At 73.1% G+C, this 55,658-nt stretch carries 51 protein-coding genes and 2 pseudogenes (1 of these 53 only partly in view); 28 read left to right on the forward strand and 25 right to left on the reverse strand.

The genetic code is table 11. The features are described 5' to 3' along the window. The 3 genes from ACGFWJ_RS06220 to ACGFWJ_RS06230 all read left to right on the forward strand — a co-directional run. Positions 1-2,958 (forward strand): DUF5682 family protein (locus ACGFWJ_RS06220; RefSeq protein WP_392945787.1); only part of this gene is annotated, 2,958 nt, incomplete at its 5' end. Beyond that, positions 2,955-4,790: a hypothetical protein gene (locus tag ACGFWJ_RS06225; protein WP_392945789.1), complete on the forward strand. Its 1,836-nt coding sequence runs from the start codon at positions 2,955-2,957 to the stop codon at positions 4,788-4,790. The genes ACGFWJ_RS06220 and ACGFWJ_RS06225, both read left to right, overlap by 4 nt. 60 nt (positions 4,791-4,850) lie before the next feature. Continuing rightward, positions 4,851-6,281, forward strand: a complete 1,431-nt coding sequence (locus ACGFWJ_RS06230) for a DUF2252 domain-containing protein (protein ID WP_392945791.1) — start codon at positions 4,851-4,853, stop codon at positions 6,279-6,281. A 29-nt stretch (positions 6,282-6,310) separates the two neighbouring features. Here ACGFWJ_RS06230 and ACGFWJ_RS06235 read toward each other — a convergent pair whose 3' ends face one another. The 6 genes from ACGFWJ_RS06235 to ACGFWJ_RS06260 form a co-directional block, all read right to left on the reverse strand. Further along, positions 6,311-7,201, reverse strand: coding sequence for a PaaX family transcriptional regulator C-terminal domain-containing protein (locus tag ACGFWJ_RS06235; RefSeq protein ID WP_392945793.1), 891 nt, complete (start codon positions 7,199-7,201; stop codon positions 6,311-6,313). Between the two features lie 52 nt (positions 7,202-7,253). After that, entirely contained in the window at positions 7,254-9,626 is a 2,373-nt protein-coding gene (locus ACGFWJ_RS06240) for a bifunctional salicylyl-CoA 5-hydroxylase/oxidoreductase (RefSeq protein WP_392945795.1), read from the reverse strand. Continuing rightward, a complete protein-coding gene (locus ACGFWJ_RS06245) occupies positions 9,623-11,251 on the reverse strand; it encodes an AMP-binding protein (RefSeq protein ID WP_392945797.1) in 1,629 nt (542 codons plus the stop codon). Before ACGFWJ_RS06245 ends, ACGFWJ_RS06240 begins: the two co-directional genes overlap by 4 nt. Then, positions 11,248-12,162, reverse strand: a complete 915-nt coding sequence (locus ACGFWJ_RS06250) for an acyl-CoA thioesterase (RefSeq protein WP_392945799.1) — start codon at positions 12,160-12,162, stop codon at positions 11,248-11,250. Before ACGFWJ_RS06250 ends, ACGFWJ_RS06245 begins: the two co-directional genes overlap by 4 nt. After that, complete coding sequence (locus ACGFWJ_RS06255) at positions 12,162-12,665, reverse strand: cupin domain-containing protein (RefSeq protein ID WP_387646796.1); 504 nt, start codon at positions 12,663-12,665, stop codon at positions 12,162-12,164. The genes ACGFWJ_RS06250 and ACGFWJ_RS06255 overlap by 1 nt, the downstream gene beginning before the upstream one ends. 86 nt (positions 12,666-12,751) lie before the next feature. Further along, positions 12,752-13,558 carry a fumarylacetoacetate hydrolase family protein gene (locus ACGFWJ_RS06260; RefSeq protein ID WP_387864123.1) on the reverse strand — a complete coding sequence of 269 codons (807 nt, stop codon included), beginning with the start codon at positions 13,556-13,558 and terminating at the stop codon, positions 12,752-12,754. Positions 13,559-13,719: 161 nt separating this feature from the next. On the opposite strand from ACGFWJ_RS06260, the gene ACGFWJ_RS06265 reads away from it, so the two are divergent. After that, complete coding sequence (locus ACGFWJ_RS06265) at positions 13,720-14,154, forward strand: RidA family protein (protein ID WP_387646791.1); 435 nt, start codon at positions 13,720-13,722, stop codon at positions 14,152-14,154. A 110-nt stretch (positions 14,155-14,264) separates the two neighbouring features. Here the strand turns inward: ACGFWJ_RS06265 and ACGFWJ_RS06270 are convergent, their stop codons facing one another. Then, positions 14,265-15,500: a peptidase S8 gene (locus tag ACGFWJ_RS06270; RefSeq protein WP_392945803.1), complete on the reverse strand. Its 1,236-nt coding sequence runs from the start codon at positions 15,498-15,500 to the stop codon at positions 14,265-14,267. Positions 15,501-15,900: 400 nt separating this feature from the next. Between ACGFWJ_RS06270 and cynS the strand changes: the two genes are divergently transcribed. Then, positions 15,901-16,371 carry a cyanase gene (cynS, locus tag ACGFWJ_RS06275; protein ID WP_392945805.1) on the forward strand — a complete coding sequence of 157 codons (471 nt, stop codon included), beginning with the start codon at positions 15,901-15,903 and terminating at the stop codon, positions 16,369-16,371. Positions 16,372-16,564: 193 nt separating this feature from the next. Continuing rightward, on the forward strand, positions 16,565-20,518 hold the full coding sequence (locus ACGFWJ_RS06280) for a cell envelope integrity protein TolA (RefSeq protein WP_392945807.1): 3,954 nt from the start codon (positions 16,565-16,567) through the stop codon (positions 20,516-20,518). A gap of 58 nt (positions 20,519-20,576) precedes the next feature. Here the strand turns inward: ACGFWJ_RS06280 and ACGFWJ_RS06285 are convergent, their stop codons facing one another. The 6 genes from ACGFWJ_RS06285 to ACGFWJ_RS06310 form a co-directional block, all read right to left on the reverse strand. After that, the gene (locus ACGFWJ_RS06285) at positions 20,577-21,545 is read right to left on the reverse strand and encodes a serine hydrolase domain-containing protein (protein WP_392945809.1); all 969 of its coding nucleotides are present in this window, start codon (positions 21,543-21,545) and stop codon (positions 20,577-20,579) included. Next, positions 21,542-22,453: a DUF6895 family protein gene (locus ACGFWJ_RS06290; protein WP_392945811.1), complete on the reverse strand. Its 912-nt coding sequence runs from the start codon at positions 22,451-22,453 to the stop codon at positions 21,542-21,544. Before ACGFWJ_RS06290 ends, ACGFWJ_RS06285 begins: the two co-directional genes overlap by 4 nt. Next, positions 22,450-23,124, reverse strand: a complete 675-nt coding sequence (locus ACGFWJ_RS06295; RefSeq protein WP_392945813.1) for a hypothetical protein — start codon at positions 23,122-23,124, stop codon at positions 22,450-22,452. Before ACGFWJ_RS06295 ends, ACGFWJ_RS06290 begins: the two co-directional genes overlap by 4 nt. A 58-nt stretch (positions 23,125-23,182) precedes the next feature. Then, complete coding sequence (locus tag ACGFWJ_RS06300) at positions 23,183-23,365, reverse strand: hypothetical protein (RefSeq protein WP_392945815.1); 183 nt, start codon at positions 23,363-23,365, stop codon at positions 23,183-23,185. A 128-nt stretch (positions 23,366-23,493) separates the two neighbouring features. Beyond that, the gene (locus ACGFWJ_RS06305) at positions 23,494-24,720 is read right to left on the reverse strand and encodes an RNA polymerase sigma factor (protein ID WP_392945817.1); all 1,227 of its coding nucleotides are present in this window, start codon (positions 24,718-24,720) and stop codon (positions 23,494-23,496) included. Continuing rightward, on the reverse strand, positions 24,717-25,088 hold the full coding sequence (locus ACGFWJ_RS06310) for a YciI family protein (RefSeq protein ID WP_392945819.1): 372 nt from the start codon (positions 25,086-25,088) through the stop codon (positions 24,717-24,719). Before ACGFWJ_RS06310 ends, ACGFWJ_RS06305 begins: the two co-directional genes overlap by 4 nt. Before the next feature lie 202 nt (positions 25,089-25,290). Between ACGFWJ_RS06310 and ACGFWJ_RS06315 the strand changes: the two genes are divergently transcribed. Then, entirely contained in the window at positions 25,291-26,796 is a 1,506-nt protein-coding gene (locus tag ACGFWJ_RS06315; RefSeq protein WP_392945821.1) for an MFS transporter, read from the forward strand. A gap of 26 nt (positions 26,797-26,822) precedes the next feature. Here ACGFWJ_RS06315 and ACGFWJ_RS06320 read toward each other — a convergent pair whose 3' ends face one another. Continuing rightward, positions 26,823-27,881: an NAD(P)-dependent oxidoreductase gene (locus tag ACGFWJ_RS06320; RefSeq protein WP_392945823.1), complete on the reverse strand. Its 1,059-nt coding sequence runs from the start codon at positions 27,879-27,881 to the stop codon at positions 26,823-26,825. Positions 27,882-27,908: 27 nt separating this feature from the next. Next, a pseudogene (locus tag ACGFWJ_RS06325) lies at positions 27,909-28,097 on the reverse strand (IS5/IS1182 family transposase); the annotation flags it as partial. A 107-nt stretch (positions 28,098-28,204) separates the two neighbouring features. Between ACGFWJ_RS06325 and ACGFWJ_RS06330 the strand changes: the two are divergent. Then, complete coding sequence (locus ACGFWJ_RS06330) at positions 28,205-28,462, forward strand: hypothetical protein (protein ID WP_392945825.1); 258 nt, start codon at positions 28,205-28,207, stop codon at positions 28,460-28,462. 327 nt (positions 28,463-28,789) lie between these two features. Beyond that, positions 28,790-29,365: an AAA family ATPase gene (locus ACGFWJ_RS06335; protein WP_392945827.1), complete on the forward strand. Its 576-nt coding sequence runs from the start codon at positions 28,790-28,792 to the stop codon at positions 29,363-29,365. Here the strand turns inward: ACGFWJ_RS06335 and ACGFWJ_RS06340 are convergent. Both ACGFWJ_RS06340 and ACGFWJ_RS06345 read right to left on the reverse strand, forming a co-directional pair. Beyond that, on the reverse strand, positions 29,362-29,502 hold the full coding sequence (locus ACGFWJ_RS06340) for a hypothetical protein (protein WP_392945829.1): 141 nt from the start codon (positions 29,500-29,502) through the stop codon (positions 29,362-29,364). The genes ACGFWJ_RS06335 and ACGFWJ_RS06340 overlap by 4 nt on opposite strands. A gap of 153 nt (positions 29,503-29,655) precedes the next feature. After that, on the reverse strand, positions 29,656-30,696 hold the full coding sequence (locus tag ACGFWJ_RS06345; RefSeq protein ID WP_392945831.1) for a zinc-dependent alcohol dehydrogenase family protein: 1,041 nt from the start codon (positions 30,694-30,696) through the stop codon (positions 29,656-29,658). Between the two features lie 216 nt (positions 30,697-30,912). On the opposite strand from ACGFWJ_RS06345, the gene ACGFWJ_RS06350 reads away from it, so the two are divergent. Both ACGFWJ_RS06350 and ACGFWJ_RS06355 read left to right on the forward strand, forming a co-directional pair. Next, complete coding sequence (locus ACGFWJ_RS06350; protein WP_392945833.1) at positions 30,913-31,413, forward strand: hypothetical protein; 501 nt, start codon at positions 30,913-30,915, stop codon at positions 31,411-31,413. 191 nt (positions 31,414-31,604) lie between these two features. After that, the gene (locus ACGFWJ_RS06355; RefSeq protein WP_392945835.1) at positions 31,605-32,954 is read left to right on the forward strand and encodes an MBL fold metallo-hydrolase RNA specificity domain-containing protein; all 1,350 of its coding nucleotides are present in this window, start codon (positions 31,605-31,607) and stop codon (positions 32,952-32,954) included. Positions 32,955-32,996: 42 nt separating this feature from the next. Here ACGFWJ_RS06355 and ACGFWJ_RS06360 read toward each other — a convergent pair whose 3' ends face one another. Together ACGFWJ_RS06360 and ACGFWJ_RS06365 are read right to left on the reverse strand one after the other, a co-directional pair. Then, a complete protein-coding gene (locus ACGFWJ_RS06360) occupies positions 32,997-33,686 on the reverse strand; it encodes a response regulator (protein WP_392945837.1) in 690 nt (229 codons plus the stop codon). After that, entirely contained in the window at positions 33,683-34,546 is an 864-nt protein-coding gene (locus tag ACGFWJ_RS06365; protein WP_392945839.1) for a sensor histidine kinase, read from the reverse strand. The genes ACGFWJ_RS06360 and ACGFWJ_RS06365 overlap by 4 nt, the downstream gene beginning before the upstream one ends. Positions 34,547-34,647: 101 nt before the next feature. Between ACGFWJ_RS06365 and ACGFWJ_RS06370 the strand changes: the two genes are divergently transcribed. The 11 genes from ACGFWJ_RS06370 to ACGFWJ_RS06420 all read left to right on the forward strand — a co-directional run bounded on the left by ACGFWJ_RS06370 (position 34,648) and on the right by ACGFWJ_RS06420 (position 47,236). Next, positions 34,648-35,382, forward strand: a complete 735-nt coding sequence (locus ACGFWJ_RS06370) for an ABC transporter ATP-binding protein (RefSeq protein ID WP_392945841.1) — start codon at positions 34,648-34,650, stop codon at positions 35,380-35,382. Further along, positions 35,379-37,733 (forward strand): FtsX-like permease family protein, encoded by a 2,355-nt coding sequence (locus ACGFWJ_RS06375; RefSeq protein WP_392945843.1) that lies wholly within the window; start codon positions 35,379-35,381, stop codon positions 37,731-37,733. The genes ACGFWJ_RS06370 and ACGFWJ_RS06375 overlap by 4 nt, the downstream gene beginning before the upstream one ends. Before the next feature lie 239 nt (positions 37,734-37,972). After that, entirely contained in the window at positions 37,973-39,211 is a 1,239-nt protein-coding gene (locus ACGFWJ_RS06380; RefSeq protein ID WP_392945845.1) for a cytochrome P450, read from the forward strand. A gap of 49 nt (positions 39,212-39,260) precedes the next feature. Continuing rightward, on the forward strand, positions 39,261-40,391 hold the full coding sequence (locus ACGFWJ_RS06385) for an acyl-CoA dehydrogenase (RefSeq protein WP_387864082.1): 1,131 nt from the start codon (positions 39,261-39,263) through the stop codon (positions 40,389-40,391). Between the two features lie 4 nt (positions 40,392-40,395). Continuing rightward, entirely contained in the window at positions 40,396-41,574 is a 1,179-nt protein-coding gene (locus tag ACGFWJ_RS06390) for a GNAT family N-acetyltransferase (RefSeq protein ID WP_392945847.1), read from the forward strand. After that, positions 41,561-42,016: a type II toxin-antitoxin system RatA family toxin gene (locus tag ACGFWJ_RS06395; protein WP_387646736.1), complete on the forward strand. Its 456-nt coding sequence runs from the start codon at positions 41,561-41,563 to the stop codon at positions 42,014-42,016. Before ACGFWJ_RS06390 ends, ACGFWJ_RS06395 begins: the two co-directional genes overlap by 14 nt. Further along, entirely contained in the window at positions 42,013-43,257 is a 1,245-nt protein-coding gene (locus ACGFWJ_RS06400; protein ID WP_392945849.1) for an aspartate aminotransferase family protein, read from the forward strand. Before ACGFWJ_RS06395 ends, ACGFWJ_RS06400 begins: the two co-directional genes overlap by 4 nt. Positions 43,258-43,307: 50 nt before the next feature. Further along, the gene (locus tag ACGFWJ_RS06405) at positions 43,308-43,562 is read left to right on the forward strand and encodes an acyl carrier protein (protein WP_387646731.1); all 255 of its coding nucleotides are present in this window, start codon (positions 43,308-43,310) and stop codon (positions 43,560-43,562) included. After that, positions 43,559-44,806 carry a beta-ketoacyl-[acyl-carrier-protein] synthase family protein gene (locus ACGFWJ_RS06410; protein ID WP_392945852.1) on the forward strand — a complete coding sequence of 416 codons (1,248 nt, stop codon included), beginning with the start codon at positions 43,559-43,561 and terminating at the stop codon, positions 44,804-44,806. The genes ACGFWJ_RS06405 and ACGFWJ_RS06410 overlap by 4 nt, the downstream gene beginning before the upstream one ends. A 31-nt stretch (positions 44,807-44,837) precedes the next feature. Continuing rightward, complete coding sequence (locus ACGFWJ_RS06415; protein ID WP_392945854.1) at positions 44,838-45,869, forward strand: SDR family oxidoreductase; 1,032 nt, start codon at positions 44,838-44,840, stop codon at positions 45,867-45,869. Between the two features lie 191 nt (positions 45,870-46,060). After that, positions 46,061-47,236 carry a GyrI-like domain-containing protein gene (locus tag ACGFWJ_RS06420; protein WP_392945856.1) on the forward strand — a complete coding sequence of 392 codons (1,176 nt, stop codon included), beginning with the start codon at positions 46,061-46,063 and terminating at the stop codon, positions 47,234-47,236. A 13-nt stretch (positions 47,237-47,249) separates the two neighbouring features. Here the strand turns inward: ACGFWJ_RS06420 and ACGFWJ_RS06425 are convergent, their stop codons facing one another. From ACGFWJ_RS06425 to ACGFWJ_RS06435, 3 genes are all read right to left on the reverse strand, one after another. After that, positions 47,250-48,158 carry an NAD(P)H-binding protein gene (locus ACGFWJ_RS06425; RefSeq protein ID WP_392945858.1) on the reverse strand — a complete coding sequence of 303 codons (909 nt, stop codon included), beginning with the start codon at positions 48,156-48,158 and terminating at the stop codon, positions 47,250-47,252. 31 nt (positions 48,159-48,189) lie between these two features. Then, complete coding sequence (locus ACGFWJ_RS06430; RefSeq protein ID WP_392945860.1) at positions 48,190-49,230, reverse strand: NAD(P)-dependent alcohol dehydrogenase; 1,041 nt, start codon at positions 49,228-49,230, stop codon at positions 48,190-48,192. 117 nt (positions 49,231-49,347) lie between these two features. Continuing rightward, the gene (locus ACGFWJ_RS06435) at positions 49,348-49,815 is read right to left on the reverse strand and encodes a nuclear transport factor 2 family protein (RefSeq protein ID WP_387646718.1); all 468 of its coding nucleotides are present in this window, start codon (positions 49,813-49,815) and stop codon (positions 49,348-49,350) included. A 75-nt stretch (positions 49,816-49,890) separates the two neighbouring features. Between ACGFWJ_RS06435 and ACGFWJ_RS06440 the strand changes: the two genes are divergently transcribed. The 4 genes and pseudogenes from ACGFWJ_RS06440 to ACGFWJ_RS06455 form a co-directional block, all read left to right on the forward strand. Next, the gene (locus ACGFWJ_RS06440; RefSeq protein ID WP_392945862.1) at positions 49,891-50,271 is read left to right on the forward strand and encodes an NUDIX domain-containing protein; all 381 of its coding nucleotides are present in this window, start codon (positions 49,891-49,893) and stop codon (positions 50,269-50,271) included. Between the two features lie 104 nt (positions 50,272-50,375). Further along, positions 50,376-51,143, forward strand: coding sequence for a carbon-nitrogen hydrolase family protein (locus ACGFWJ_RS06445; protein WP_392945864.1), 768 nt, complete (start codon positions 50,376-50,378; stop codon positions 51,141-51,143). A gap of 530 nt (positions 51,144-51,673) precedes the next feature. After that, on the forward strand, positions 51,674-52,213 hold the full coding sequence (locus ACGFWJ_RS06450) for an SMI1/KNR4 family protein (RefSeq protein WP_392945866.1): 540 nt from the start codon (positions 51,674-51,676) through the stop codon (positions 52,211-52,213). A gap of 140 nt (positions 52,214-52,353) precedes the next feature. Beyond that, a pseudogene (locus ACGFWJ_RS06455) lies at positions 52,354-52,506 on the forward strand (cupin domain-containing protein); the annotation flags it as partial. Between the two features lie 72 nt (positions 52,507-52,578). On the opposite strand, the gene ACGFWJ_RS06460 reads toward ACGFWJ_RS06455, so the two are convergent. Continuing rightward, positions 52,579-53,052 carry a MarR family winged helix-turn-helix transcriptional regulator gene (locus tag ACGFWJ_RS06460; RefSeq protein ID WP_392945868.1) on the reverse strand — a complete coding sequence of 158 codons (474 nt, stop codon included), beginning with the start codon at positions 53,050-53,052 and terminating at the stop codon, positions 52,579-52,581. 57 nt (positions 53,053-53,109) lie between these two features. On the opposite strand from ACGFWJ_RS06460, the gene ACGFWJ_RS06465 reads away from it, so the two are divergent. After that, entirely contained in the window at positions 53,110-53,886 is a 777-nt protein-coding gene (locus tag ACGFWJ_RS06465; RefSeq protein WP_392945870.1) for an alpha/beta fold hydrolase, read from the forward strand. 34 nt (positions 53,887-53,920) lie between these two features. On the opposite strand, the gene ACGFWJ_RS06470 is transcribed toward ACGFWJ_RS06465, so the two are convergent. Both ACGFWJ_RS06470 and ACGFWJ_RS06475 read right to left on the reverse strand, forming a co-directional pair. Continuing rightward, on the reverse strand, positions 53,921-54,565 hold the full coding sequence (locus ACGFWJ_RS06470; RefSeq protein WP_392945872.1) for a hypothetical protein: 645 nt from the start codon (positions 54,563-54,565) through the stop codon (positions 53,921-53,923). 285 nt (positions 54,566-54,850) lie between these two features. Beyond that, on the reverse strand, positions 54,851-55,435 hold the full coding sequence (locus ACGFWJ_RS06475) for a hypothetical protein (RefSeq protein ID WP_392945874.1): 585 nt from the start codon (positions 55,433-55,435) through the stop codon (positions 54,851-54,853). A 180-nt stretch (positions 55,436-55,615) separates the two neighbouring features. On the opposite strand from ACGFWJ_RS06475, the gene ACGFWJ_RS06480 reads away from it, so the two are divergent. Next, positions 55,616-55,658: the 5' end (the start) of a hypothetical protein gene (locus ACGFWJ_RS06480; protein WP_392945876.1), read on the forward strand. 605 nt of this gene lie beyond the right edge of the window; only the first 43 of its 648 coding nucleotides appear in the window; it begins with the start codon at positions 55,616-55,618; its stop codon lies beyond the right edge, outside the window.

Genomic DNA, 55,658 nt, shown 5'->3' on the forward strand with positions numbered 1-55,658 from the left:
TCGGTGGCTGGCGTGGCCCCGGCGGCGACTGCTCCTTCGGTGGCTGGCGTGGCCCCGGCGGCGACTGCTCCTTCGGTGGCTGGCGTGGCCCCGGCGGCGACTGCTCCTTCGGTGGCTGGCGTGGCCCCGGCGACTGCCCGGGCAAAGCCCGTCGCGACCGTGCCGTCGTCGGAGACCGCGCCTGCGTCGACCGGCGGGCCGGAGTCGTACGTCATCTCGCTCGTTCCCTACACGTACCCGCTGCTCGACGCCCGCTCCGGCTACCCCGCCGGGATTCGCGACCCGGAGTGGCAGCACACCGTGCTGGCCGCCGGCGGAGACCCGGACCGGCTCGCCGCAGAGCTCACCCGCACCGCGGTGCGGATCTGCGACGCGCTGCGCGGCCAGGGGCACCCTGCCGGGCCCGCCGATGCGCGGGAGGTGGTGCGGCTGGCGGGAGACCTGGCCCGGCTGCGCGGGCTTCCGGCGCCGGGGCGGGGGGAGTTGATCGAGGCGGTGCAGACCGCCCTCGCGCAGGGGGAACCGCTCGGGCGCGGTCGGGCTGTTGCCCGGGCGCTCGAGGAGGTGCTGGTCGGCAGCCGCATCGGTCGTCCGACCCCGGCCGCGCCCCGCACCGGTCTCGGACCGGCCGTCGAGGCGCTGCTCGTCGAACTCGGCCTGCCCGACGCCGCCGAGCCGTCCGCGCGCGATCTCCGGCTCGACCCGCACCGCTCGTCCCTCGACGCCCGCCGCGAACTGCTGCTGCGCCGCCTGGAAGTGTGCGGCGTGCCGTACGGCGAACCGGTCGCCGTGACCGGTGCGGGCGGCGCCGACGCGGTCGGGTCGCGGTGGCGGGTGCAGTGGACGCCGGCCGTTGCCGCGATGCTCACCGTTGCGGGAGTGCGCGGGGTGACGCCCGGTCAGGCCGCCGACGGTGCGCTGCGCGAGCGCTTGCGGCGCGAACGGGAGGCGGGCGGCTCGACGGCCCGGCAGACCATCGACGGTCTCGCCGCCGCCGCCGGGTGCGCCCTGCCCGCGCTGACGGCCGCCCGGCTCGGCCAACTCGCCGAGGAGGTACCGGCGGTGGCGTCCCTCGCCGAACTGCTCGACGGGCTCGCCCTGCTCGACCGGTTCGCCGCCGGGCACCTGGCCGGCCGCGAGGCGGTCGCGCCGCTGCTCGGCCAGGCCGCCGAGGCCGCCGAACTGCTCACCGCCGCCGCGGTGAGGGGGCTCGAGGGCCTGGCCGGTTCCGACGACTTCGCCGATGCCCGGGCCCTGGTGGAGTTCGCCCGCCGGGCCGACGCCGACGGCGGCATCCGGCTCGGCCACACCCTCCGCCGCCTCGCCGACGACGGCTCGCCGCTGATCCGCGGCGCCGCCGGCGCGACCCGGGTGCTGCTCGGCCATCAGGAGCCCGCCGAGTTCGGCGGGCGGGTCGCCTCCTGGGTGGACGCCGCCTCCGCCCCGGCGGGCCGGGCGGCACTCAGTCGGTCTCTCGGCGGGCTGCTCACGGCGGCCGAGGGGCTGCTCACCGCCGCCCCGGCCGCGCTCGAACCCCTGCTGGCCCGCGTCACCGGGCTCTCCGACGAAGCCTTCCTGGACCGATTGCCCGCCCTGCGCGGCGGGTTCGACACACTCAGCCCGGCCGCCCGCGACCGGCTGCTCGCCGTCGTCGAGGAACGCCTCGGCGCCCGGGTCGACACCCTGCCGACCGAGCTCGACCCGGCCACCCTCGCCACCTGGGCCCGGGCCGATCTGGCTGTGCGTCAATTGCTCGAAGCCAGTGGATTGTTGATCGAAAAAGCGGACGATCCCGCAGGGCTTCACGCGCCCGACGAGCCAACCCGCCCGACCGGAACCCCCGGAACGACTCTCCCGCCCGCCGACCGCTGGCGGCTGGTACTCGGACGCCCGGGCAGCGGCCCGGCCCCGACCGGCCGGTCCGCGCGACTCGCCGCCGCGCTCGACGAGCTGTACGGCACCGGCCGGGGCGAGGGTTCCGCGCCCGGCCCGACCGGTGACCGGCGCGGTGGCCGGGAAGCCCCGTACCCGGGCGTCCGGGAGTGGTCGGAGGAACTGGTGGCCCTGTTCGGGCCGGGCATCCGCGAGGAGGTGCTCGCCGCCGCGGCCGGCGCGGGCCGTACCGATGTGCTGGAGGCGCTCGCCCCGGAGGCCGTCCGCCCCTCGGTCGAGCTGCTGCGCACGGTGCTCCAGCACGCGGGCGGCCTGCCCGAGGCGCGCCTCGCCGCCCTGCGCCCGCTGGTCCGGCGGCTGGTGGAGGAACTCTCGCGCGAGCTGGCGAGCACGCTGCGCCCCGCGCTGACCGGACTCACCCTGCCCCGGCCGAGCCGCCGTCGCGGCGGCCCGCTCGACCTCGACCGGACGATCCGGGCCAACCTCGCCACCGCCCGTCCCGGCGCCGACGGAAGCACCGTGATCGTGCCCGAACGGCCGGTCTTCCGGACCAGGGCCACCCAGGCCAACGACTGGCGGCTGATCCTCGTCGTGGACGTGTCCGGGTCGATGGAGGCGTCCACCGTCTGGGCCGCGCTGACCGCGTCGATCCTGGCCGGAGTCCCGTCCCTGACCGCGCACTTCGTGGCCTTCTCGACCGACGTCGTCGATCTGAGCGGACGGGTCGACGACCCGCTGGGGCTGCTCCTGGAGGTCCGGGTCGGCGGCGGGACGCACATCGCGGCGGGCCTGCGGTACGCCCGCGAGCTGGTCACCGTGCCGTCCCGCACGCTGATCGCGGTGGTGAGCGACTTCGAGGAGGGCTACCCGCTCGGCGGGCTCCTGACGGAGACCCGGGCGCTGGTGGGCGCCGGCTGCCAGCTGCTCGGCTGCGCCGCCCTGGACGACACCGGAAAGCCGCGGTACTCGGTAGCCGTTGCCGAACAACTCGTCGCCGCGGGCATGCCGGTGGCGGCGCTCAGCCCGCTGGAACTGGCCCGCTGGGTGGGGGAGAAGATCCGATGACAGACACCCGATGGCCCGCGGTGGCCGCCGAGGTGGTCGCGGAGGTGGTGTTGGCCCTGTCGGCGCGCCTCCAGAAGCGGCTCGACGGCGCGGCCGCCAAACTCGCCGACCGCCCGATCGAGCGGACCGGCGACGACTGGACACTGCGGATCGACGACGAGACCGTGCTGGTCCTGCACGCCCCCGGCGGCACCGTCCGTACGGCCGACGACGTCCGGTGCGGCTGCCTGCTCGCCCCCGACTGCCTGCACCGCGCCGCCGCCGTCACGGCCGCGCCGCTGGCCGCGCCCGCCGCCGACGAACCGGTGCCAACGCCTTCGGAACCCGTGCCGGACACGGGAGTTGACGCCCCGCCGCCGGACGAGCCGCTCACCCCCGCCGAGGCCGAAGCCGTCGAACGCCTGCGCCGGGTCGCGGCCGACACCTTGGCCGCCGGCATCAGCGGCGCCGGCAGCATCCTGCAGGCGGAACTGCTGCGCACCGCCCACCAGGCCCGGCTGCTCGGCCTGCACCGGCCGGCCGCGCTGGCCACCACCGTGGTCACCCGGCTGCGCGCCGCCCGGGCCGCCGAGCCCGGCCACCGGCTCGCCGACCTGGCCGCCGCCCATCGCGAACTGCTCGGCGCCACCACCGTGTTGACGTCCGGGGAGCTGCGTGGAGCGGCCCGGCAGACGTACCGGGAGGTCGGCTCGCTGCGCCTGTACGGGCTGTTCGCCGAGCCGGTGGTGTCGGCCACGCACGCCGGTGTGACGGTCTGGGTGGTGGACGCAGACGGGAAGCTCGCCACCGTCTCCGACGTCACCCCGCACGCCGATCCGACCGAAGCCGCGCAACTCGCGGGGGCGGCGGCCGGCCGGCAGGTCCGGCTGGGGGACGCGGCGCTGTCGCACCGCGACCTCGCCCGCGCCGGGCTGGTCGTCCAGGGCGGGACCCGGACCGAGTCCGGGCGCCTCGGCGCGGGCGCGCAGGTCCGGGCCGTGCGCGCCGCCGGGGCCGACTGGGACGAGGAGCCCGTCGCCCGGCTCTGGGCGGAACCGGTGCCCGCCCAGATCGCCCGCGCCCTGACCGCCGGACGCACCCCGCACGAGCGGCGGCCCGCCGGGTCGGACCTGCTGTTCCTCGACGTCACCGTGCTCGGCCCCGGCGCCGTCCCCGGTTCGCCCGGCCCGCAACTGCTCGCCGAGTGCGCGGGGACGACGGTGGCGCTGCTGCCCGCCCACGACCACCCGCGACTCGCCTTCGCCGCCAACCTCGCGGCACTCGCCTCCGTACCCGGCCTGCCGCTGCGCGTGATCGGCCGCCTGGAGCGCGCCACCCACCCGCGCCTGCGCCTGCTGGCCGCCGCCCCCGCCCCGGGACGCCCCGGCCCGCCGCTCACTCTGCCGCCCGCGTACCGCGACCGCGTCAGCCTGGGCCTGGAACGCCTTCAACACGCCGACCTGCCGCCGGGCCACGCCGAAGCGCCGCCTGCCGCCGCGTTCCCCCCGCAACCGCCCTTCCACCTGCTGACCCGCCCGCTCGAACAGGCCGTCACCGGCGGCCGCCGGGCGCTGGCCGGACGCTCCGCGCAGGCCGCTGCGGAAGGGCGCGGGCTGCGGGCGGTGGGTCTCGGCACCGCAGAGCAGTTGCTGGTCGCGCTGCACGCGGCGGCGGCGGATCGGGAGCGTGATGTGTTCGGCCGTCTGCACGGCGCCGATCACCTGGGCTTCGCCGCGGCCTGGCTCGCTGCCGCGCGCTACCAGGAGGAGCTGGTCACCGCACTCTGCGCGGCCGCCTGGCCGGCCGAGGCCGCCGTTGATCCGACAGGCCGGATCGGCCCGGTGCCGAGATGATCGGAGGTGGGCGTCCTCCGGGCGCCGGAGACGGGTGGGGTGAGCGCGAGGAGGCCTCGGATGGACCAGGAATCGACCACGGCGATCCGGGCCGTGCCGAACGCGACGCCCGAGGAGCGGGTGGCGCTCGGGCGGGAGGCCCGGCGGCGTGCCCCGCGTTCGAGTCATGCGGAGTTCCGGGCGGCGAAGGACCGGCCGGATCCGTTGAAGATCCTGAAGGCGCAGTCGGCGGTCCGGCTGCCCGAGCTGGTGCCGATCCGCTACGCCCGGATGATGGAGTCGCCGTTCCGGTTCTACCGGGGCGCCGCCGCGATCATGGCCTCGGACCTGGCGGGCTCGCCGGATTCCGGTATCCGGGCCCAGCTGTGCGGCGACGCCCACATGCTGAACTTCCGGCTGCTGGCCTCGCCGGAGCGCCAACTCCTGTTTGATATCAACGACTTCGACGAGACGCTGCCCGGCCCCTGGGAGTGGGACGTCAAGCGGCTGGCGGCCAGCCTGGTGATCGCCGGGCGGGCCAACGACTTCGACGACGGGGTGCGGGCCGACATCGTGCGGGCCACCGTCCGGTCGTACCGCGAGTCGATGATCCGCTTCGCCGCCCTGGGCAACCTCGACCTCTGGTACACCCGGATGGACTCCGCCCAGCTCCAGGCCCTGGCCACCGGGCGCCTCCACAAGCGCGGCCGGACGATGCTGGCCCGCAGCATGGCCAAGGCCCGCACCCGGGACAGCCTCCAGGTCTTCGGCAAACTCACCCGGGTGATCGACGGTGAGGTACGGATCGCCCCCGACCCGCCGCTGCTGATGCCCATCGACGAACTGCTGCCGGAGATGCAACGTGCCGCGCTGGAACGGGAGTTCCGTAGTCTGGTCGAACGGTACGGCAGCACCCTCAGCTCCGACCGGCGTACCCTGCTGGCCGACTACCGGCTGGTGGACGTGGCCCGCAAAGTGGTCGGCGTCGGCAGTGTCGGCACCCGTTGCTGGATCTTCCTGATGCTCGGCCGGGACGGCCAGGACCCGCTGTTCCTCCAGGCCAAGGAGGCCGGCCCGTCCGTACTGGCCGCCCACGTCGGCGCCAGCGAGTACCACAACCAGGGCGAGCGGGTGGTGGCCGGCCAGCGACTGATGCAGGCCGCCAGCGACATCTTCCTCGGCTGGGAGCGGGTGCGGGGCCTCGACGACCGGCAGCGCGACTTCTACATCCGCCAACTGCGCGACTGGAAGGGCATCGTGGTCGCCGAGGACCTGCTGCCGTCCGGCATGCAGGTCTTCGGCGAGGTCTGCGGATTCACTCTGGCCCGGGCTCACGCCCGCTCCGGCGACCGGATCGCCATCGCCGCGTACCTGGGCAAGAAGGACGTGTTCGACCACGCGCTGGTGTCGTTCGCCGAGGCGTACGCGGACCAGAACGAACGCGACCACCGGGCGCTGGTCGACGCCGTCAAGGCCGGCCGGCTGCCCGCCGAGGAACTGCCCGCCGGCTAGGCCGCATTTCGTTCGGCTCGAAAAACGGCCTAGCGGGGCGACCAGTACGGCGCGGCGTGGGCGAGGGCGCGGCCCTCGAGGGCGGCGACGAGTTGTTCGAAGAGGTGGACGGCGGCGGGGCCGGACCAGTCGGGGGGCAGGACCTGCGGGGGCAGGCCCGGGTCGCGGAAGGGGAGTTTGCGCCAGTCGTCGACCACGGACAGGTAGCCGGTGAAGGCGTCCCGGCCGTCCACGAACGCGGTCGCGGCCAGGCGGTCGGCCTCGGCGGTGCGGTCGGTGAGGAACTCCCGGTAGCGGCGGTCGATTTCGTCCAGGTCCCAGCCCTTGCGGACCATCGCGGCGAGCTCCTGCCCGCCGACGTGGTCGCCGGTGAAGAGGGCGCACTGGTCGGTCAGGCCGAGTTCGTCGATGGCGCGCCCGGCGGCGGGGAGCATGCGGGCGGGGGCGATCCACACGGCCGCGCCGATGTTGCCGAAGCCGAGCGCGGCCAGGTGCGCGGTCAGTTGGTGGCGTCTGGCGCGGGCGGACTCGGGGACGGAGAAGTTGACGAGGCACCAGCCGTCGGCGAGGTCGGCGGGCTGCCGGGCGTGCCAGATCACCTCGTCGCCGGCGGCCAGTGCCTCCAGCGCGGCGGGCGTCAGTGCGTATCCGCGGACGCCGGAGCGGGTCTGGGCCTCCAGCCAGCCGCGCTGCTTGAGCCGGAAGACCGCGGTGCGGACGCTGGAGGCGTCCAGGCCGGCCTGGGTGAGCAGTTCGACGGTGCCGGCGATCGGCATCCAGTTGCCCAGCTTGCGGACGACGGCGCCGAGGAAGGTGACCAGCACGGTCCGGGAACGGCGTGCCGCGGTGGGCCGGGCGTCGTCCGTGGGCTCGGCCGTCCCGCCGAGTGCCCCGCTCGTCCCGCCGAGTGTCTCGCTCATCCCAGTGAGTATGACGGACGTCGAACCGATGATCGGACCGCACCCCGGGCCCTCACGCGGGAGCCCCGATCCGGTCCGGCGTCCACCGCAGGTGCACGGTGGCGGGGGCGCCGTCGCGCAGCAGCGACAGCCGGGGCGGGACGCGGTCGGTGCGCGCGGTGGGCGGGCGGCGGCGTCCGGCCCGCCACTGCACCGGCCACTCGGCGCCCGCGCCGCGGTAGTCCTGTTCGGCCGCCGCGTGCAGCGTCCACTGCGGGTCGTACAGGTGGGTGCGGCCCAGTGCGCACAGGTCGGCGCGGCCGGCCAGCAGGATCGAGTTGACGTCGTCCCAGGAGGAGATCGCGCCCACCGCGATCACCTGCACCCCCGCCGGGGCGGCCACCCGGTGGCGGATCCGGTCGGCGAACGGCGTCTGGTAGGAGCGCCCGTAGGCCGGTTTCTCGTTCCTGGCGACCTGCCCGGAGGAGACGTCGATCGCGGCCGCGCCGTGCTCGACGAAGGCCCGGGCGATCTCCACCGCGTCCTCCTCGGTGGTGCCGTCCGGCAGCCAGTCGGTCGCCGAGATGCGCACCGTCACCGGGATCCGCTCCGGCACGGCCCGCCGGACGGCGTCGAACACCTCCAGCGGGAAACGCAGGCGCCGGGGCAGGCTGCCGCCGTACGCGTCGGTGCGGCGGTTGGCGACGGGGGAGAGGAAGGAGGACAACAGGTAGCCGTGCGCGGCGTGCACCTCGATCAGGTCGAAGCCCGCCTCCACCCCGCGCCGCGCCGCCGCCTCGAAGTCGGCGAGCACCCGGTCGAGGTCGGCTCGGGTCGCTTCGCGCGGTACGTGGCAGCCGGGCCCGTACGGCAGCGCCGACGGCCCGATCACCTCCCAGTTGCCGTCGGGGAGCGGCTCGTCGATGCCGTCCCACATCAGCCGGGTCGAGCCCTTGCGGCCCGAGTGGCCGAGCTGGAGGCCGATCTTCGCCGAACTGTGCTGGTGCACGAAGGAGGTGGTGCGATGCCAGGCGTCGCGCTGCGCGTCGTTCCACAGGCCCGCGCAGCCGGGCGTGATCCGGCCCTCGGGGGAGACGCAGACCATCTCGCTCATCACCAGGCCCGCGCCGCCGAGCGCCTTCGAACCCAGGTGCACCAGGTGGAAGTCGCCGGGCACGCCGTCCACCGCGGAGTACATGTCCATCGGCGAGACGACGACGCGGTTGTTCAGCTCCAACTCGCCGATCCGCACCGGCTGGAACATGGCCGGCGCCGCCGCCAGCCCCTGCTGCCGGGCGAAGTCGCCCTCCACCAACCCGGCGAACTCCGCGTCGCGTTCCTTCAGGTTCTCGAAGGTGATCCGGCGCGAGCGGGTCAGCAGGTTGAAGACGAACTGGGCGGGCTCCTGGTCGGCGTACATGCCGATGTTCTCGAACCACTCCAGCGAGGCCTGCGCGGCCCGCTGGGTCGATTCGACCACCGGCCGGCGCTCCTCCTGGTACGCGGCCAACGCCTCGGGAACGGTTGCCCGTTCGTGCAGGCAGGCCGCCAGCGCCAGGGCGTCCTCCATGGCGAGCTTGGTGCCGGAGCCGATCGAGAAGTGCGCGGTGTGCGCGGCGTCGCCGAGCAGCACCACGTTGCCGTCGTACCAGCGCTCGTTGCGGACGGTGGTGAAGTTCAGCCAGCGCGACTTGTTGGTGAAGACCTGGTGGCCCTTCAGCTCGTCGGCGAAGATCTCCGCGATCCGGGAGACCGCGTCGTCGTCGGACTCGCCCGGCCCGAACTCCCGCCCGGCGGCGCGGTCGAAGCCGGCCCGCCGCCACACCTCCTCGTGCATTTCCACGATGAACGTCGAGCCCGTCGCCGAGTACGGGTAGCCGTGGATCTGCATGGTGCCCCACTCCGTCTGCTTGACGAAGAACTGGAACGCCTCGAAGACCAGGTCGGTGCCGAGCCAGATGTACTTGTTGTGCCGGGTGTCCAGCGACGGGCGGAACGCCTCGGCGAGCGAGGTCCGTACGGCGGAGTGCACACCGTCCGCCGCCAGCACCAGATCGTGGGTGGCCCGCAGTTCCTCGACGTCCGGCGCCGGGGTGCGGTAGTGGACGCGCACGCCGAGCTCCGCGGCGCGCCGCTGGAGGATCTCCAGCAGGTCCTTGCGGCCCATCGCGGCGAACCCCTGCCCGCCGACGGTGAACCGGTGGCCGTTGAAATCGACGTCGATGTCCGTCCAGCGGGCGAAGCCGCGCTCCATCGCGGCGTGCACCACCTCGTCCGCGCCCGCGATGCCGGTCAGCGTCTCGTCGGAGAACACCACGCCGAAGCCGAAGGTGTCCTCGGGGGCGTTGCGCTCCCACACCGTCACCCGGTGCGAGGGGTCCAACTGCTTCATCAGCGCGGCGAAGTACAGCCCGCCCGGGCCGCCGCCGACCACCGCGATCCTCATGCCGTGCCCTCCACTGCCGAGTCCTCGACGAGCCTGCGCAGCCGGAAATGCTGGAGCTTGCCGCTCGGATTGCGCGGCAGCGCCTCGACGAACCGCACCTCGCGCGGGTACTTGTACGGCGCGAGCTGCCGCTTCACGTGGTCCTGGATGCTGCGGGCCGTCGCCGGGTCCGCCGCCGCGCCCGGCCGCAGCACCACGAACGCGCAGACCACCGAGCCGCGTTCGGCGTCGGGCGAGGCCACCACCGCCGACTCCACCACGTCCGGATGGGTGTCCACGGCGGCCTCCACCTCGGGCCCGGCGATGTTGTAACCGGACGAGACGATCATGTTGTCGCTGCGCGCCCGGTACCAGAAGTAGCCGTCCTCGTCGCGGACGAAGGTGTCGCCGGTGACGTTCCAGCCGTTGAGCACATAGTCGGCCTGGCGCTCGTCGTCCAGGTACCGGCAGCCCACCGGGCCGATCACCGCCAGCCGCCCCTCCTCGCCCGGGCCGAGCTCCTCGCCGTCCGGGCCGAGCACCGTCGCCCGGAACCCCGGCACCGGCCGGCCCGTCGCACCCGGGCGGATCTCGTCACCCGCGGCCGAGATGAAGATGTGCAGCAACTCCGTCGCGCCGATGCCGTCCACCACCCGCAGACCGGTCTCCGCCCGCAGCTGCTCCCACACCTCCAGCGGGATGTGCTCGCCCGCGCTCACCGCCACGCGCAGAGATGAAATCCGATGCGTCAGACCGGACTTGACGATCTGCCGGTACGCGGTCGGCGCCGTCGCCAGCACCGTCACCCCGTGCTCGGCCACCAGCTCGGCCAGCTGCGCCGGCGTTGCCGACTCGGTCAGGAACGCGCACGCGCCCGCCCGCAGCGGGAACACCACCAGCATGCCGAGCCCGAAGGTGAACGCCAGCGGCGCCGTGCAGGCCACCAGGTCGTCCGGGCACAGCCGCAGGGTGGAGGTGCCGAAGGTGTTGTCGATCGACAGCAGATCGCGGTGGAAGTGCACGGTGATCTTCGGGACGCCCGTGGTCCCCGAGGTCGGCCCGAACAGCGCCACGTCGTCCGCCGCCGTGTCCACCGCCGTGAACCGGCCCTCCTTGCCCGCCGCCCGCTGCACCAGGTCGTCCTTCGCGCTGCCGCCGACCGGCACCACCGTGAGCTCCGGGAGGCCCCGCACCTCGTCCAAGAAGCGGTGGTCCACCAGCGCCAGCACCGGCCGGGTCTTCGCCACGATCGGCCCCAACTCCCGGGCCCGCAGCGCCGCCATGGTGGCCACCGCGATCCCGCCGGCCCGCAGCACGCCCAGCCAGGCCGCCACCGCCCACGGATTGTTCGGCGAACGCAGCAGCACCCGGTTGCCCGGCACCAGGCCCAGATCCTCGGTCAGCACCTGCGCCACCTGCGCCGACCGCAGCTGCAACTCGCCGTACGTCCACACCTCCCCGCCCGGCGTGCGCAGCGCCGGCCGGTCCGGGCCCAGCGCGGCGACCTGACGGTCCAGCAACTCCACTGCGGCGTTCAGGCGTTCGGGGTAGTGCAGCGACTCGGTGGTGAACTCCAGCACCGGCCACTGCCCGGCCGGCGGCAGGTGGTCGCGCGCGAACGTGTCACGGAAACCGGACTCCGTCATCTGCCGTCCCCCGCCCGGATCATGCCCTCCTGGAGCACCGTCGCCAGATGCACACCGTCCGGCGTGAAGAACCGGCCCTCGCCGAGACCCCGGCCGGACTCCGCCGCCACCGCCTGCTGCGCGTACAGCAGCCAGCCGTCCAACACCCCCGGGCGCGGCGGGCGGTGGAACCACATCGCATGGTCCAGGCTCGCCGTGACCAGCCCCGGCCGCGCCCACCCCAGGCCCAGCACCCGCAGCACCGGCTCCAGGATCGTGTAGTCGCACACGTACGCCAGCGCCGCCGCGTCCCGCTGCGCGTCGCTCAGCCCCTCCACCGGCCGCAGCGCGTCGAACGGCCGCACCCAGACCGCCTGGTGCGGCGCCCGCCCGCCCTCGACGTCCAGGTACACCGGGCCCGGCACGTGCCGCAGGTCGAAGCTGCGCCCCGCCGACCAGTACTCCTTGGACGCCTCGGTCATGGTGCCGCCCTCGCGGTCCGCCAAGTAGGCGGCGGAGCCGGGCAGTTCATCGGGGTCAGGAAGGGCGCCGGGCGGCGCGGCGGCGAAACTGCCGCCGGGCTCGCCCGCCGCGAAGTTGGCCAGGCACACGTACAGCGCCTTGCCCCGCTGGTAGGCGCGCACCTGTCGGGTCGCGTAGCCGCGGCCGTCGCGCAGCAACTCCACCTCGTGGCGCACCGGTTCGCCGATCTCGGCCGGGCGCATGAAGTACGAGTGCATCGAGTGCAGCACCTTGCCGTCCCCGACCGAGCGCATCGCCGCGGCCGCCGCCTGGGCGACCAGGTCGCCGCCGTACGCCTTCGGCCACGGGCAGGGCTGGGTGACGGCGGTGAACGCGAGGTCGAAGTGCTCGGGCGCGACGGGCTCCAGGGCGACGGCCGCGGCGAAGAACTCCGAGGTGGTGTCGGCCATCAGGGCCGCTCCAGCCAGTCGGGGAGCTCCGCGTCCGGTACCTCGGGCAGGTTGACCACGATGTTCTCCGGGGTGCGGGTGGTCATCCAGGTCAGCGGGCGGTTGCGGTCGAGGTTGCACTCCACGTGCGGCATGAACGGCGGGACGAACACCCAGTCACCCTCGGCGAGATCGACGTAGTCGGCGAACTTCGCGCCGAAGTAGATCCGGCCCCGGCCCGACAGCACGTAGCCGCCGGTCTCCGCCTCGCCGTGGTGGTGCGGCACCGACCGGTAGCCGGGCTCGTTGCCGACCTTGCCGAACCACAGCCGCTTCGCCGGGGTGTGCTGGATGCTGACGCCGGAGATCCGGGTGGCGCCCGCCGACTGCCCGGTGTCCGCGGGCTCGTTGCCCGCCCTGGTCACCACCGGGACCACCAGGCCGCTCTCGGTGGCGTACACCGAGTTGTCGCCCTCCAGCAGGTACGAGCTGTAGTCGGGGGAGTTGCCGGGGGTGGGGTCCATGGGAAGCTCCTCGTCGTTGAGGGTCGGTTCGAGAGAGTTCGCTCTGCTGGATCGTCGGCGGTGCCGTGTACGACGGTGGTGCGGGGTCAGTCGGTGAGGCGCACCGTGTTGCGCAGGGTGCCGATGCCGGAGATCGACGTCTCCAGCACGTCGCCGTCGGCCAGGAAGCGCTGCGGGTCGCGGGCGGCGCCGACGCCGCCGGGCGTCCCGGTGAGGACCAGGTCGCCCGGGCGCAGCACTGTGAACGTGGAGATGTAGGCCAGCAGGTCGGCGGCGTCGAAGACCAGCGTCTTGGTGCTGTCGCGCTGCACCTGTTCGCCGTTGACCCGGCAGACCACCTCCAGTCCGGCCGCCGGGTCCACCTCGTCCGGGGTGACCACGACCGGGCCGACCGGGCAGGACCCGTCCCAGGCCTTGCCCTGGAGCCACTGCGCCGTCCGGTTCTGCCAGTCCCGCACCGAGACGTCGTTCGCCACCGTGTAGCCCGCGATCCCGGCCAGCGCCGCCGCCCGGTCGGCGCGGCGCAGCGTGGCGCCGACCACCACCGCGAGCTCGGCCTCCCAGTCCAGCTGGAGGCCGCGCGGCAGCACCAGGTCGTCCTGCGGCCCGGCCAGCGTGTCCGCGAACTTCGCGAACAGCGTGGGGTGGGACGGGAGTTCACGTCCCATCTCGCGGATGTGCTCGGCGTAGTTCAGCCCGCAGCAGAGCACCTTGCCCGGCGTGGGCAGCGGCAGCACGGGGACGGCGCCGGGGATCGGCTCACCGGGCTGCGGCGTGGCGCCGGTGCGCAGGAAGGCCGACAGGTCGGGGGCCGGGAGCGCGTGCCAGACCTCACCCCGGAGCACCGCGGCACTGCTGCCGCCGCCCGGGCGGGTGACCGTTGCGAGACGCATGGGAGGAACCTCCACTTCGGCACCGCTGCACGCCGCCCGGTGCCGGGAGCGCTGTTTCAATGGTTCTGCGACCGTCACAGGACTGTCAATAGCTGCTACGGTGACGCGCACCGAAGACACCCGACAGCACCAGACGGTTACCAGACCCGCAGGAGTCCTCCATGGCGAGCTACTCGGCCCCCGTCCCGGTCAACCCCGCGTCGCTGCCCGAGCCGCGCGGCTACTCGCACGGCACGCTCTGCGGCAACACCCTCCACCTCGGCGGCCAGACCGCCCTCGACCGGGACATGCGGATCGTCCCCGGCGGCATCGTCGAACAGTTCCGGCAGGCCTTCGGCAACGTGCTCGCCACGCTCGCCGAGGCCGGTGGGCGGCCGGAGGACCTGGTGAGCATCACGCTCTACCTCACCGACATCCCCGACTACCAGGCGCACGGCAAGCAGATCGGCGAGGTCTGGCGCGAACTCGCCGGGCCGGTCTACCCGGCGATGGCCGGCATCGGCACCACCGCGCTGTGGCAGCCCGAGGCGATGATCGAGATCCTCGGCGTCGCCGTCATCCCCGACGACCGGCTGATCCGCCCCGCCGCGTCCTGACTCCTCGTCCTGATCATTGACGGCCGCACCCGCAACGGAACAAGGGCGGTGACGCGCAGGAGAGGGGGAGTCCCTGCGCGCCACCGCCCGTCGGTGGGTCTGTCCGAGCGTCAGCCGGTGAAGGCCGCCGTGCCGTGCGGGGTACCGAGGCCGGTCGGGCCGTCGTAGCCGGTGGTGGCGGTGCACAGGTAGCTCGGCGAGCAGCTGCCGTTGGAGCCGGTGGTGACGTCGTACAGCGAACCGGTGTGCGCGTACGGGAACGAGGACGGGTAGGAGCCCGCCGACGGCGTCCCGGCCAGCGCGTAGACGCTCGCGATGATCGGCGACGAGGCGCTGGTGCCGCCGTACACCGCCCAGCCGCTGCCGCCGTACGTCTGGTAGACCGCGACGCCGGTGGCCGGGTCGGCGACCGCCGAGACGTCGGCTATCGTGCGCTTGGCGCAGCCGGTGTCCGCCTGCCAGGTCGGCTTGGCGTCGTAGGCGGAGCAGCCGGAGCCGGTGCCCTCGGTGGAGTTGGTGTACCAGACCGACTCGCCCCAGCCGCGGGTGCTGGAGTTGCGGTTCAGCGAGGTGCCGCCGACCGCCGTGACGTACTTCGAGGCGGCCGGGTACTGCGCGCCGTACGCGCTGTCGCCGGAGGAGACGGTGACGGCCACGCCCGGGTGGTTGAAGTACGTGCTGTCGTACGAGGCGTCGGAGGAGGACTCGCCGCCGCCGTAGCTGTTGGACACGTACTTGGCGCCCAGCGAGACCGCGGTGTTCACCGCGGTGCCCAGGTTGGTCATGGTCGCGGTGGTGGCCTCGACCAGGATGATGTGCGCGTTCGGCGCGATCGCCGAGACCATGTCCAGGTCGAGCGAAATCTCGCCCGCCCAGCCGGAGTTGGACGTCGGCAGCTTCGTCCCGCCGGTCTGGTTGACCTTCTTGAAGCACCCGTTCGCGGTGGTGCAGGCCGGCAGCCCGTACTGCGCCCGGTAGACCGCCATGTCGGACTCGGCGTTCGGGTCGTTGTACGCGTCGACGATCGCGATGGTGGTGCCCGCGCCGCCGTTCGCCGGGAGGTTGTACGCACTCAGCAGGTCCGCCGGGCCGTAGCCGGACGGGGTCGCGTTCGGGGTGACGCCGAGCGCGTTGACGTGCTGCGTCGCGTTGGTGACCTTCAGCGCGTGGCAGCTCATGGTGTCGCCCTTGGCGAGCGCGTCGCACGCCCGCACCCAGGACACTCCGCCCTTGCTGTAGGTGGTGGGCATGGACTGGGCGCCGGCCGGGGAGGCGGCGAGACCGGTGAACGCGGAGAGGACGAGTGCAGCGGCACCGATGAGGGTCGGCGCGGTGGGGGTACGCAAGGAAGGGCCTCCTGGGGTCGCTGAACCGGGAGCACAACGGCGAACAGGCAGGCAGGAGTTGACGGCGTGACTGGGGGCCGCGGCTCCTGCACCTGGGGAAATCGCACTGGTGAGCCGCGTTCGACGCTAGTGATGCTGTCCCGTCAACTGCAATGCGCGGCAAGGAGATTGGACCTGCCCTTTACCGGCGGGGGGCCGCAGGTGACGGTTCCTCCATACACAGAACGGCGGGGGTAAAGGACGCCTGTCTTTCTCATCCGCGAGGCGCCATATAGATGCGATCTATCGGGGCTATCGGCAGCAGCTCTTGGACGCTATGGGTGCAGGTCATGCATGGTGGATCTCGCCGGCCCACCGGGCCGGTACACCACCTCCACCCCCGCAAGAGGAGCGCAACCTCATGGTGCACGCGCAGTTCTCCCCGGCCGCCCGCGAGGCCCTCGCCGCCGAGGCCGTCGACGCCAAGACCCGCAAGAACCTCACCTGGAAGCAGATCGCCGACGCCTCCGGCCTCTCCGTCGCCTTCACCACCGCCGCCGTCCTCGGCCAGCACCCGCTGCCGAAGGACTCCGCCGACGCGGTCGCCGAGCTGCTCGGCCTCGACGAGGACGCCGCGCTGCTGCTCCAGACCATCCCGGTGCGCGGCTCGATGCCCAACCGCATCCCCACCGACCCGACCATGTACCGCTTCTACGAGATGCTCCAGGTCTACGGCACCACCCTCAAGGCACTCGTCCACGAGGAGTTCGGCGACGGCATCATCTCCGCCATCAACTTCAAGCTCGACGTCAAGAAGGCCGCCGACCCCGACGGCGGCGAGCGCGCCGTCATCACCCTCGACGGCAAGTACCTCCCCACCAAGCCGTTCTGACACCCGGCCGCATCCTCGCGCGACCGTGCCCCCGTCCGCCCCTCCGGGCCCGCGGGGGCACCGGCATGCCGCCAGGCCGTCCGGAAATGTGTCCGAATTGTGGTGGCGATGGTGCGTGCACGCCCCTAGACTCCGGCTGCTCGAACGTCGGTGATCGGCACGGGCGTTGAGCGACGAACCTTGGGGGGTTCCGATGAGATTGCTGCCGTCGTCCGGCAGGCACCGACGTGCCGTCGGTGTGTTCGCGGCGGGCGCGCTGCTGTTGACCTCGCTGGTCGCCCAGTCCGGCACCGCCTTCGCGGCGGCCGGCGGGTCGTCCGACGCCGCCAAGCCCGCGGCCGAGGCGCCGCGCGCGGGGGGCCCGGAGGCGAAGGCCGAACCGAAGGCCGAACCGAAGGCCGCGCCGAAGCCGGACCCGCAGGCCGAGCACCAGGCGGCCGCGAAGGCGCTGCAGGAGTCCGACCCGACCGGGGCCTGCCCGGCGGAGCTCGACCCGAAGGCACCCGTCACCTGCACGATGGACGGGTCCGGCACCGCGAGTTCGACGCTGAACGTGACGCAGGACCACGACCTGGTCCTGTTCCAGGTGCTCGCCACCCAGCAGTACAGCCTGACCAGGACGCTGACCGCGCCCGACGGCTCGACCGTCGCCTGCGAGAACGTGATCTCCTACGCCTCCGGCGCGTTCCGCTGCGCGACCGGGCAGGCCGGCACGTACACCCTGAACCTGACCAACGCCTACGGGGCGAACTCGATCTCCGTCGCCTACCTGCCGCTGCTGTCCACCGGCGCGTGCAGGACGGTGGCCGGCGACGACAGCAAGCTGGGCACAGCGAAGTCGTTCAGCGGCTCGCTGGGCACCGGCGCGGTCGGCGACTGCTACACCACCGACCTCGCCCCGGGCGACCTGCTGCGCACCTACGGGCCGAACTACCAGGCCACCTGGACCGTCTACGACGGCACCGGCAAGCGGATCTGCGACTCCTACACCACCGGTAACTCGAGCAGCGGCCTGGACTGCGCGCTGACCGGCACCGCGCCCTACCGGGCGACGGTCCAGCAGGTCTCCGGCCAGGCGGTCAACTACACCTTCGCCGCCGCCCGGCTGTCCCGGCCCGAGGGCTGCGCGACCGTCGAGCCGCAGGCCTACGGCGAGGCCCCCGACCTGACCTCCACCACCCGCTGCCGCACCCTGCGGGTGGCCGCCGACGGCCGCTACCAGTACAGCTGGGTGAACAACTCCGGGACGTACCTGCGCGGTCGGCTGTTCCGCACCGACGGCACCTTGGACAGCTGCCAGAGCACCGACTGCACGCTGACCGCCGGCGATCACACCTGGGTGCTGGACGGCGACTCCGGTGACGTGGGCGCCTACGGGATGACGCTGCGTTCGGCGACCGAGACCCGCGGCTGCACCGCCACCCCCGACGACGGCTTCGCCTCCGGCGCCGTCACCGGCACCTTCGACAGCGCCGGGCAGGCCCGCTGCCTGACCCTGCCGACCGCCTCCGGCAAGGGCCTGTACGTGCTCAACCGGCCGCCCACCGACGGAGCCGCGGCCACCGTCGAGATCGACGACGCGGGCGGCGTCAAGCAGTGCGACAACGGCGGCTACGGCTACGCGGCCTGCAAGCTGACCGGCACCGCCCCGTTCCGGGCCGTGCTCACCGCCGGCGCCGGCAAGCCGTACGGGGTGATCGTCCACCGGACCGACAGCGACGCGGGCTGCACCGCCTGGCCGCAGTCCGGCTACGGCGGCTCCTGGGGCACCGAGGTCTCGCTGAACGCGACCGACCCGCAGCGCTGCCTGAGCATCCCGGCCGACCAGCACGCGCCCGCCGAAATGCTGGACTACGCGAACAACCTGAACCAGGTGAACGCGTCCGTGTCCATCACCGACGGCACCGGCGCCGAGGTCTGCTCGACGCAAGGCAGCTCCACCACCACCTGCCGGTTCACCCCGGGCACCTCGTACACGGCGGTGCTGGCCGGCGGTCAGACGGACACCTACAAGATGGTGCGCCGGGACATCTCGCCGAGCGCGCCGTGCACCACCCGCTCCTCGACCGCCGTCGGCGGCCCGTCCACCCCGTTCGACTTCACCTCGGCGCTGGACGCCCGCTGCGTGCGGATCACCGGCGCGGCCACCGACAAGTTCTGGCTGACCAGCCGCACCACCGGCAACCGCTACGAGGCCGGCACGCTGCTGATGGCGGTGGACGCCGACGGCAAGGTCCAGTGCCGGCAGTGGGGCGTCTCCTGCAAGATGACCGGTTCGACCTCGTACGTGGCCCTGGTGGTCGCGTCCGGTTACCAGGGCAAGGCGGTCCACGCGAACGTCGACGCCTGGAAGGTCGGCGGGGCGGACGGCTGGGCCCCCGAGTGCAACGGCAACGTGCTGTCGGCGAACGGCTTCCCGCAGCACAGCGGCATGCTCACCGAGACCGACACCGCGTACTGCGGCGTGATCGACCTGAAGGCCGGTCAGGGCATCACCGTCGCGGGCACCACCAGCAACGCCGGACCCTTCCTGCCGCCGTGGCTGGCGATCTCCGGCCCGAACGAGTGGACCGACTCCTACAACAGCTACCAGTGCTTCCAGAACTACGGCCAGTTCGGCGGCGCCTGCACGAACTGGAGCTCCACCGACGGCCGGGCGCTGCTGATGGTCACCCCGGACAAGTCCCCGACCCCGGTCGAGTACACCGTCCAGGGCCTGGCCGGGGGCTCGAGGCCCGACTACGGGACGCCGCAGACGATCGCCCCGGCGACCGGCCGGGCCGGCACCCTGCTGCCGGCCGTGATCCGCGGCACCGGCCTGACGATGGGCAGCAAGATCAAGCTGTCGCAGAGCTCCACGAACAGCCTGGTCTGGCCGCAGTCGGTGAACGCCGACGGCACCGTGCTGAACGTGCTCGTCGACACCAGGAACCTGGCACCCGGCAAGTACGACCTGCTGCGCGACGGCATGGGCTACACCCCGGGCCAGGCCTCGCCGGGCTACGTGCCGAACGCCTTCGAGGTCACCGCGGCCGACACACCCGTCAAGTCCCGCTTCGTGCCGCTCACTTCGGCCCGCCTGCTGGACACCCGCGACGGCACCGGCGCGCCCAAGGCCCGCATCGGCGCGGGCCAGACGACGAGCCTGCAGGTGACGGGCGCCAACGGCGTCCCGGCCACCGGCGTCACCTCCGTCGTGCTGAACGTGACCGCCGTCGACCCCAGCGAGGACGGACACCTCACCGCCGGCCAGTCCGCGGTGCCGAGCCTGACCTTCGCCGCCCACCGCACCACCGCCAACCAGCTGACGGTGCCCGTGGTCAACGGCAAGACCGACCTGCGCAACGACACCGGAACGCTTGACTTGGTCGCCGACCTCGCCGGCTACTACACCGACGCCACCGACCAGGGCTCCGCCCTCACGCCGATCACCCCCGCCCGCTTCCTCGACACCCGCGACGGCACCGGCGCGCCCAAGGCCCGTATCGGCGCGGGCCAGACGGCTGCCGTGCAGGTGACGGGCATCAAGGGCGTCCCGGCCGACGGCGTCACCGCCGTGGTCATGAACGTGACGGCCGTGTCCCCGACCGCGACCGGCTGGATCACCGCCCACGCCGACGGGCAGCCGCTGCCCGGCACGTCGAACCTCAACTTCACCCCCGGCCGGACCGTCTCCAACCTGGTGACCGTCCCCGTGGTGAACGGCAAGGTCGACCTGCACAACAGCGCCGGCACCGTCGACCTGATCGCCGACGTCACCGGCTACTACTCGGCGACCGGCACCAGCACCTTCAGCCCCGCCACCCCGCTGCGCCTGCTCGACACCCGCGACGGCACCGGCGCCCGCCAGGGCACCGTCGGCGCGGGCGGCATCGTCAGCTTCCAGGTCGGCGGCGTCGATGGCGTGCCGTACGGCGCCACTGCCGTACTGCTGAACGTCACGGCCACCGACCCGACCGCCACCGGCTACCTGACCGCCTACCCGCACGGCACCGACCGTCCTGGTACCTCCAGCCTCAACTACGTGGCGGGCCAGACGGTTTCGCACCAGGTGCTGGTCCCGGTCGTGGACGGGCGGGTGGTGTTCTACAACTCCACCGGGAACGTGAACGTCACCGCGGACCTGACCGGCTGGTTCGCCGCCTGACCGGTTGAGAGCATCCGACGGGCCGTCGACGCAGCCAGCGTCGGCGGCCCGTTCTGCGTCAGAGCGCGCGGAAGAGCCGGTAGCCGGTCTGGATGAAGCGGCCGTCGACCCGGGGGCCGGCGTTGGTCAACGCGGCCAGGGCGGTGCCGCGTTGGGGGGAGAAGGCGATGAAGGACGTGCAGCCGCGGGTGCCGCCGGAGTGGAAGAGGACGTCGCCGTCGGGGGTCGGGCGGAGGTTCCAGACCAGGCAGATGCGGTCCGTGGAGCGGGGTTTGACCAGGCGCGGTTGCTGGACGTCGTGGAGTGCGGTTTCCAGCGAGGTGCTCGGGGCGGCGGCCGGGTCGAGGTGGAGGGTCAGGTAGCGCAGCAGGTCGCGGGCGGTGGAGCGGACGGCGCCGGCGCCCGGCAGGGCGGGGATCTCCCAGGGCGGGAGCGGACGTCCGTGCAGGTGGCCGACGGCGGAGCCGGGCTCGCAGCCGGTGCCGGTGAGTCCGAGCGGTCCGGCGATGCGGTCGGCGAGCAGCGCCGGGTAGGTGCTGTCGGTGCGTTCGGCGAGGGTCCGGCCGAGCAGGCCGACGCCGTAGTTGGAGTAGTGCACCCGGTCACCGGGCTTGTGCCGCAGGCGAGTTCGGGTCATGGCCAGGTCCAGGTCCTCGGTGGAGTAGGCCGCGTACGGGTTGGTGAACCAGGAGGGCAGTGCCGAGCGCCGCAGGCCGGGCGGTAGGCGGGGGAGGCCGGAGGTGTGGGTGGCGAGGTGGAGGAGGGTGAGCGGGGTGTCGGAGACGGTGACGGTGTCCTGGAGGCTCAGGTCGTTCCGGGCGACCAGTTCGGCGAGCAGCAGGGCCGTGAACGTCTTGCTGACCGACCCGAGTTCGAAGCCGGTGTCCGGCGTGACCGGCTCGCTGGAGAGGCCGTCCGTTCGGCCGTGGCAGAGCAGTCGTTCGCCGTCGTCGGGGGAGACGGTGGCGAGGGCGATGGCGGACCCGCGCGGTACGGTCCGGGCGAGTGCCGTGAGGTGCGGGTTCACCGGAGGGCGCGGGCGAGGGTGAGGGTGCCGGCCACCACGCCGACCACAGCGGTGTGTTCGTTGTCCTTGAAGGCGCGCGCCGGGTCCTCGTCGACCGGGTCCAGGTCGCGTGGCAGCAGGCCGTCCTCGCGCTGGGCGGCGAGCAGGTGCTCCCAGCTCCGCGGGTCGCAGACCGGCTCGGGCAGGCAGGCGTCCACGATCAGCAGTTCGCCGAGCAGGTCCCACTGGCCGGTCTCCTGCCAGATGTCGGCCCACACGGGCAGCCAGGCGGCCAGGTACTCGCGCAGCGGCGCGGGCAGCCGGTCGGGCAGAGCGCCCCAGTCGGTGAGGTGGAAGACGGTGTGGGTGACGCTGTAGGCGGTCATCCAGTCGATCGCCCAGGGTTCGGGCCGGGCGCCGAGCCAGGTCGCGGTGGCGAGCGCGTCCCAGGCGGGTCGGCTCTCCAGTCCGATCACGTGCCGGGCGTTGGCGACGGCCAGGCGCCGGTTCGGCATCGACTCCACGGCGTGCGTGGCGCGCAACCCGTCGAGGCCGCGCAGGAGTTCGTCCAGCGACGGGTGCCGGTAGCCGGCCCGGTGGAAGTGCAGGTAGGTCTCCAGCGGGTCGCTGAGCAGCATGTGCCGGAACTGCCGTTCGTACAGCAGGTCGCCCTGGCGCAGTTGCTGCCAGCCGAAGTCGAGCAGCACCCGGGCACGTTCCCGTTCGGTCGGGCCGGAGACGGTCTCGCGCAGTACCAGGGAGGCGGCGAGGGCGCATTCGCCGATCGGCTTGTAGGCGTTGTCGGGGTCGGAGAGGTCGGCCCCTCCGTCGGGCGGCAGGGCGCCGAGGCCCTGCTCGTGCGCGGTGTGCAGCCACTCCAGCGAGCGGGTGGCCAGCCGGTGGGCGTTGCCGAGCACGGCCGGGTTCATGCGGCGGCCAGGTGCTGGGCGACGGCCAGGTCGAGGGCGCTGCGCGCGGTGCCGTCGCCGGTCAGCGCCAACTGCCGCAGCAGCGGCGGTAGTTCCAGCGCGGACGGGGTGCCGGTGTGCTGCAGCCAGGCCAGCCAGCGGACCAGCCGGGCGGCGGTGCGGTGGTCGCGGCGCAGCACGGCACGGGCGGCGCCGCGGGCGAGTGCGAGCGGGTGTTCGTGGGCGAGCCGGTGCACCGGGCCGTCCAGGGTCGGCAGGGCGAGGCAGGACAGCTGCGCCATTCGCACCGACCAGTGCTGCCAGCCGTCCTCGCCCGGGTCGGGCGGCGGGGGCGGGGGCGGGGCCAGGACGGGGTAGCCGGCGAGGGAGAGGAGTTCGGCGGTGGCCCGGTCGCGCCACACGTGGATCCCGGACTCGTCGGAGGGGAACAGCCGGAACGCCTCGGCGGCGAGCTCGGCGGTCTCCGGCGGGGTCGGGACGCCGGTGAGCAGGGTCGGGGCGAACACGTCCGGGCCCAGTACCCGGACTCCGGCCAGCAGGGCCTGCGGCTCCGGCGCGGCGGGGGCGGGAAGAGCCGCGCCCTCGGCGCCGGTGAGAGCGTCGAGGGTGCGGCCTGCCGCCCACTCGGTCGCGGCAGCGAACTCCCGCTGGGGCGATTCGGCGAACGGCATGGGGTCTGCTACTTTCTTCCGATTCTTCCGGGTTTTCCGATTTGATGCCGGGTCGGTGCTACTTCTTCTCCTTGGGACCCTTCGGGGAGAGCAGCAGGGCGAGCAGGAGCACGCCGAGAGCCTCGGGGCGGTACAGCGGGGCGTCGCTGACCGTCGACTCGTCTTCGGTCATCAGCGCCCGCACGGCGCCGAGTTCGGGCGTCGTCGCCCGGTGCGGAGTAAGCACGGTCTGGGCAAGCATCGGATACGCCTCCTTGGGGAAGGACGGACGTCATCGTCGGATCGACGATGTCCTTTCCCCACGCTAGGCGCGGCCCCGGATCGACGCATGTGGAGTTCCGGCTCCGCTGTCAGGGGCATGACCTCATGTCATGGACGCGACTGCCGGGCCCGCACCCGGGCCGCCCGGAACTCCAGATGGCGCTGCTCGGCGAGGCTCGCGGTGGCCTTCGCGGCACGTCGGTAGTGTGCGAACGCCCCGGCCAGGTCGCCGCTCCGCTCCAGCAGGTGCGCCCGCACCGACAGCAGCCGGTGGTGGCCGGCCAACCGCCCGTCCTCGTCCAGGGCGGCCAGCAGCGCCAGGCCCGCGGCCGGGCCCTCGGTCTCGGCGAGGGCGATCGCACGGTTGAGCGTCACCATCGGGTTGGGCGCGATCCGCTCCAGCACCAGGTACAGCGCGTGCACCTGCGACCAGTCGGTCTCCGCCGCGGTGGCCGCGTCGGCGTGCGTCGCCGCGATCGCGGCCTGCAACTGGTACGGCCCCAGCGCCGGATCCGCCAGCGACGCCCGGACCAGCGCCATGCCCTCGCCCAGCAGCGCGCGGTCCCACTTCGAGCGGTCCTGCTCGTCCAGCGGCACCAGGTCGCCGGACGCCGTCGCCCGCGCCTCCCGGCGGGCGTGCGTCAGCAGCATCAGCGCCAGCAGCCCCGTCACCTCGCTGTCGCCCGGCAGCTGTTCATGCACCGTCCTGGTCAGCCGGATCGCCTCGCGGGCGAGGTCCGCGCGGTGCAACTCGCTGCCCGAGGAGGCGATGTAGCCCTCGTTGAAGATCAGGTAGAGCACGTGCAGCACCACCCGCAGCTGCTCCTCGCGCTCCGCGCCGACCGGCAGCACGAACCGGCTGCCCGCCGCCCGGATCCGCTGCTTGGCCCGGCTGATCCTGGCCGCCATCGTCGCCTCCGGCACCAGGAACGCGCGGGCGATCTCCGCCGTCGTCAGACCACCCACAGCACGCAGCGTCAACGCCGTCCGGGACGCCGCCGTCAGCGTCGGATGGCAGCACAGGAACAGCAGCACCAGCGTGTCGTCGGTGCCAGGCACCTCCTCCGGCACCACCTCCGCAGCCATCGCCCACTCCCGCTCGCGGCGCGCCCGGTCACTGCGCACCTGGTCCACCAGCCGCCGCGACGCCACCGTCACCAGCCAGCCGCGCGGACTCTCTGGCACCCCCTCCGCCGACCACTGCACGGCCGCCGCCAGCACCGCCTCCTGGACGGCGTCCTCGCAGCCCTCGAACCGGCCGTACCGGCGGACCAGCGTGCCGAGGACCTGCGGCGCGAGCTCACGCAGCAGGCCCTCGAAGTCGGTTGCTGTCATGCCTCCAGGTTTCCGTCGGAGAACATCACCTGACGCACCTCCACCCCCAGACCCGCGATCGCCGCGTCCGGGATCTGCGACGCCAGCTCGACCGCCCGCTCCTTGTTCTCGCAGTCCACCAGGTAGAAGCCGCCCAGGAACTCCTTCGCCTCCAGGAACGGACCGTCCGTCACCACCGTCTGCCCGCCCCGCACCGACACCACCGCCGACTGCGACGGATCCACCAGCGCTTGCGTGAGGATCAGCTCGCCGGAGTCCTTCAGCGTCTGGATGAACCTGCCGTGGCCGGCGCCGAGACCCGCCTTCTCCTCGTCGGTCAGCGCGTCCAGCGCCGCCGGGTTGATGTGCAGGCCGATCAGGAACTTCATCTCGCACTCCTCGTTGTTCGGCGGCCCCGGCCGGGGCCCTCGGGGTGTGGTCGGAGCCGTCGACGCGGTCTTGACATCTTTCGGGCGAGTTCCGGGCGAGAAGTTTTTTGCCCGTCGGGACGGGTGGGGGTGTCAAGAACCGCTCGGCCGCTCCGACCACCCGGCGAAACGTCGGGAACAGGTGAAGAAGGAGCTTTCGGAGATGCGAGTCGACCGGGCACGGTGGGGACTGGCCCTGCTCATGCTGCCGACCCTGATCGTCGCGATGGACGTGACCGCGCTGCTGCTGGCGCTGCCACGGCTCAGCGCCGACCTCGGGGCGGACAACGTCCAACAGCTGTGGATCAGCGACAGCTACGGCCTCATGGTGGCCGGCCTGGTCATCACCATGGGCACCCTCGGCGACCGGATCGGCCGCCGGCGCCTGCTACTGACCGGCGCCGCCGCGTTCGCGGTGCTCTCGGTGGTGGCCGCCTTCGCGGTCGATCCGCTGATGCTCACCGTCGTGCGGGCCCTGCTGGGCGTCGCCGGGGCGACCCTGGCCCCCTCCACGCTGTCGCTCATCACCAACATGTTCCGCGACGAGCGGGCACGCGGCCGGGCCATCGCCATCTGGGCCACCGGCCAGTTCGCCGGCGGCGCGCTCGGGCCGGTGCTGGCCGGCGTACTGCTCCAGCACTTCTGGTGGGGATCGGTGTTCCTGATCGCCGTACCGCCGATGCTGCTCCTGCTGATCGCCGGGCCGGCGCTGCTCCCCGAGTTCCGCAGCGACCGCGCCGGCCGCCTGGACCCGGCGGGCGTCGGGCTGTCGCTGGCGGCGATGATGCTGCTGGTGTACGGCATCAAGCAGCTGGCCGTGGACGGCATTTCGGGCGGGGCCTCGGCTTGGCCGGCCGTCGCGCCGGTGGTCGGCGCGGTGCTGGGGATGCTCTTCGTCCGGCGTCAACTCCGGGTCGATTCCCCGCTGTTGGACCTCCGCCTGCTGCGCAGTCGGCCGTTCACGGCCGTCCTGGTCGGGCTGGTCCTCGCGGGCGTCGCGATGGCGGGCACCGGGCTGCTGGTCACCCAGTACCTGCAGAACGTGCTCGACCACTCGCCGGCCGTCTCGGCGGTGCTGTTCGCCCCCATGGGCATCGGCGTGGCCGTCGGCACCATGACCGCACCCGCGCTCGCCCGCCGGATGAAGCAGACCACCGCGATCGCGGGCGGCCTGGCCCTCTCGGCGCTCGGCGGCCTGCTGCTGGCCGCCGTCGACGGGGACGGCGCCCTGCCGCTGGCGATGACCGGTATCACCGTCCTCGCTCTCGGCACCGGCCCGCTGTTCGCCCTCGGCACCGGCCTCGTCCTCGGCTCCGTCCCCCCGGAACGGGCCGGCTCCGCCGCGTCCATGTCGGAGACCGGCAACTACCTCGGCGGCTCGCTCGGGTTCGCCCTGCTCGGCGTGCTGGCCGCGATCGTCTACCGGCACGGCATGCACGGCACCTCCGACTCCCTCGCGGGCGCGGTCGCGGCCGCGCAGCAGCTTCCCGCGGAGCAGGGGGCTGCGCTGCTGCGCGACGCGCGGGAGGCGTTCACCACGGCCCTGCACGTCACAGGGCTTGCCGCGGCGGTCATCTTTGCCGCGCTGGCGGTTCTGGTGCTGACGATGCGACAGCCTGCGGCGGCGGGTGCGGTGACGCTTCCGGAGGCGGAGGTGAGCCGGGCGTAGCCGCGAGGGACTCCGGCGGGTGGCCGTCACCCGGTCACCACGGGCACGCCCTCCGGGCGGTCGGCGAGCAGGGCCGCGATGTGGTCCGCGCAGCGCAGGGCCGCCGTAGCCATGGCGGCCCTGGTCATCCCGGCGACGTGCGGGGTGAGCAGGGCGTTCGGCAGGCCGAAGAGCGGCGAGGCGAAGGCGGCGTGCTCGTGCTCGAAGGTGTCGACGGCGGCTGCCGCGAGCGGGTGCGCGGGGTCGCGCAGCGCATCGGCCAGCGCCTGCTCGTCGACGATCCCGCCCCGGGCGGTGTTCAGCAGGATCGACCCCGGACGCATCAGCGCAAGCTCCGCCCGACCGACCATCCCTCGGGTCCGTGGAGTGAGCGGCAGGTGCAGGGAGACCACATCACTGGTCGCCAGCAGCGCGGCGAGGGAACGGGCCCGGGGCACCGACGCCTCGTCCGGCCGGCGCGAGAGGCCCTGGACCTCCATACCCAGAGCGGTCGCCCGTGCGGCCAGGGCCAGGCCGATCCGCCCGAGTCCGACGATGCCCAGGGCCAGCTCCGACAGCTCCACCGCCGGTGCGGCGGGCGCGCGCCAACTGCCTTGGTGCGCCGCCTCGTTGTGTGCCGGGAGATCGCGGGCCAGGGCGAGGAGCTGGGCGAGTGCGAACTCGGCGACCGCATTCGCGTTGGACCCCGGAGTGTGGGTGACAGCGACCCCGTGACGGGCCGCGGCCGCCAACTCGACGTGATCGGTGCCCGCCCCGGCCCGGCCGACCACCCGAAGCCGGTTCGCCAGCCCCGCGTCCGTCGCCGCCGCGAGGAACGCCGCGCGCAGCGGCACCCCCGCACGGGACTTGACCGCGTGGTAGCCGCGTCCGTCCCGGACGGCCTCGGCGAGCAGCGCGGACTCGTCGAAGGCATCGAAGTCCGTGAAGTCCACCCGGCCGCCCCAGGCGGCCCGCGCCCCGGCGGGATCGGCCACCCGCCGGAGGTTCAGCGTGACGGCCAGCCCGTGGCCGAGCAGACGCTCCAGTTCCCGACCCAGCAGCTCGCCAGGAGCCGCGTCCAGCAACAGGACCCGGGCCCGCTCCATGTGGCCCCCCTTTCCCCTGCGTGGACCCTACTGCCGCCGGACATGTCGATGTGTGATCAGGCAGGTGGCGAGGCCGGGAAAGGTTTCATGGATGTCGTCGCGCAGCTCCCGGCGGATGAGTAGGCGGCGGAATCCGTGGAGCCGTGCGATGGTCCGCTCGACGACCCAGCGGTGAACGCCGAGGCCGGATCCGTGGGGTACTCCGCGCCGGGCGATCACCAACGCGGAACGCTCGCTTGCAGGAGGCTCGCGCAGCGCTTCACCCGACCTGCCCACGCGGACAGGCGACTCGATCACGGGCGCCCGAGACTGACGGGGCGCGCATGCTCGCCCGCCGTCTGGAGGTCTACATGTCCAGTTTTTCCCAACTGCCGGATTGGAACTACGCCATGGGGCAGGCAGCTGCCCATCTCCGGGTCCTCGACCACACTTCCAAGGTGGAAAAAGGCAAGAGCCCGACGTTCATGTCGCCCGAGCTGGGGAACCTGCTGCAGGCGTATGCGGCGGCAGCCGACGCATGGATCAAATTTGCGCGCGAGGTTTCCGCGGCTCAGAGTTCCGGGCGCCAAGAGGCTCTGTGAGGACACCCAGCAGCCCTGGCCGCATGTGTTCGCCGGGTTGGCTGGATCACGCGGCGAGGAGGGGTCTGCCGCCCCAACGGACACCACTGGCGGTTGCAGCGACTGCGGGAGTGGGACCGACGAGGGCACGGTAGTCCTGGACGGGCCGTCGATGCCCGTGCTCAGGCTCGGGTGCGCCGCGGCGCACGGCCGGAAGCCCCTCGGAGAGGGCGCGGGCCATCAGCCCGTCCGGTGAGCGGCGGATGCCGAGCGCGGCCTCCGATCGCAGTCGCGCTGTTCCGACCGGTCGGGCCCGGTTGGTGTCGCAAGGGGCGGATGATGGATCGTGTGGACGAGAGCGACTTCGGCGCGGCGGCGGGTCCGGCGGTGCCGGTGGCACTGCGGGGCTCGGCCGGCATCGCGTCCGGCGGTCCGACGCCGACGGTGTTCCTGCTGGTCGGGCTGACCGGGTCGGGTAAGACCACGTATGCCACCCGGGTGCTGGAGCCGGCGGGTGCGGCGCGGCTGTCGGTGGACGAGCTGGTTCATGCCCGGCACGGCCGTTACGGGGTGGACTACCCCGAGCACCGGTACTTCGAGTTGGAGGCTCCGGTGGTCGCGGAGGTCCGCGAGCGCCTGGCCGGGCTGGTGGCCGCCGGGACCGACGTGGTGCTCGACCACGGGCTGTGGCTCCAGCGGGACCGCGACGAGTGGAAGAAGCTGGTCTCCGAAGCCGGTGGACGGTGGCGGCTGCTGTACTTCCCCGTCCCGAAGGGCGAGTTGCTTCGGCGTCTGCAGGAGCGCAACCGGCGCGAGGACGCCAACGCGCTGACCGTGACGGCCGGCGCGCTGGACGACTTCTACGAGCGGTTCGACGTCCCCGAGGGCGAGGGCGAGGAGATCGTCGAGCCCGGCTCGTTCTAGCCGAGCGGCCTGGTCGGTGGGCGCCAGGCGTCCACGATGTGCTGGGCCTCCCCGGCCCACCGGTCGGGGACGGCGGCGAGGGTGGGCGGTCGCGGTCCGAGCGCCTGCGCGCCGATCCGGCCGCCGTTGCGTTCCAAGTGGGCGAGGCCCGTCGACGGATGACGGCGGCGACGCCGTGTCGCCACTTGAAGTGGTGCACGACGATCGGTGGCCGGTTGATCGGCCGGTGGCCGGGGGTGCGGTGGTTGCCGGAGGCGACTTGCATGGACGAGCGGGCGAGTTGGCGCCGGTCAGTCGGGGAGGAGGACGGCGACGCCGGTGACGCGGTCGGCGGCGAGGTCGGTGAGGGCCGTGTTGGCCTGGTGGAGGGGGTAGCGGGTGAGGTGGATGGACGGGCGGACGCGGGCTGCCTCGGTGAGGAAGTCGTGGCCGTCGGTGCGGGTGTTGGCGGTGACGGAGCGGAGGGTGCGTTCCTGGAAGAGGTGGTGCTGGTAGTTCAGGGTGGGGATGTCGGTGAGGTGGATGCCGGCGATCGCGAGGGTGCCGCCGCGGTCGAGGGCGGCGAGGGCGACGGGGACGAGTTCGCCGACCGGGGCGAACAGGATGGCGGCGTCGAGGGGTTCCGGCGGGGCGTCGTAGGAGTCGCCGGCGAAGCCCGCGCCGAGGTCGCGGGCCAGGTCGCGGGCTGCGGGGGCGCGGGTGAAGACGGCCACCCGGGCGCCGCGGGCGAGGGCGATCTGGGCGGTCAGGTGGGCGGAGGCGCCGAAGCCCCAGATGCCGAGGAGGCCGCCCGGCGGGAGGTTCGCGCGGGACAGGGCGCGGTGGCCGATGATGCCGGCGCACAGCAGTGGTGCGAGTTCCTCGGCGGCCGGGCCGTCGGGCAGCGGGTAGGCGAAGCGGGCGTCGGCGGTGACGAACCCGGCGTAGCCGCCGTGCCGGTCCCAGCCGGTGTACGTCGAGGCGGGGCACAGGTTCTCCCGTCCGCTGCGGCAGTACCGGCACTGCCCGCACACCCCGGCCAGCCAGGCCACTCCCGCGCGGTCGCCGACCGCGAACTCCGTCACGCCCGGGCCGGTCGACGTCACCCGCCCGACCACCTCGTGGCCGGGCGTGCAGCGCGGCATCCGGGGCGGGAGGTCGCCCTCGGCGAGGTGCAGGTCGGTGCGGCACACCCCGCACGCCTCCACCTCGACCAGGATCTCCCGATCAGCCGGGACGGGCGGCGGCCGCCGCTCCCACTCGAGCGGCCCGTCCCCGCTGCTCACCGGCCCCGGGCGGGCCACCACCCAGGCGCCGTCCCCTGCCGTTGCCGTCGCACGCGTCGTTTCCACCTTTCCAGCCTGCTCCCGGTGGCGGGGAGGGGACGAGTCGGCCCGGTGACCCGGGCCGGTTGTCGGGCCGAATAGGGCCGTCCGGACCATGCCGCAGGACGGCCCAGGTCGGAAAGCTGGAGGGGTACGGGGCCGGGTCGAGCGGTGAGGAAGGCGGGCGGCATGCACGCGCATCCGCAGCAACGGAAGAACCCACTGAGGCGGAGCAGTGACCGCGTGCAGTGGTGGGTGGGGCGGCTCCTGCTGGTGCTGGCGGTCGGCGGGATCCCGGCGGCGCTCGCCGTCGGCCTGATCGTCCACCAGGACCAGTCCCGGGCGGCCGAGACCGAGGCCGCCACCCGGCACCCGGTGACCGCCCGGCTGGTCGCGGACGTTCCCGCCGCGATGGGCATCACCTCGACCCGGGCCGCCGTCACCTGGAACGCCGACGGCACCGACCACCGGGCGAGCGCCGTGGTGTCCGCCGGCCAGCCGGCCGGCACCCCCGTCCGGATCTGGCTGGACGAACGCGGCGAGGTCGTCCCGCGACCGGCCGGCGCCGGCGAGGCCGTCGCGGTCGCACTGACCGCAGGGCTGCTCGCCGTCACCGCCCTGCCGCTGCTCTGCACCCTGGTGTGGAAGGGCACCCTGCACGTCCTGGACCGCCGCCGCTACGCCGAGTGGGACGCCGAGTGGCAGCAGATCGAGCCGCAGTGGACCCGGCGGCAGCCGAGCTGACCGCGTCGGTGCGGGAGCGTGGCCGGACGCGACACGCAGGCGCGGCGGGTGTCGCGGGCCCGGTGCCCGGTGCGGCGGGACCGCCGGTGGTGGATGGTGGGAGACGGACCCCGGGAGGCACCGCCATGGATCATCAGCCCGCCCCGACGCCCCGGCCGGGACTGCTCACGTTCCTGGGCGGGGTCGGGACCGTGACCGGTAGCAAGTTCCTGGTGGAGACGGACCACGCCCGCGTCATGATCGACTGCGGGCTGTTCCAGGGCCTGGCCGAGCTGCGGCGGCGCAACCGCCGTGCGCTGCCGCTGGACCCCGCCGACGTGCACTGCGTGGTGCTCACGCATGCGCACCTGGACCATTGCGGGTATCTGCCCCGGCTGGTGGCGGACGGGTTCCGGGGGCCGGTCTTCACCACGCCGTACACGGCGCGGATCGCCGAGCTGATCCTGCGTGACAGTGCCCATCTGCTCCAGGAGGACGCCGACCACGCCAACCGGCACGGCTGGTCGAAGCACCGCCCCGCGCTGCCGCTGTACACCGAGCAGGACGTGGAGCGGACCCTCCAGCTGTTCGACCCCGTCGCGCACCACAGCGAGATCGAGATCGCCGACCGGACGGTTCTGCGCCTGCACCCGGCCGGGCACATCCTCGGGTCGTCCTGGGTGCACCTCGCGCTGGAGGACGGCCACACCCTCGCCGTCAGCGGCGACCTCGGCCGGCCCGTCCACCCGCTGCTGAATCCCCCGGACCCGTTCACCGGCGCCGACGTGCTGCTGATGGAGTCCACGTACGGCAACCGGCGGCACGAGGAGACCGCGGCCCGGGAATGGTTCGCGAACGCCATCGACCGGACGCTGGCCCGGGGCGGCACCGTCGTCATCCCGTCGTTCGCCGTGGACCGCACCGAGGTGGTGCTGCACGAGCTCGCCGAGCTCCGCCGCGCGGGGCGGCTGTCGCGCGGCGCACCGGTCTACGTGGACAGCCCGATGGCGCTCGCCACGCTGCGGATCTACCAGGACGCGTTCGCCGAACGGGCGCCCGAACTGCGTCCGGAGGTGCTGGCCCGGGGCGAGGCGGCGATCAGCCCGGAGCCGTTCCGGGCGGTGCGGTCGCTGCCGGAGTCGCTGGAGCTGGAGAACTCCGCGCTGCCCGCGATCCTGGTGTCCGCGTCCGGCATGGCCACCGGCGGGCGCGTCGTGCACCATCTGCACCGGCTGCTGCCCGATCCCCGCAACACCGTGATCGTGGTCGGGTACGCAGCTGCCGGCACCCGGGCGCGGGATCTGGTCGACGGCGCGCGGGTGTTGAAGATGTACGGCGGCTACGTGCCCGTCCGGGCGGAGATCGTCAATGTCCCGGCGTTCTCGGCGCACGCGGACGCCGTCGAGATCGTCGACTGGCTGCGCCCGGCCCCCGCCCCGTCCGCGACGTACCTGGTGCACGGCGAGCCGGAGGGCGCGCAGGCGCTGCGGGACCGGATCGACCGGGAGCTCGGCTGGACGGCCGTGGTGCCGCGGTCCGGGGAGCGGGTGCTGGTGCGCTGAGCGTGCCGTGCCAGTTGCGACCAGAGGCGTGCCTTCATTCGCCTACTGGCCGGGGGAGACCAGTCCGGTCTCGTAGGCGAGGACCACGGCCTGGGCGCGGTCGCGGAGGGTGAGTTTGGCGAAGATCCGGGCGACGTGGGTCTTCACGGTGGCCTCGCTGAGCGTCAGGTGCCGGGCCAGTTCGCTGTTGGAGAGGCCGCGGCCGAGCATCGTCAGTACTTCGAGTTCGCGGGGTGTCAGCGCCGCGAGGTCGCGGTGGACGGCCGGGGCGCGGTCGGCGGGAGAGGCGGCGGACGGCGGCTCGGTGGCGAAACGTTCGACCAGGCGGCGGGTGATGGAGGGGGAGAGCAGCGCGTCGCCGGTGTCCACCAGGCGGACGGCGGCGGCCAGGTGGGCCGCTGTGACGTCCTTGAGCAGGAAGCCGCTGGCGCCGAGGGACAGCGCGGCGTAGACGTAGCGGTCGAGGTCGAAGGTGGTCAGCATCAGCACCCGGCAGTCCGGCTGCCGGGCGAGGATCCGGCGGGCCGCTTCGAGGCCGTCGAGGACCGGCATCCGGATGTCCATGAGTACGACGTCGGGGCGTAGTCGGGCGGCGAGTGCGACGGCCTCGGCGCCGTCGGCGGCCTCGCCGACCACGTCGATGCCGCGGGCGGTGAGGATCAGCCGGAAGCCGGTGCGGATCAGTTCCTGGTCGTCGGCGATCAGCACGCGGGGCGGAGGAAGCGTGCTCATGCGGCGCCCGCCAGCGGGATCCGGGCGCGGACCCGGTAGCCGCCGCCGAGGCGGTGCCGGGCGTCCAGGTCGCCGCCGTACACCGCGACGCGTTCGCGCAGGCCGAGCAGGCCCCGGCCGGTGCCGTCCGGGCGGCGCCGGGGTGCGGGGGAGGCGCCGCTGAGGATGCTGGGGCCGGTGTTCAGCACCTCGACCCGCAGGTAGCGGTCGGTCCAGCGCACCGTCACCTCGGCCTTTCCGCCGTCGCCGTGGCGCAGCGCGTTGGTCAGCGCCTCCTGCACGATCCGGTACGCCGTCAGGTCGATGCCGGCGGGCAGCGGCCGCGGCTCGCCGGAGATCCGCACCTCCACCGGGAGGCCGGCGAAGGCGATCCGGTCGACCAGCGCGCCGAGTCCGTGCAGGCCGGGCTGCGGCGCGAGGTCGGCCTCCTCGTCGGAGCCGTCCGCCGCGGGGGCCAACAGGCCCAGCAGCTGGCGCAGTTGGGTCATCGTGTCGCGGCCCGCGCCCTCCACGGCGGCCAGCGCGGTGGCGGCGGCGTCGGGCATCAGCGCCAGCACCTCGCGGGCGGCGCCGGCCTGAACGACCATCAGGCTCACGTTGTGGCTGACGATGTCGTGCAACTCGTGGGCGATCCGGGCCCGTTCGGCGTCCACCGCGGCCCGGGCCGCGCTCTCCCGCTCGCGCTCCAGCAGCCAGCCGCGGTCCTCCAGCGCCTTGCGGTGCCGCCGCCGTTCGCGCAGCAGCGCGGCGCCGAACCAGCCCGCGGCGGCCAGTGCGGCCAGCAGCGCGCCGACCAGCAGAACTCCCCGATCCCCGTGCACCCCGTCACTCTGGCAGAGCCACAGGTGTACGCGCATCATCCGCCGGATCCAGCGCCGTACATCCCCGGGATGACGACGGCTCAGGGATGCACCTGAAGAGGGACGCCGGGGCTCGGCGGGGTCGGGCAGTGTTCGGTGCCATGACGGAACGAGGCAAGGTCGTCAGGTTGGACGACGCACGCGGCGAGCACGGGGATGTGGTCGTCCGACTGGACGGCGTACGCAAGGAGTTCGGCGAGACCGCCGCGCTGGACGGGGTCTCGCTGGAGATCCGGGCCGGCGAGGCGGTGGCCGTGATGGGGCCCTCGGGGTGCGGCAAGTCCACGCTGCTCAACATGGTGGCGGGACTGGACCGGCCCAGCGCGGGCCGGGTCGAGGTGAACGGCGAGGACCTGGGCCGGCTGAACGAGACCGGGCTGGCGCTGTACCGGCGCCGCCGGATCGGCATGATCTTCCAGTTCTTCAACCTGATCGACGACCTGCCGGCGCTGGACAACGTCGCACTGGCCGCCCAGCTGACCGGCAGCCCGGCCGGCCAGGCCCGGCGGCGGGCGCTGGAACTGCTCGACGAACTCGGCATCGCCGACCGGCGCTCGGTCTACCCGGCGGCGCTCAGCGGCGGCGAGCGCCAGCGCGTGTCGGTGGCCCGGGCGCTGATGAACCGTCCGGCGCTGCTGCTCGCCGACGAGCCGACCGGCGCACTGGACAGCCGGGCCGGCGAGCAGGTGATGGACCTCTTGATCGACCTCAACCAGATCGGGCAGACCCTGCTGATGGTCACCCACGACAAGCGCCTGGCCACCCGCTGCGCCGGTCGGCTGATCGAGCTGGCCGACGGCAAGGTGGCCCGCGAGAGCCTTCTGGAGCGGGCATGAGCACGTTCTCGAGTCGGGCGGGGTGGGTCGGCTCGGGTGCCGTCTGGCAGGCGTCCCGCGCCGCCGTGAAACGCCGCCGGCTGCAGACCTTCGTGATCGGCCTGGTGGTCTTCCTCTCCGCCACCACCCTGGTGGTCGCGCTCGGGCTGATCGACGCGGCCAGTGCCCCGTTCGACAAGGCCTTCGGTGCTTCGAGCGGCGCCCATCTGACCGCAGCCTTCGACCCGGCCAAGGCCACCGAGGCCCAGCTCGCCGAGACCGTGAAGCAGCCCGGCGTGACTGCCGCGGGCCCGTTCGGCCAGCTCCACGTGGACCTGGAGGACCCGACCGGCGACCTGCCCGAACAGCCCGCCACCCTGGTCGGACGGGCCGACCCGGGCGGGCCGGTGGACCGGTTGGAGGTCTGGAAGGGCCACTGGGCCACCGCCCCCGGCGAACTGGTGCTCAACCTGCCCCGCGGCGCCCGCCCGCCGGACTCCCTGATCGGCTCCACCCGCACGATCGCCGGCCGGGGGAGTCTCACCGTGGTCGGCGTGGCCAGCAGCGTGACCGGCACCGCCGACGGCTGGGTGACGCCCGCCCAGCTGACGGAGCTGCACCCCACCGCCGTCCAGATGCTCTACCGCTTCCCGCACGCCGGATCGGCGGGCGACATGGACGCCGCCACGGCCGCGATCACCGGGCAGCTGCCGCCGGGCTCGCTGGTCTCGGGCCTGTCCTGGCTGAAGGTCAAGGAACAGGTCGGCCGGGGCGCCAAGCTCTTCGTCCCGCTGCTGATGACCTTCGGCGTCGTCGGCCTGATCGTGGCCGTGCTGATCGTCGGCAATGTGATCAGCGGCGCCGTGGTCTCCGGCTTCCGGCACATCGGCGTGCTCAAGGCGATCGGCTTCACCCCGAACCAGGTGGTCGCCGTCTACCTGACGATGCTGTCCGTCCCTGCCGTGGTCGGCTGCGTGCTGGGCACCGTCGCGGGCAACCTGGCGGCCGTGCCGCTGGTCACCCTGTCGCTGCGCGGCATCGTCGGCACCACCTATGTGATCAGCCCCTGGGTGGACGCTTTTGCCCTGCTCGGCCTGCCCGCCGTGGTGGTGCTCGCCGCGCTGCTCCCGGCGATGCGCGCCCACCGGCTGTCCGCCGCCCGGGCGATCAGCGCGGGCAGCGCGCCGCGCGCCGGGCGCGCCCTGCGGGTCCAGCGCCGGCTGGCCGGCGCCCGGCTGCCGCGCTCCGTCAGCCTGGGCCTCGGCCTGCCGTTCGCCCGGCCCAGCCGTACCGCGCTGACGCTGGCCGCCGTGGTGCTCGGCTCCGCCGCCGTCACCCTGACCACCGGGCTGACCAGCACCATGACCAAGTACGGGGACACGGTGGAGCACGTCGGCCAGCGGCGGGTCGAGATCGACACCGGCCAGAGCCGGATGAACCAGACCGAGCCGACCCTGCCGAACACCGAGATCGAGGCGAAACTGCGCGAACTGCCCGGCGCGGCAAAGGTGATGGTCAACTCCTACGCGCTGGCCCAGCTGGTCGGCGACCCGCAGCCGGTCATCGTCGACGCGATGCGCGGCGACTTCCAGCAGCTCGGCCCGCTGCTCCTCAAGGGCCGCTGGTTCGGCGGATCCGACGAGATCGTCGCCTCGGCGGGCTTCCTGCACCAGCGCGGACTCGCCGTCGGCGACCAACTGACACTCTCGGTGGGCGACCGGCAGACCCGGATGACCATCGTCGGCGACTGCCTGGTCTCCGCCCCCGACCTGGTCTTCGCCGACTGGCAGGGCCTCCGGGCGGCCGCGCCGGACAGCAAGTCGCTCGACCGGGTCCCGCAGTACGTCGTGCAGTTCGCGTCCGACGCCGACCCGGCCGGGTTGCAGCGCGCCGTCAAGGCGATCGACCCCGGGCTCTACCCGAACGCCGGGACGACGGTCAACGCCGGTTCGGTGACGGTGATCAGCACCTCCGGCATCCTCACCCTGCTGCTCGGCGCCGTCACCGCGCTCGGCGTCTTCAACACCGTCGTTCTCAACACCCGGGAGCGCCGCCGCGACCTCGGGGTGTTCAAGGCGATCGGCATGACGCCCCGCCAGGTGAAGGCGATGATGATCACCTCGATGGCCGCCGTCGGACTGGTCGGCGGACTGGTCGGGCTGCCGCTCGGGGTGCTCGCCCACCGCCTGCTGGTGAGCGTCACCTTCGGTGCGGCCGGGATCGAACTCCCCGGCTGGATGGTGCACATCTGGTCGCCCGCGAACCTGGCCGCGCTGAGCCTGGCGGGTGCGCTGATCGCGGCGGCGGGCGCGCTGGTCCCGGCCCGGTCGGCGGCCCGGCTGACCGTGGCGGAGGTGCTGCGCGGCGAGTGAGAGCCCGTCGCGTTCCTGCTCGGCCCCGGCGGCATCCCCGCCGGGGCCGATCATTTATCCGACGGATATTAATTCCTATCGCAGGATGGCCACTTCAATTCAATCTTGGTTTGTGCGCGATTCGACTTCGGGTACTCTCTGACCGGCCGACCGGAATTCCCGGGTCGATTCGACGGGCCTGCGTGCGTGGTGGCGGGCGAAGGTGGGTGAGCGCATTGAACAGTTCGGCAGTTGACCTGATGAATATCGGTGACCAGCCGGATGCGGAAGCGATTCTGTGGTCGGTCTTCGCCCCCGAGGCCCGGGAGAATCCCTACGCCCCGCTCGCGGCGCTGCGCAGGATCACCCCCGTCCTGCACCACGAGGAATTGGACACCCGCTTTCTGACGGGGTTCGCCGAATGCCAGGCCGCCCTGGCCGGCCCGGCCTTCGCGGTGCCCGACCGGGCCTGGATGGAGCGGGAACAGCCCGAGTGGCAGGCCCACTCCGCAGCCGACATGTTCTACGCCTCGCTGCTCGGCACCAACGGAGCCGCCCACGAGCGCCTGCGCGGCCCCCTGGTGAAGGCGTTCGGGCCCCGGCGGACGGCCGCGCTGTCCGCGGCCATCGAGCAGACCGTCGACGAACTGCTCGACGGCTTCGCCGACGCCACCGCCGACGGCGGCACGGCCGACTTCCAGGAACTGGTCGGCTACCCGCTGCCGGTCGCGGTGGTCGGCCGACTGATCGGCGTGCCCGCCGCCGAGCAGGAGCGCTTCCACCGGCTCGGACGCGACGCCGCGCGCCTGCTGGAACCGGTGCGCTCCGACGAGGACTGGCGGCTCGCGGACGAGGCAGTCACCGCCCTGCGCGGCTACTTCACCGAACTGCTGCGCGAGCGCCGCGCCCGGCCCGCCGAGGACCTCACCTCGGGGCTGCTCACCCAAGCCGCGGTCGACCAGCATCCGCTGGAAGAACGGGAGTTGGTGGACGTCCTGGTACTGGTCTTCGTCGCCGGGTTCGAAACCACCGCCGGGCTGCTCGGGCTCTCGGTGCACGCCCTGCTCACCCACCCCGACCAGGCGGCCCTGCTGCGCGCCGACCCGGGCCTGCTGCCCGGCGCGGTCGAGGAGTCCCTGCGCTGGGACGGGCCGGTGCTGATGACCGAACGGCTCGCCACCCGGCCCGCCGAGATCGGCGGCGTGCACGTCCCCGCCGGCGGCAGCGTCACCGCCGTCATCGGCGCCGCCAACCGGGATCCGAGGCGCTACCCGGAGCCCGACGCGTTCCTGGTCCGCCGCCCCGAGCGGCACGTACTGAGCTTCGGCGCCGGGCCGCACTACTGCTTCGGCGCGGCACTGGCCCGCCTCGAAGGGGCCGCGCTGCTCGGCCGGCTGCTCGACCGCTTCCCCCGGCTCGCCCTCGCCGGGCCACCGGTGCGGCGCGCGTCCGCCTGCCTGCGCTCGTTCGACGCGCTGCCACTGGTGGCCGTCGGCTGACGGCCACCCGCCGCACGTGTCGTACCGCCACTCCCCGAAGGACGTGCCAGTGAACTACCTGCACCGCGAACGCGCCGAACTCGAAGCGCTCATGCCCGGGTTGGACCAGGCACTCGCCCGCCACCCGCTGACGGCACTGGAACAGGCACCCAGCCCGGCCATCGAGGAGTTCAAGAACGCCGGCGGCCCCGGCCTGCTGGTGCCCGCCGCCCACTCCGGCGCCGGAGCGAGCGCCCTGCAGGCCGTCCGGGTGCAGCGCGCCGTCGGCGCCCGCTGCCCCTCGCTCGCGGTCGCCACCACCATGCACCACTTCTCCATCGCCGGCCTGGTCGAAGCCGCCAAGTACGGCAACGGCCTGGAAGGGCTGCTGCTCGAGGCGATCGCCAAGGAACGGATGCTGGTCGCGTCCGGATTCGCCGAAGGCCGGCCCGGCCAGAACATCCTCACCCCGCACATCACCGCCGAACGGCGCGGCGACCGGATCGTCCTCAACGGCAGCAAAATGCCGTGCAGCCTCTCCCGCTCGATGGACCTGCTGACCGCCTCCGTCGCCCTCACCGGCGAGGACGGCATCCCGAGGCTCGCCGTCGCACTGATCCCCGCCGCCACCCCGGGAGTCACCGTCCGCCCGTTCTGGGGCACGCACATCCTGGCCGGCGCCGAGAGCGACGAAGTCCGGCTCACCGACGTCGAGCTGGACCCGAGCATGGTGGTCGCCACCGAAGTCACCGCCGACGCCGTGCCCGACACACTCAACGTGGCGGGCTTCCTCTGGTTCGAAGTCCTGCTCACCGCCGGCTACCTCGGCATGGCCAGCGCCCTGGTCGAACGCGCCCTGCACCGCAAAGGCGGCGGCGAGGACGACCCCACGCCCTACCTCGTCCCCGTCGAAGCCGCCATGCTCGCCGTCGAGGCCGTCGCCCGCGCCATGGCCGACGAGGAGTGGAACGAGGCCCTGCTGGTCCAAGCACTCACCGCCCGCTACGCCGCACAGGACGCCATCGCCCGCACCACCCGGGCCTGCCTCGCCGCCCTCGGCGGCATGGCGTTCATCGGCTCACCCGACGGCTCCTACCTCGCCTCCGCCGCCGTCGGCCTGACCTTCCACCCACCGGCCCGCAACAGGATGGCCCGCCCACTGCGGGAGTTCCTCGACGGCCGCGCCCTGCGGATCGGCTGAGCCGGTGGCACCGGGCTACCAGATCGAAGAGCTGCGCAGCGTCGAGGAGTTGCCACCCGGCGCCTGGGAACGGCTCGCCCCGCCCGACGACCCGATGTGGTCCCGGGGCGTGTTCACCGCGCTCGAACGCAGCCGCGTCGGGCCGGCCGGCTACCGCTACCTGACGGTCCGCCACGAGAGCGACCTGGTGGCCGTCCTGCCACTGTGCCTGTTCCGCGACCTGATGCTCGACCGGATCGTCGGCCCCCAGGAACGCCGCCTGCTCGCCCCGCTGCGCCGCGTCGCGCCCCGCCTGCTGCGGGTCCCGATGCTGTTCTGCGGCCACCTGCTCGGCCAGGGCCACCTGCTGACCGCCCGCCCGCTCGACGCCCCGGCCGGGCGCCTGCTGGTGGACGCCGTCCTCGACTTCGCGCGCCGCGAGGGACTCGGAACGGTGGTGTTCAAGGACTTCGCCGCCCCCGACCTCGCCCCACTGCGCGAACCGCTCACCGCCGCCGGCTTCTTCCTCGCCCCAGGCCTCCCCGACACCGAACTCGCCCTGTCCGCCGCCACCTTCGAGGAGTACCTGGCCGGCCTCCCCGCCAAGCCACGGCGCAACGCCCGCGCCAAGATCCGCCGCTTCCAGGCCCACCCCGACCTGCGGATCGAGATCCTCGCCGAATACGCGCACCTGCTGCCCCAACTGCTCGCCCTCTACCGGCAGGTGATGGACCGCGCCGACCAGACACTCGACGTCCTCGACCACGCCTTCCTCACCGCCCTCACCGGCCAGGACGACCCGTGCAGCCGCCTGGTGGTCTGCTTCGAAGGAGCGGAGCCCGTCGGCTTCCTGCTCTGCCTGTTCACCGGCGACGGCGCCATCGGCGCCCGGATCGGCCTCGACTACCGCCTCAACCACGACGCCGCGATCTACCACAACCTGCACTACGCGGCCGTCCGGCTCGCCATGGACAACGGCTGCCGACACATCCGCTTCGCTCAGACCGCCTACGAACCCAAGGTCGAGATGGGCTGCGCGCTGATCGAGCAGTGGCACGCCATGACCCACGTCCGCGCCCTGCCCCGCGCGGTGCTCCGCCGACTCCTCCCGGCAACCCTCACCGCCGCCCGCGCCGACGCGCTCGGACCGCACCACACCCAACCGACCCACCGCGAAAAGAGGCCCTCACATGCCGCGCGTTGAAGTGGAGCTGCCCATCGCCGTGGCGCCCGAGGACGCCTGGCCGGTCGTGGTGGACGTCCTCGGCTACCCCGACTGCATGGACAGCGTCGACTCCGTCGAAATCGTCGAACAACCCGACGAGAACCACCGCACCACCGCCTGGTCCGTCCGCCTCAAGGGCTCCGTCCTGCGCTGGACCGAGACCGAACTCATCGACCACACCGCGCGCCGCTTCGACTTCGAACAACTCAGCGGCGACCTCGGCGCGTTCGTCGGCCACTGGGCGGTGAGCGCCGCACCCGGCGGCGGCAGCACCGTCGCCCTGCACGTCGACTTCGACATCGGCATCCCACTGCTCGCCGACATGCTCAACCCCGTCGCGGCCGACGCACTGCGCGAGAGCGCCGCCCAGATGCTCGCCGCCCTCGAACAGCGACTGCTGCTCCAGGCGGTGAGCCGGTGACCACCGCCCCCGCTTTCGATCAGCTGCGCCGCCACTTCTCCCCGAAACTCGCCCTGTCCGGCGGCTTCGCCGGCCGCGGTGCCGTCGAAGTGGCCGCCGAAGGCTGCCGGGTGACGCTCTCCGACGGCCGCACCGCACTCGACTTCGGCTCCTACGCCGTCACCCTGCTCGGCCACCGCCACCCCGCCGTGACCGCCGCCGTGCACGCCCAGCTCGACGCCATGCCGACCGCCACCCGCAGCCTCGCCAACCCCGTCGCCGCCCAGGCCGCCGCCGCCCTCAGCGGCTACCTCGGCGACGCGCTCCCCAAGGTCTACTTCGGCCTGAACGGGGCCGACGTCGTCGAAGTCGCCGTCAAACTCGCCCGACTGGCCACCGGCCGCACCCGCGTCCTCGCCGTACGCGGCGGCTTCCACGGCAAATCGCTCGGCGCACTCGCCCTCACCCACAGCCCGCTCTACCGCACCGGCCTGCTCGGCTGCGCCGTAGACGTCGTCCACCTCGACGCCGACGACCCGCACGCCGTGGCCCGCGAAGTGGCGGGCGGCGAAGTGGCCGCCGTCGTCCTCGAACCGGTCCAGGGCGAGAACGGCGCACAGCCACTGCCCACCGAGACCCTGCGCCAGTGGTGCGAGGACGCCGCCCGGCACGGCACCTTCGTGATCGCCGACGAGATCCAGTGCGGCCTGCGCCGCTGCGGCGAACGCTCCGTCGCCCTCGCCGACGGCCTCCCGGTCGACGCCGTCCTGCTCGGCAAACCGCTCGGCGGCGGCGTCGTCCCGCTCTCCGCGCTGCTCTGCACCGAACGGATGTACGCACCACTCGCCGCCGACCCGTTCCTGCACTCCGCCACCTTCGGCGGCCACCCGCTGAGCTGCGCCGCCCTCCCCGCCGCACTCGAGGTGATCGAGGAACTCGCCGACCACGGACGCCAGTTGGCAGCACAACTGGACGGCGTCCTCGACGAGCTCCGGGCCCGCCACCCCGACGTGGTGCGCGCCGTCCGCGGCCGCGGCCTGCTGCGCGGCATCGACTGCGTCTCGCCGCACGCCGCCGGCACCACCCTGGTCGAACTGGCCGGCACCGGACTCCTGGTGTCGCCCTGCCTGAGCCGCCCCACCACCGTCCGGCTGCTGCCACCGCTCATCAGCACCGCCGCCGACATCGCCGAAGCGGCCACCCTGCTGGACGCCGCACTCGCGGCGACCGGACGAACCCTGCGCAGAACAGACGCCGGCTGACCACGGCCGGCACCGAGGCCGCACCCGCGGCGGAAGGAGCGAAGGAAGCTTTGCCCACACGAGAGGAACTGGCCGTCACGGTCAGAACGGTCATCTCCGACGTCCTCGGCACCGACCCCGCCGAACTCCAGGACCGCACCAGCCTGCTCGAGGACTACGGCATCGACAGCCTGGAACTCATGGAGATCGGCGCCCGACTGGAACGCGCCCTCCAACTGCGCATCGACCCGGGCGACCTGATCGCCGCCCGCGACGTCGGCCACGCCATCGACCTGCTGCGCACCCGGCTGGACACCGCCGTATGAACGGCCGCCACCCCACGGGCGGACACCGCGTCGCCGTCACCGGAATCGGCGTCAAGTCCCCGGCCGGCAACGGAATCGAGGAGGTCTACGCCGCCCTGCTGGCCGGCCGCTCCGCTACCACCCGGCTCGACCGCCTGGCCGACTCCGGCCTGCCCGTCCACATCGCCTGCCTGACCCCGCCGTTCGACGTCACCGCGTACCTCACCCCCCGCGAGGTACGCCAGATCGACCGCCCCGCGCAACTGCTGCTCTGCGCCGCCGCCGACGCGCTGGCCGAGGCCCGACTGCCCGCCGACCAGCGGACCGACCGTATCGGCGTCCAGATCGGCACCGGCATCGGCGGCCTCACCAGCATGGAGGACGCCACCACCGGCTTCGCCCACCGCCCCCGCGACCTGCCCGTGCACACCGTCCCCAGAACCATGAACAACTCGCCCGCCTGCCGGATCGCGCTGCGCCACGGCTTCCAGGGCGTCTGCACCACCTACTCCAGCGCCTGCGCCAGCGGCAGCACCGCCCTCGCCGAGGCCGCCCGCCGGATCCGGCACGGCGAACTCGACGTGGCGGTGGCCGGAGGCGTCGACTCCGCGGTGAGCACCGTGGTGATGGGCTCGTTCGCCCGGATGCGGGCCCTGTCCACCCGCAACGACGACCCGGCGACGGCCAGCCGCCCGTTCGACGCCGACCGGGACGGCTTCGTGATGGGGGAGGGTGCGGCCGTCCTGGTGCTCGAACGCTGGGAGGCGGCCCGCGCCCGTGGTGCCCGCATCCACGGCGAGATCGCCGGCTGGGCCGAGACCTGCGACGCCTTCCACATCGCCGCCCCGCACGAATCCGGCGAAGTGGCCGGCCGGTGCATGACGCAGGCCATCGCCGATGCCGGGCTGTCCGCCGCCGACATCGGCCACATCAGCGCCCACGGGACATCGACGGTGCCCGGCGACCGCGCCGAGGCCCGGGCGATCGACCAGTGCTTCGACGGCCAGTCGCCACCGGTCACCGCCGTCAAGGGCGTCACCGGCCACCTGATCGGCGCCGCCGGCGCGCTCGAGGCCGCACTCGCCCTGGTCTGCGCGGCCCGTGGCACCGTCCCGCCCGTCGCCAACCTGCGCAGCAGCCCCGAGGCGCACTGGGTGGACCTGGTGAGCGGCGCGCCGCGCACCGTCGCGCCCGCCCCCGTGCTGTCCAACTCCTTCGGGTTCGGCGGCCAGAACGCCTGCCTGGTGCTCGCGCCCCCGCTCTGAACCCCCGTCAGCTCAATTCGCGGAGCCAAACATGCGAGTCCTTCTCACCGGGGCGACCGGAGTGGTCGGCACCGAGTTCGCGCACCAACTGCGCGCCGCCACCGCCGCGCACGGCCGGCCCCTCACCCTCGTCCCGGTGGCGCGGCGGGACGAGACGGTGGTGCGCTGGCGGATGGGCGCCGAACCGCCACCCGCCGAACTGGCCGGGCACTGGGACGTCATCGTGCACGCGGCGGCCAGCACCCGCTGGACGCTGACCCGCGACGAGGCCGTCGCCGCCAACCTCGAACCGCTGCGCGCCGTCCTCACCCTCGCCGACCGCGACACCCACCTGGTCCAGGTGTCCACCGCGTACGTCGGCGGCGTCCGCAACCCCGAGGACCTGCGCGGCACCGAGTTCGAGGGCTACCGCAACGGCTACGAGTGGTCCAAGGCCACCTGCGAGGCGATCGCCCGCCAGGCCCACCCCGGCCCGCTCACCCTGATCCGCCCGCCCCTGGTGGTCGGCCGCCGCGGCACCGGCGAGATCGCCCGCTTCTCCGGCCCCTACTCGATCCTCCAGGCGCTGGTCTCCGGCACCGCCGCCGTGGTGGTCGGCGACCCGGCCGGCCACGCCGAGATCAGCTCCGTCGACGAGGTCGCGGCGGCCATGGTCGCCGCCGTCCTCGCTCCGCCGCCCGAGCAGCCCCGCACCGAGGTGATCGCCGCCGGCCCCGACAGCCTCGACCTCGACGAACTCCTCGACGTCATCTGCGTCACCCTCAACCGCTTCCGCGCCGCGCACGGCGTCGCCCCCATCGACCGCCCCCCGCTGGTGTCCGTCGACAGCTGGAACCGCTTCTTCCTGCCGCTCGCCGACCAGTGGCTCTCGCCCATCCAGAGCCAGGCCGTCAAACTGCTCGCGATGTTCCAGAGCTACACCAGCATGCGCCGCCCCTTCGACCCCACCTGGAAGGTCGCCGACCCCGCCGCCGCCATGGCCGCCTCCGTCCACCACTGGGCCGAACGCCGCCCCCGCCTCGCCCTGGCCCGCCCCGAACCGTGGACGCTGCTCACGTCCTGACGTCGCGTCAGCAGCCCCGGTTCGAGGGCGACGACCACGCTGCGGCCCGGATCGACGGCGAGACCGGAACGGGCGGCCTCCGCCGGCATCCTGGTCGGCCGGGTGCGCCGCCCGGCACGCCCGGCCGGTTGAACCTGCCGTCCGATCGGTGGACAGCCGTGGCCCACTATCCTAGCGCTAGGATAGTTTCCATGGACTCAGGCCTGACCGCCGCCGAGCTGACGCTGCTCGGGCTGCTGGTGGAGAAACCCCGGCACGGATACGAGCTGGAGGGGGTGATCGCGGAGCGCGGGATGCGGGAGTGGACCGAGGTCGGATTCAGCTCGATCTACTACCTGCTGACGAAGCTCCGGGAACGCGGACTGATCGAACAGGTCGAGGGATCGGCCGTCGTCGGCGACAAACGGCGCAAGGTGTTCGGCGCGACCGCCGAGGGCCGACGGGCCTGCGCGGCGGCGGCCGAGGCGGCGATCGCCGAACTGCACCCGCTGTACCCGCGCGTCCTGGTCGGCCTGGCCAACCAGCCCGCCATCGGCCACGAACAGCTGCTCGACGCCCTGGAGCGGCGCTCGCGGGCGCTCGCCGAACGCATCGAGCAAGTGGCCGAAGCCGCCGGGCCGCCCGTGCCCGATTTCGCGCGCGCGATCTTCGACTACTCGCTGGGCCAACTACGCGCCGAACAGGACTGGTTGGACCGTTACCGGGCATCGCTTGGCGGTGCGCACCCACAAGGAGGGGGACCGAGCATGGCACCGTACGACATCAAGAAGGACCTGAAGGAGTTCTACGCGCCCAAGAACACCACGTGGGCCGTCGTGGACGTCCCCGAACAGCAGTTCCTCGCCGTCGACGGCAGCGGCAACCCGAACACCGCACCCGCCCACGCCGCCGCCGTCGAGGCGCTCTACGCCGTCGCGTACACCCTGAAGTTCGCGGGCAAGCAGGCCGAGGGCGGCCGGGACTTCGTGGTCGGCCCGCTGGAAGGGCTGTGGTGGGCCGAGGAGTTCGAGGCCTTCACCAGCCGGGACAAGGACAGCTGGAACTGGACCATGATGATCAGCCTGCCCGGCTGGATCACCGAGCAGATGATCGACGAGGCCCGGCAGACCGCACTCGCCAAGAAGAAGCACCCCACCATCGCCGACGTCCGCCGGCTCACCCTGCACGAGGGCCCCAGCGCCCAGCTGCTGCACATCGGCTCCTACGACGACGAAGCGCCCGCCCTGCACCAGCTGCACCACGAGTACCTGCCGGCCAACGGCCTGCGGCCCGGCGCCAAGCACCACGAGATCTACCTCGGCGACCCCCGCAGGACCGCGCCAGAGAAACTGAAGACCGTCGTCCGCCAGCCGGTCGAACCCGCCTGACCGGTAAGGGTGTTCACGGCCCCGCGATCCGGTCGGCGTGCCGGCGGACGTAGTCGCCGACACCGGTGGCCGGACGCCCGGTGACCAGCTGCACGCCGTCGGCCCGGCGGTCGTAGCGGTTCTCGGCGTGCAGCCGGGCCATGGTGGCGATGTGCTCGAACACGTGGTCCGGCAGCCCGAGCGGCTCGAGGTCGCGGTCGATCCACTCGTCGAGCGGCACATCGGTGTAGCCGACCGGCCGGCCGAGGGCGGCGGACACCTCCGCGGCGACGGCGTCCCCGTCCTGCGAGCGCGGGCCGGTCAGTTCGTAGGTGCGGCCGAGGTGCGGCTGCGGCTCGGCCAGCACCTGCGCGACCACCGCCGCGACGTCGGCCGCCGCGACCGGCGAGGTCCGGGCGCGGCCGAGCGGCAGCCGGATGGTGCCGTCCCGGGCGATCGAGGACAGGCCGACCCGGAACAGCGGGTTCTCCAGGAACACGGTCGGCCTGACCTCGACCACCGGCAGCCCCGACCAGCCGAGGACCTGCTCCACCAGCCACTGCTGCCGGTGCTGCCGCGACTCGCCCGCCTCGGCCAAGTCCAGCTCGGAGACGGTCAGTTGCGACATGTTGACCAGTACCTCCAGGTCCGGCGCCGCCCGCGCCACGGCCGCCGTCGTGACCGCGGCCTGGAGGTACTGGGCCGACACGCCCATGCCGAAGTACACCCGCGTGCAGCCCGACAGCGCCTTCGTCACCTCGCCGATCCGGGTCAGGTCCGCGACCACCACCTCGGCGCCCGTCGCCCGCAGCGCCTTGGCGCGCTCGTCGTCGCGCCGCACCAGCGCCCGGACCGGCAGGCCGCGTCCGCGCAACTCCTCCACCACGGACCGCCCCACGGCCCCCACCCTGCCTGCGGCGCCGGTCACCAGAATCGGCTGCACGCGGGATCTCCTTCCCCGGCCTGTCGCGCCGTCAGACGGTCGCGGCGTCGATGACGAAGCGGTAGCGGACATCGCCGGCCTGCACGCGCTTGTACGCCTCGTTGACCTGGTCGGCGCGGATCGTCTCGATCTCGGCGGCCACGCCGTGCCGCGCGCAGAAGTCGAGCATCTCCTGGGTCTCCGCGATGCCGCCGATGCTGGAACTGCTCATGCTGCGCCGGTTGCCGCCCAGCGTGCGCAGGTCCACCGGCAGCTCCTTCTCGGGCAGGCCGAGGTTGACCATGGTGCCGTCCCGGCGCAGCAGGTCGAACAGGGCGGGGAAGTCGAGCGGGGCGGAGACGGTGTTGAGGATCAGGTCGAAGCGGCGGGAGAGCGCGTCGAAGGTCGCCGGGTCGGAGGTGGCGTAGTAGCGGTCGGCGCCCAGCCGCAGGCCGTCGTCCCGCTTGCGCAGCGACTGCGACAGCACGGTGACCTCCGCCCCGAGCGCGTGCGCGATCTTCACCGCCACGTGGCCGATGCCGCCGAAACCGACGACCGCGACCCGCTTCCCCGGGCCCGCGCCCCAGTGCCGCAGCGGCGAGTAGGTGGTGATGCCGGCGCACAGCAGCGGGGCGCCGGCGTCCATCGGGAGGGCGTCCGGGAAGCGCAGCACGAAGTCCTGATCCACGACGATGGTCTCCGCGTAGCCGCCGTAGGTCGGCCGGCCCTGCCGGTCGACGGCGTTGTACGTCCACACCGGGCCGTCGTCGCAGTACTGCTCCAGCCCCGCCCGGCAGTTGTCGCACGTCCGGCAGGAGTCGACCATGCAGCCGACGCCGACCCGGTCGCCGACCGCGAACTTCGTGACACTCCCGCCGACTTGAGCGACCACTCCGGTGATCTCGTGCCCCGGGACCATCGGGAAGACGGCGCCGCCCCAGCCGTCGTGGACCTGGTGGATGTCGGAGTGGCAGATGCCCACGAAGGCGATGTCGATCAGCACGTCGTGCTCGCCGACCGGCCGGCGCTCGACGGTGGTGCGCGCGAGCGGGGCGTTGGCGGCGGGGGCGGCGTAGGCGGCGACGGTGGTCATTCCGTCGGGTCCCTTCTCTGCGGAACGGGTCTGGGTGTCGGTGTGGCGGGTGAACCACCCGCGCGGCTACCGCCGATGGGGCGACGGCCGGTGACGTCAGGGGAAGTCACGGGGAAGTCACGGGGAACAGGGGCGGGTCTCGGTCCAGTCGACGAGCAGGCGGCGTTCGGCGAAGAGCCAGCGGCCGTGCTGCTTGACGAACACGTCCAGGTAGCGGATGGCGGCGATCATGACCGTGCGTTCGGCGTCCGCCCCGTAGGAGAGGTGGTGCGCCAGGCAGTAACTCTCGCCCGTCGCGCGGTCGCCGTCCAGGGTGACGGTGCTCCGACCGTTGAAGTGCAGGGTCGCCCGGTGGGAGTTCAGGTCCGCGAAGACCGGCGCGAGGGCCTCCCGGCCGCGCAGCTCCTGGGCCGGCTCGGCCGCGCCGGCGTCCATGTGCACCAGGAAGCGGGCGTCCTCGGTGAACAGGGCCTGCTGCCCCGCGGCGTCCCGGCGATCCGCGCAGCGCGCGTACGCGTCGACCAGTTCCCGGATGGCCAGCCGGTCGGCGGCCTCCTGCTCCGAGACCGGGGTGTGGACGGACATGGCGGCTCCCTCGGGACGGCGTCCGGTACACCTGTTACGACACCCCGGGCCCGGGCCGCCCGCAACGCGGACCTGTTGCTCAGCCGCGGAGGGTCCGCATCGCCGTCGCCCAGGTTCGATCAGGCCGCCGCCCGTGAGCTGCGGGAGGAGGCAGGGCTGGTCGTCGCCCCCGAGGAGCTGCGGCTGGTCCACACCGTTCAGGTCGGGGCGGGGTGGGACGGCAAAGGGCCGTTCCTGCTCTCGGTGTTCGCCGCGACGTCCTGGCAGGGCGAGCTGACGAACACCGAGCCCGACAAGCACCTCGCCGTCCGCTGGGTGGACGCCGTGGCGCTGCCCACCCCGATGTTCCCCACCTTGCACGCCGCCCTCACCGCCTACCTCACCGGCGGCGGGCGGGGCTTCTCCACCCACGGCTGGGACAGCGACGTGGATCCGCGCGCCCTGGTCGAGCAGTGACGTGTGTCGTGTGTCATCGGGGCGGGGCTTGACGGGCACTGCGGCCAATAGGTGATCATGGGGCGTCACCTGTGCGCCTACGTTCGAACGACAGGAGTCGGAGAGTGGGAACCCCGCTGGCAGTCGCTGCGGTACAGCCCAGTTGGGCCGGGGCGGATGTCCTGGCCAACGCGGAACTGCACGCCCGGGCGATCGTGCGGGCCGAGGCCCGACTGGTCGTCTTCCCCGAACTCTCCCTCACCGGGTACGACCTCGGTGCGCCGTCACTCGCCACGGACGACAGCCGCCTCCGGCCGATCGTGGAAGCCTGCCGCGCGGCCGGCGCAGTCGCGCTGGTCGGCGCTCCGGCGCGGGACGCGGACGGCCGCGAGTACATCGCCACGCTGGCAGTGACCGGCGAGAGCGTGACCGTGGCCTACCGGAAAATGTGGCTCCACGGAGCAGAGTTCGACCGCTTCACCCCCGGCGAGAAGCCGACCGTGCTCACCCTCGACGGCTGGCGGCTCGGACTGGCCATCTGCTACGACGCGGCCGTGCCCCAACACGCCGCCGACACGGCGGCACTCGGAATCGACGCGTACGTCGCCAGCACCATCTACGGCCCGGACTCCCACAGCCGCCGCGACTCCCACATGCGTGAACGCGCCACCACCCACGCCACCTGGGTCGTCCTCGCCACAGCCGCAGGCCCCAGCGGCACCTTCGCCCACACCTCCGGCGGCTCGGGCATCTGGACACCGAACGGAGACCTCGCCACACAGGCCGGCCCCGACGCGGGCCAGACCGTGGCGTTCAGTCTCCCCGCCCTGGCCAGCCGCGCCATGGACCTGCGCGCGGAACTGATGCCCCCGCCGGTGAGCCGGCCAACGTGACGCACCACCTGGAAGGTCAGGTTCACCCCGGCGCACTCCAGGGGTCGGCGGCCCACCCGGTCGACCACGGGGACAGCCCGCAGGCCAGCGAGGCGAGGACGAACCCGGCCGCGCCCAGGCGTCGCCGGTCCCTCCAACATCGGCAACCTGCTCGCCGGAGAAGGGATCCCGGCCACGGCCGGCTTCGGCGTGCCCTACGAAGGGCTGCACGGCACCGACGAGCGAGCACACCTCGCCGCACTGCCCCAGGTGTACGCCGCCTACCGGCAGGCCGTCCTGAGCCTGCTGTCCCAGCCGTAGCCGGCCGCGTCCCAGCCGGGTCCCGGATTCTCTCCACCGCGATCCCATCGAGGCCCCAACTTCAGCTCTGGGGAGGAAGGTTGAGAATCGGTGCCGGATTGACGGCGGTGGAGAACCTGCGGACTGCCGGCTGCCCCGCACGGCACCCGCGGTGTCCTGGAGCCGCCCATCCGGGATCCGGTACCGGTACCAACGTCCTCAGCGTCTGCGACAAGAAGGAGTGGCACCTCGTGGTCAGCAGCCTCGACACCCTCACAGGCCTGCTGCCCCGTCCCGCCGACGTCCATCCCAAGGACTGGGACTCGGTATGCCGACGGCTCGGCGCGGACCTCCCCGCCGACTACAAGGCCTTCATCGACACCTACGGCGGCGGCTACGTCGACAACTACCTGTGGATCCTCGAACCCGGCTGCGCCAACGAGTACTACGACCTCTTCGAGGCCATCGAGGAACGCGCCGAAGCCAACGAGTACCTGTGGTCCAGCAGCGAGCCGAAGCCCGCCCAACTCGACCACGCCGACGCCCGGATCATCCCCTGGGCCTCCACCGACAACGGCGAGTTCCTGTACTGGCTTGCCCAGCCGGGCCAGCACCCCGACCAGTGGACCGTCATGGTCAACGAAGCCCGCGGCCCCTGGTGGGAGCACTTCGACCTCACTCTCACCCGCTTCCTCGCCCGCTCCCTCACGGGCGAGACACGCTCCGAGATCCTCTCCGACCTCTTCCCTTCCGATCCTCACGACTTCCGGCCCTCCGGCCTCTTCGGGTAAGGGGCAACTGTCTTGCCGCCGGGGCGGTTCGGCCGGGCGGGTTTCCGGTCCGCAGGCGGCAATTGACCCATGATCTCCGGGCAGGATTGACCTCTGCGGCGGGCCATTCGGAACTCTGGGCTCGTGATCACGACGAACCCCCGGGCCTCGGGCGGTTCGACTACCTGCGCCTGCTCGGCCGGGTCATGCGTGGCGAGGCCGATCCGAAGGAGATCACCGAATCCGCGGAACGTTTCGACAACCACTACGTGGACAGCCCCGTCTGGTGCGCCGCACCGGAGGCCTCCGCCTGAGCGGCCGCCGGACCGCGCCGCTTCCGGTCCTGCGGGGCGGCGGTGCTCGGCGGCCCGGAGCGGCGGCCGGGCTCAGTCGACGTCGGCGTCGCCCATGACGTGGAGGAGCCGGGACAGGACTCGGAGGCAGGCGTCGATGTCGGGGCCGGTGAGGTCGTCGGCGGCGTGGCGGAGGACTGCGCGTTCGCGGTCGAGTACCGCGGTGATGGCGGTCCGGCCCGGTTCGGTCAGCCGGATGAGGGAGGACCTCTGGTGGGCCGGGTTGGGAACGGACTCGACCAGGCCTTTCGCGGCCGCGTCGTTGACCATGCGCTGGACGAACTGCCGGCTGAGCGTCTGCGCCCGCCCCATCTGAGGGACGGTCATGGGCCCGTGGTCGCGGAGCAGGTTGAGCACGGCGCGGATTCCGGCCGACAGCCCCTCGGCGGACATGTCCTGCTCCACCGTGCGGTGGGTGCGCCGGTACAACGGCCCCACCAGGTCGAACACCTCGGTGAGTCGGTCCGTCAGCTCTTCGGGCACCGGGCCGGTGTGTGCTTCGTCCATACCGCCATGATGGCACCCCGGTTGTCATTCTCCCGCAATAGTGACACCTTGGTTGTCATGAATGATCTGTTCTGGCTGGACACCGGCACCGGCAAACCCTTGGTCCTGCTGCACGGCGGCTTCCTGGACCACCGCATGTGGAACGACCAGATCCCCGCCCTCGCCACGCACTACCGCGTCATCGCGCCCGACGCCCGCGGCCACGGCCGGTCCGCCAACGCCACCGAACCGTTCCGGCACACCGACGACCTCGCCGCGCTGCTTCGACACCTGGACACCGGCCCCGCGATCCTGGTGGGCGTCTCCATGGGAGGGAGCATCGCGGTCGACACCGCACTGGAACACCCCGAACTGGTCAGCGCCGTGGTCGTCAGCGGCGCCGGAACCAGCGAGCCGGACTTCACCGACCCGTGGACCCTCCGTACCTGGACCACCTGGCAGACGGCGATGGCCGCCGGCGACCTGAACGCCGCCGTCGACGCCTTCACGCTCTTCGCCGCCGGACCGGACCGCACCCTCGACGAACTCGCCCCCGACGTCGTCGGCCGCCTGCGCGAGATGACCCACAGCACCCTGTCCAAGCACACCGCCGGCGAACCCGACCTGCGCATCCCCATCCGCGACACCTGGAACCGCGCCACCCGCATCGACGTGCCCGTACGGGCCATCAACGGCGCCCTCGACTCGCCCGACCACATCACCATGGCCGAACGCCTCACCCGCGCCGCCCCCAACGGGCACACCGTCACGATCGACGGGACCGCCCACTACCCCAACATGGAACGCCCGGAGGCCTTCAACAAGGCACTCGAAGACCTCCTGCGCACCCTGTGACCAGAGCCCCGCACTGGCTCCAACATGCCGCGTTCTAGGAGTCGTTGCCGCCGAGGAGGACGCGGTAGACGATCCTGGCGCCGTCGGTGCTCACCTCGGTGCAGAGGGCGCGACGGTCGAGCAACCAGCCGTTCGCCTCGCACCGTTGCCGGGGCCGGAGCCGGTCGGCGGCTGCCGCGGTCGGTACGCCGGGTGGGCCCGCCAGGTAGAGCGTGCGCCAGCAGGTGGCGGCGTGGCCGTTGCCGCAGCCCTTGCCGGTGTCGAGGACGGTGTAGCCGGGCGGCGGTTCCGGCATGGCCGTCCGGGACGGGATCCCCGCCTCGTGGAAGGCCACGAGCGCCAGCAGCGGGGTCGCGGCGAGGATGAGGCCCAACTGGCCGTAGAAGGCGATGCCCACCGCGCGGGACCAGCCGGCCGGACGCCCGGTGCGCCGGCCGGCGATCCGCCGGTCCAGCCGCAGGCCGATCAGGACGGCCAGTTCGGCGAGCGGCGTGTGGAGCAGGTAGAGCTCGGCCTTGCTGCGCGGGTGCAGCAGGTCGAACGCCACCGCGAGTACCAGCGCCAGCCAGAGCGTCAACGCGGCGGCGACGGCTGCCCGGAGCGGCGTGGGACGGGCGCGCAGCAGCCAGTGGACGAGCGGCAGCAGTGCGAACAGCACCCCGACGACGGCCCACGTCACGATCCCCGTGATCCGAAACCCTCCCAGCTGCGGACGACGGCAACCCGGGAAGTCGGACGCCCGGGAAGCGGCCGCCGGTTCCGGTACGACGGGCGCCGGCCGGACAGGGAGGTCGGCGGCTGTGGCCGCGCGACCGGCTTACGGCCTGCGCCCGCGTGGTCATGCGCGTCGAAGCTCCGGTTGAACAAGTCGCCTTGTTCTTCCAGAGCTTCGGGCCGTCACCGGGTGCCCGTGCGGTCGAGCGCCGCTCTCACGTGGTCACCGGATGCCGCGGGGTCTGCGGGGTCAGCCGGTGGTGCTCCAGCTGTGGGCGACGTCGATGACGAGTCGGTTGTCGAGTTGGAAGACCTCGAACGGCAGGCGTGCCCGGACGCCGAGGCCGAACTGGGTCTCGCCCTCCATGCTGCCGGCGAAGCGGGTGTCCACGAAGGTGCGGTGGCCGGTGAGGTCGACGCCCGGGAGCGGGTCGCCCGACCGGGCCGGGTAGACCTTCTGCCAGGTGGTGGGGTCGTAGGAGCTCGCGCCGACGACGATCTCCAGGACGGCGCCGCCGTTCACCGGGATCGGTGTGCCGGAGCCGGCCTGGTAGATGGTGTTGCCGTTCGTGTAGTGCACCCGGTAGGCGAGCGGGTTCTGCGGTGAGGTGCCCGGAACATCGATCACCAGGCGGTCGAAGCACTCGTGGGTACCGGTGCGGATGTTCGTCAGCGCCTGCGGCTGGTACGGGACGGTCCGGTCCTGCCGGTCGAGACTGCCCCACACGGCCTGGCAGTCGGTGGTGGCGGTGACGGCCGAGGCCGTCGGGACCGCGGTCGCCGCCACCCCCGCGGCGAGCATCACGGCAGCCAGCGCGGTGGTCCACCGTCGCATGTCGTTCCCCCTATCTGCGCCGGCCCCAGTGGCCGGCCCGCAATAACCCACGCGCCGGCGCGCGGAAAGGTATCGGGCATACGGGAACTGATCCGTTCCGCGTGGCCGGGCGGCCGGTCCACAAGCCTGTAGGTCCACAAGCCTGTAGGTCCACGAACACCGCAGGGGAGAAAACCTGACATGTCGACACTTCCCGAGGTCGCCACGCCATCAGGCCGCCGCC

It is taken from the genome of Kitasatospora sp. NPDC048407 (assembly GCF_043200475.1).
In the GTDB taxonomy this organism is placed as follows: domain Bacteria; phylum Actinomycetota; class Actinomycetes; order Streptomycetales; family Streptomycetaceae; genus Kitasatospora.

What these genes read in the sequence shown, in the direction of transcription:
- ACGFWJ_RS06225 (WP_392945789.1), top strand. Translation starts at nt 2,955, where the DNA reads ATGACAGACACCCGATGGCCCGCGGTGGCCGCCGAGGTGGTCGCGGAG.
- ACGFWJ_RS06230 (WP_392945791.1), top strand. Translation starts at nt 4,851, where the DNA reads ATGGACCAGGAATCGACCACGGCGATCCGGGCCGTGCCGAACGCGACG.
- ACGFWJ_RS06235 (WP_392945793.1), bottom strand. Translation starts at nt 7,201, where the DNA reads ATGAGCGAGACACTCGGCGGGACGAGCGGGGCACTCGGCGGGACGGCC.
- ACGFWJ_RS06240 (WP_392945795.1), bottom strand. Translation starts at nt 9,626, where the DNA reads ATGAGGATCGCGGTGGTCGGCGGCGGCCCGGGCGGGCTGTACTTCGCC.
- ACGFWJ_RS06245 (WP_392945797.1), bottom strand. Translation starts at nt 11,251, where the DNA reads ATGACGGAGTCCGGTTTCCGTGACACGTTCGCGCGCGACCACCTGCCG.
- ACGFWJ_RS06250 (WP_392945799.1), bottom strand. Translation starts at nt 12,162, where the DNA reads ATGGCCGACACCACCTCGGAGTTCTTCGCCGCGGCCGTCGCCCTGGAG.
- ACGFWJ_RS06255 (WP_387646796.1), bottom strand. Translation starts at nt 12,665, where the DNA reads ATGGACCCCACCCCCGGCAACTCCCCCGACTACAGCTCGTACCTGCTG.
- ACGFWJ_RS06260 (WP_387864123.1), bottom strand. Translation starts at nt 13,558, where the DNA reads ATGCGTCTCGCAACGGTCACCCGCCCGGGCGGCGGCAGCAGTGCCGCG.
- ACGFWJ_RS06265 (WP_387646791.1), top strand. Translation starts at nt 13,720, where the DNA reads ATGGCGAGCTACTCGGCCCCCGTCCCGGTCAACCCCGCGTCGCTGCCC.
- cynS (WP_392945805.1), top strand. Translation starts at nt 15,901, where the DNA reads ATGGTGCACGCGCAGTTCTCCCCGGCCGCCCGCGAGGCCCTCGCCGCC.
- ACGFWJ_RS06280 (WP_392945807.1), top strand. Translation starts at nt 16,565, where the DNA reads ATGAGATTGCTGCCGTCGTCCGGCAGGCACCGACGTGCCGTCGGTGTG.
- ACGFWJ_RS06290 (WP_392945811.1), bottom strand. Translation starts at nt 22,453, where the DNA reads ATGAACCCGGCCGTGCTCGGCAACGCCCACCGGCTGGCCACCCGCTCG.
- ACGFWJ_RS06295 (WP_392945813.1), bottom strand. Translation starts at nt 23,124, where the DNA reads ATGCCGTTCGCCGAATCGCCCCAGCGGGAGTTCGCTGCCGCGACCGAG.
- ACGFWJ_RS06300 (WP_392945815.1), bottom strand. Translation starts at nt 23,365, where the DNA reads ATGCTTGCCCAGACCGTGCTTACTCCGCACCGGGCGACGACGCCCGAA.
- ACGFWJ_RS06305 (WP_392945817.1), bottom strand. Translation starts at nt 24,720, where the DNA reads ATGACAGCAACCGACTTCGAGGGCCTGCTGCGTGAGCTCGCGCCGCAG.
- ACGFWJ_RS06310 (WP_392945819.1), bottom strand. Translation starts at nt 25,088, where the DNA reads ATGAAGTTCCTGATCGGCCTGCACATCAACCCGGCGGCGCTGGACGCG.
- ACGFWJ_RS06315 (WP_392945821.1), top strand. Translation starts at nt 25,291, where the DNA reads ATGCGAGTCGACCGGGCACGGTGGGGACTGGCCCTGCTCATGCTGCCG.
- ACGFWJ_RS06320 (WP_392945823.1), bottom strand. Translation starts at nt 27,881, where the DNA reads ATGGAGCGGGCCCGGGTCCTGTTGCTGGACGCGGCTCCTGGCGAGCTG.
- ACGFWJ_RS06330 (WP_392945825.1), top strand. Translation starts at nt 28,205, where the DNA reads ATGCTCGCCCGCCGTCTGGAGGTCTACATGTCCAGTTTTTCCCAACTG.
- ACGFWJ_RS06360 (WP_392945837.1), bottom strand. Translation starts at nt 33,686, where the DNA reads ATGAGCACGCTTCCTCCGCCCCGCGTGCTGATCGCCGACGACCAGGAA.
- ACGFWJ_RS06365 (WP_392945839.1), bottom strand. Translation starts at nt 34,546, where the DNA reads ATGATGCGCGTACACCTGTGGCTCTGCCAGAGTGACGGGGTGCACGGG.
- ACGFWJ_RS06370 (WP_392945841.1), top strand. Translation starts at nt 34,648, where the DNA reads ATGACGGAACGAGGCAAGGTCGTCAGGTTGGACGACGCACGCGGCGAG.
- ACGFWJ_RS06375 (WP_392945843.1), top strand. Translation starts at nt 35,379, where the DNA reads ATGAGCACGTTCTCGAGTCGGGCGGGGTGGGTCGGCTCGGGTGCCGTC.
- ACGFWJ_RS06380 (WP_392945845.1), top strand. Translation starts at nt 37,973, where the DNA reads ATGAATATCGGTGACCAGCCGGATGCGGAAGCGATTCTGTGGTCGGTC.
- ACGFWJ_RS06395 (WP_387646736.1), top strand. Translation starts at nt 41,561, where the DNA reads ATGCCGCGCGTTGAAGTGGAGCTGCCCATCGCCGTGGCGCCCGAGGAC.
- ACGFWJ_RS06410 (WP_392945852.1), top strand. Translation starts at nt 43,559, where the DNA reads ATGAACGGCCGCCACCCCACGGGCGGACACCGCGTCGCCGTCACCGGA.
- ACGFWJ_RS06415 (WP_392945854.1), top strand. Translation starts at nt 44,838, where the DNA reads ATGCGAGTCCTTCTCACCGGGGCGACCGGAGTGGTCGGCACCGAGTTC.
- ACGFWJ_RS06420 (WP_392945856.1), top strand. Translation starts at nt 46,061, where the DNA reads ATGGACTCAGGCCTGACCGCCGCCGAGCTGACGCTGCTCGGGCTGCTG.
- ACGFWJ_RS06430 (WP_392945860.1), bottom strand. Translation starts at nt 49,230, where the DNA reads ATGACCACCGTCGCCGCCTACGCCGCCCCCGCCGCCAACGCCCCGCTC.
- ACGFWJ_RS06435 (WP_387646718.1), bottom strand. Translation starts at nt 49,815, where the DNA reads ATGTCCGTCCACACCCCGGTCTCGGAGCAGGAGGCCGCCGACCGGCTG.
- ACGFWJ_RS06460 (WP_392945868.1), bottom strand. Translation starts at nt 53,052, where the DNA reads ATGGACGAAGCACACACCGGCCCGGTGCCCGAAGAGCTGACGGACCGA.
- ACGFWJ_RS06465 (WP_392945870.1), top strand. Translation starts at nt 53,110, where the DNA reads ATGAATGATCTGTTCTGGCTGGACACCGGCACCGGCAAACCCTTGGTC.
- ACGFWJ_RS06475 (WP_392945874.1), bottom strand. Translation starts at nt 55,435, where the DNA reads ATGCGACGGTGGACCACCGCGCTGGCTGCCGTGATGCTCGCCGCGGGG.